A 57,671-nucleotide genomic window follows, 5' to 3' on the forward strand; every position below is an offset into this window, starting at 1 on the left:
GTTTTCAAGAGGAAGCCCTCCGGTCCGAAAGGAACCGGGGGGCTTTTCTGGTTTATACAACCCTGCCGGAAAATAATATTCCATCGTTTCCCCTTTAATATCCATGCCTGATATAAATAAAAACACGCTTTTGTACTCCTTATATATTGGCTTTCTCACTCGGTAAAATGAGAAAAAGTATCATTTAGTTATATTTCTTTTCTTCTTTCTCTTTTTTATCAAATTGATTTTTGTAAATTTGGCGAGAATCTAAGAAGGTATACAATTAATACAAGTAATAATACTAAATACTCCTGTTAATATGGAAAACAAAATTCAAGAGTTGACCGATAAGATTTATCGTGAAGGCGTGGAAAAAGGAAACGAAGAAGCGCAGAGACTTATCGCGAATGCTCAGGAAGAAGCAAAAAAAATCATTGAGGATGCTCGTAAAGAAGCAGAATCAATCGTAAACTCGTCTCGTAAATCTGCTGACGAATTGGTGGATAATACAAAATCAGAGTTAAAACTCTTTGCTGGTCAGGCTGTAAATGCACTTAAATCGGAAGTGGCGACTATGGTTACTGATAAGTTGATAACCGCTTCTGTAAAAGATTTCGTTCAAGATAAGGATTATCTGAATGCGTTTATTGTTTCATTGGCGTCCAAATGGAGTGTGGACGAGCCTATCGTTATCTCTACAGCCGATGCGGAATCACTGAAAAAGTATTTTGCTGCTCATGCGAAAGCATTGTTGGATAAGGGAGTAACCATACAACAAGTAAACGGTATCAAGACTTTGTTCACAGTTTCTCCGGCGGACGGTTCGTACAAGGTGAACTTTGGAGAAGAAGAATTCATGAATTACTTCAAAGCGTTCTTGCGTCCTCAATTAGTAGAAATGCTATTTTAAAAGAAGCAACTATGAGTAGTAAGTACTATTACCTGGTAGCAGGTTTGCCGGAACTTTCGCTGGAAGACAGCAAACTGAGCTATACGGTAGCTGATTTTAAAACAGAAATCTATTCGGAATTGTCTGCTTCCGATCAGAAGTTAGTTGATTTGTTTTATCTGCAATTTGATAATGCGAATGTGCTGAAACTTTTGAAGGACAAAGAAGCGGATATCGACAAACGTGGAAACTACTCTGCCGAAGAACTTACGGAGTATATTTCAATTTTGAAAGAAGGTGGAGAGGTCAGTCCGAAGGAATTTCCAGCTTACCTTTCCACATTTATTATTGATTATTTGAATACACCGGCAGATATTGCGATGTTGCATGAAGATTATCTGGCAGCTTTGTATTACGAATATGCAATGAAATGTGGAAATAAGTTTATTGCCGCGTGGTTTGAATTCAATCTTAACATCAATAATATACTGGTGGCTTTTACTTGCCGTAAGTTCAAGTGGGACATCGCTTCTCACATTGTAGGGAACACGGAAGTATGCGAGGCTTTACGTACGTTGAGTGCCCGTGATTTCGGATTGTCCGGCGAAGTGGATGTTTTTGAATCGTTGGTAAAAATCAGTGAGATTACGGATTTGGTGGAACGCGAGAAAAAACGGGATGCGTTGCGATGGAATTGGATGGAAGATGCTATCTTCTTCGACTACTTTACCATTGAACGCATTTTTGCTTTTTTATTGAAGTTGGAAATGATTGAACGGTGGATTTTATTGGATAAAGAAAGAGGAAGCCAGTTATTCAGAAGCATTATTGATTCGCTGAAGAATGATGTGCAGATTCCTGCGGAATTCAGATAATAAATTATAAAAAAATATATGGCAACAAAAGGAACTGTTAGTGGCGTTATTGCCAACATGGTGACCCTCGTCGTTGACGGACCGGTGGCTCAGAATGAGATATGTTATATTTCGACCGGTGGCGACAAGTTGATGGCGGAGGTGATTAAGGTGGTAGGTTCGCAGGTATATGTCCAGGTGTTTGAAAGTACGCGCGGACTGAAAGTGGGAGCTGAAGCCGAATTTACGGGACATATGCTTGAGGTGACATTAGGCCCGGGTATGTTATCGAAAAACTACGATGGTCTGCAAAATGACCTTGATAAAATGGACGGCGTTTTCTTGAAGAGAGGACAATATACCTACCCGTTGGATAAGGAACGTGTATGGCGTTTCGTTCCGTTGGTAAAAGCGGGTGACAAAGTGCAGGCGTCTGCATGGTTGGGGCAAGTGGATGAAAACTTCCAGCCTTTGAAAATGATGGCTCCGTTCACTTTGAAAGGAACGGCTACTGTAAAAACAATCAGGCCGGAAGGCGATTATAAAATAGAAGATACAATCGCAGTTCTGACGGATGAAGAGGGAAATGACATTCCTGTGACTATGATTCAGAAGTGGCCGGTAAAACGTGCCATGACAAACTATAAGGAAAAACCGCGTCCTTTCAAACTGTTGGAAACCGGTGTGCGTGTAATTGATACGCTGAATCCGATAGTGGAAGGAGGTACAGGCTTTATTCCCGGTCCGTTCGGTACAGGTAAGACGGTGCTTCAGCACGCTATTTCCAAGCAGGCAGAGGCAGACATCGTAATTATTGCCGCTTGTGGTGAACGTGCCAATGAGGTAGTGGAAATCTTTACCGAGTTTCCCGAATTGGTGGACCCGCATACGGGACGTAAGTTGATGGAGCGTACCATTATCATTGCCAATACTTCCAATATGCCGGTGGCTGCCCGTGAGGCGTCTGTATATACGGCAATGACTTTGGCGGAATATTACCGTTCGATGGGATTGAAGGTGTTGTTGATGGCAGACTCTACTTCCCGTTGGGCACAGGCTTTGCGTGAGATGTCCAACCGTATGGAAGAGTTGCCTGGTCCCGATGCCTTCCCGATGGATATTTCGGCTATCATCTCCAACTTTTACGGTCGTGCAGGATATGTAGAACTGAATAATGGTGAAACAGGTTCCATCACCTTCATCGGTACGGTATCTCCTGCCGGTGGTAACTTGAAAGAACCGGTTACAGAGAATACGAAGAAGGTAGCCCGTTGTTTCTATGCGTTGGAACAAGACCGTGCCGACAAGAAACGTTATCCGGCAGTGAATCCGATCGATTCTTATTCCAAATATATCGAATATCCTGAATTTGAGGAATATATTACAGGTCATATCAACGGCGAATGGATTGGTAAGGTAAACGAACTTAAAACCCGTTTGCAACGTGGTAAGGAAATTGCCGAACAGATTAATATCTTAGGTGACGACGGTGTGCCGGTAGAATATCACGTTATCTTCTGGAAGTCGGAACTGATTGACTTCGTTATTCTCCAACAGGATGCATTTGACGAAATTGATGCAGTGACTCCTTTGGAACGTCAGGAAGATATCCTGAATATGGTGATTGACATCTGTCATACGGAATTTGAATTTGACAACTTCAACGAAGTAATGGATTATTTCAAGAAGATGATTAATATCTGCAAGCAGATGAACTACTCAAGATTCAGGTCGGAACAGTATGAAGGATTCCAGAAACAACTGAAGGAACTGATTGCTGAAAGACGCATTCAATCGTAAATCATAAATTGTTAATTGTAAATAAGTAAGATGGCAACAAAAGCTTTTCAAAAGATATATACCAAGATTACTCAGATTACCAAAGCTACCTGCTCGCTGAAAGCGACGGGAGTAGGGTATGACGAGCTTGCCACTGTGAACGGCAAACTGGCACAGGTGGTTAAGATTGCCGGTGACGATGTTACGCTACAGGTATTTGAAGGCACGGAAGGTATTCCTACCAATGCCGAAGTCGTGTTTCTTGGCAAATCGCCTACGTTGAAAGTAAGCGAGCAGTTGGCAGGGCGTTTCTTCAATGCTTTCGGTGATCCGATTGACGGAGGACCGGAGATTGAAGGACAGGAAGTGGAAATCGGTGGACCGTCGGTGAATCCGGTGCGACGCAAACAACCGTCGGAACTGATTGCGACAGGTATTGCCGGTATTGACTTGAACAATACGTTGGTGTCCGGTCAGAAGATTCCGTTCTTTGCCGACCCTGACCAGCCTTTTAACCAGGTAATGGCAAATGTGGCGTTGCGTGCCGAAACTGATAAGATTATCTTGGGCGGTATGGGTATGACGAATGATGACTACCTGTATTTTAAGAATGTATTCTCCAATGCCGGTGCGCTCGACCGTATCGTGAGCTTCATGAATACAACTGAGAATCCGCCGGTAGAGCGTCTCTTGATTCCGGATATGGCGCTGACTGCTGCTGAATATTTCGCAGTAAATAACAATGAGAAAGTCTTGGTACTGTTGACGGATATGACCAGCTACGCCGATGCGTTGGCCATCGTGTCCAACCGTATGGATCAGATTCCTTCAAAGGACTCTATGCCGGGTTCGCTTTATTCCGATTTGGCGAAGATTTACGAGAAAGCGGTGCAGTTCCCTTCGGGCGGTTCGATTACGATTATTGCGGTGACTACGTTGTCCGGTAGCGATATTACGCACGCTGTGCCTGACAATACGGGGTATATCACTGAAGGTCAGTTGTTCTTGCGTCGTGATAGTGATATCGGTAAGGTGATTGTAGACCCGTTCCGTTCGTTGTCTCGTCTGAAACAGTTAGTGACAGGTAAGAAAACACGTAAAGACCATCCGCAGGTGATGAATGCTGCCGTGCGTCTGTATGCCGATGCCGCTAATGCCAAGACAAAAATGGAAAACGGTTTCGACCTGACGAACTACGACGAACGTACGCTGGCTTTTGCGAAAGATTATTCTAATCAGTTGTTGGCTATTGATGTCAATCTGGATACTACTGAAATGCTGGATGTGGCTTGGGGCTTGTTCGGCAGATATTTCCGTCCGGAAGAAGTCAATATCAAGAAAGAGCTTGTTGACCAATATTGGCCGAAAGACGAATAACAATAAACTGGTGATTAATAATTTATAATTAGTAATTAACAACGTGGCTATAAAGTTTCAATATAACAAAACCTCTCTTCAGCAGCTTGAAAAGCAACTGAAAGTGCGGGTGCGTACGCTTCCTATTATAAAGAACAAGGAAAGCGCCCTCCGCATGGAAGTGAAACGCTGCAAAACGGAAGCGGCTGATTTGGAGGATAGGCTCGAACAGCAGATTCAGGCCTATGAAGCCATGTTCGCCCTTTGGAATGAGTTTGACGCTTCATTGATAAAGGTAAATGATGTTCATCTTGGTGTAAAGAAAATTGCGGGCGTACGTGTGCCGTTGCTCGAAAATGTAGAATTCGAGATACGTCCTTACAGTATGTTTAACGCTCCCAAGTGGTATGCCGATGGTATCCATCTTTTGGAAGAGCTTGCTCATACGGCAATCGAACGTGAATTCATGCTCGCCAAGTTGAATTTGTTAGAACATGCAAGGAAAAAGACCACTCAGAAAGTAAATCTTTTTGAGAAGGTACAGATACCGGGCTATCAGGATGCATTGCGAAAGATTAAGCGGTTTATGGAAGATGAAGAGAATCTGTCGAAGTCTTCGCAAAAGATTATGAAGTCCCATCAGGAAAAGAGGAAGGAGGTAGAAGCATGATTACAAAAATGAAGAAACTTACATTCCTTGTTTATCACAAAGAATACGAGTTGTTTTTGCAGAAAATCCGGGAACTGGGAGTTGTCCATATTGTCGAAAAGCAGTTGGGCGAGATGGACGACGACTTGCAGCAATTCATACAGAAGCGTGTGCTGTATAAGAATATGCTTCAAAATATGTATGCGTTGGCTGAGAAGCAACCGGATGAAACGGTCTATGCAGACCGGTCGGCAGACAGTCTGGTACAGCAATATGAAGATTTGCAGGCACGTATACAGGATGTGAACCAACAGCTTCCGGCTATCTCGAAGGATATTGCACAGATGGAAGTGTGGGGCGATTTCGATTGGAAGTCGGTTCGTCGGCTGGAAGAGTCCGGTTTCTCTATGTGCTTTTACACTTGTCCGGAGAAGGAGTTTGACGAAGCATGGGTGAAAGATTCCGGCGCTATTGTCGTGAACGAATCCGGCGGACATCTTTACTTTGTGACTGTCACTCCGCAACCTGCGCAGTTGGAGTTGGAACCACTCCGTTTGCCATCCTTAAGCCTGTCTGAACTGAAAGACAAGAAAGCCGATACGGAAGAAATGCTTTTGCAGGCAAAAGACGAATTGAAAACATTCTGCAAAAGATATTATCGCACGTTGGAAAGTTCCAGCATCGAACTGGAAGGAGAAATCGACTTGCTGAAAGTAAAGCGGAACAGTAGGGGAATGGCCGAAGGCGTAGTTGTGTTGCTCGAAGGCTGGATTCCCGAAGAGAATCAGGCAGAAGTTCAGTCATTGCTCGACAATAGCAGCGTATATTACGAGATGCGTTCGGCAACGCGGGAAGACAATGCTCCCATTAAGTTGAAGAACAATGCATTTACACGTATGTACGAGGTGTTGACCAAGATGTATGGTATGCCCGACTACGCAGAGTTCGACCCGACACCGATTCTTGCGCCGTTCTTCTCGCTCTTCTTTGCTTTTTGTATGGGAGATGCAGGTTACGGACTGGCTTTGATTCTTTTAGGTTTTATATTAAAGAAGAAAATGCCGGAATCCATGCGCGGAATGATGAACTTAGTGATAACGTTGGGAGTCTTTACGGCTGTTATCGGTGCCATATTGGGTACATTCTTCGGTGTGAATCTGTTCGACCTTGAGTTGCCCGAAAAACTGAAACAGTTTATGATTGTAGGAAAAATCGGCGAAACGACATACGACAAACAGATGTTGCTGGCGCTCATCATCGGTGTGGTACATATCTGTATTGCTATGCTGGTGAAGGCAATCGGCCAGACTGTACGTTTCGGATTTAAGGAGTCGCTTAGTGCATGGGGATGGTTGTTGCTGGTAGTCGGATTTATCTGCACCGGCGGTCTTTCCTTCTTCAAAGTGATTTCCGAAGACGTTTCTACCTGGGCATTTATAGTGATTGGCGGTGTTTCTGCCATCGGTATCTATTTGTTGAATAACATCCATCGGAACGTATTTACCAATATCGGTGCAGGTATATGGGATACTTACAACATGGCTACAGGGCTGTTGGGAGATGTCCTTTCCTACATCCGTCTCTATGCTTTGGGTCTGGCGGGCGCTATGCTCGGCGGGGTATTCAATCAGCTTGCTTTTATGGTAAACGATGCGGCAGGACCGGTGCTTGGCTGGCTATTCTGCGGACTGATATTAATCTTCGGTCATACGCTGAACATCGCCATGTCTTGTCTGAGTGCCTTTGTGCACCCGCTCCGTCTTACATTTGTCGAATATTTTAAGAATTCCGGTTATAATGGTAAGGGCGAAGCCTATAAACCATTTGCCACAGTGAAAAAATAATCAATTAGAAAATAAATAAAAATAGAAAAGTTATGAATGAAGTTTTAGGTTATTTGGGTTTGGGCCTGATGTTGGCCCTTGCAGGAATCGGTAGTTGTTTTGGTACAACCATTGCGGGAAATGCGGCAGAGGGCGCTTTGAAGAAAGACCCTTCCAAGTCTGCAGGCTATATGATTCTGTCGGCACTTCCGGCTACTCAGGGTTTGTATGGTTTTGTGGCTTTCCTGATGTCTATGGGCAGAGACTTCTCGACAGACGGACCGTTGATGTTGGGTGTCGGACTTGGCGTCGGCTTGGTTTGCTTGTTCTCGGCTATCCGTCAGGGCCAGGTATGTGCTAACGGTATTCTTGGCATCTCTCAGGGACACGACGTGCAGACCAACACGATGATTTATGCGGCTCTTCCCGAGTTTTACGCTATTTTGGCGTTGGTGGCAGCATTGATGGTGTAATATCCGGACATATTGTTTTCATATTAGATTTTCAGAAGTATAATTCCCTCTGAAAAATGCTTGAATCCCCTTGTTAATGCGGCTTTGCGTTAGTAAGGGGATATTATTTTTTTTACTGCAAACAGATGTATCTTTCTTCCTCCTGCCTCATATTTTTTATATAAAGTATTATTTTTCAAAGAATAATGTGTACTTTTGCACCCGCATACTAAAAAGAGTTTTAATATATTATATGGTAAAAGATTTATTAACCCCCGATTATATCTTCGAATCCAGTTGGGAAGTATGTAATAAAGTAGGAGGGATATATACTGTTTTGTCCACGCGAGCAAATACATTGCAGGCAGCGTTTCGTGATAGAATCTTCTTCATCGGTCCTGACGTGTGGCAAGGAAAGGAAAACCCTCTGTTCATTGAGTCTGACAATTTGTGTGCTGCATGGAAGCAATATGCGCATGAGAAAGACGAACTCTCCGTTCGTGTCGGACGATGGAATATTCCCGGTCAACCTATAGTCATCTTAGTTGATTTCCAACCTTTTTTTCAGAAGAAGAACGATATATATACAGAAATGTGGAATCGTTATCAAGTCGATTCGTTGCACGCTTATGGTGATTATGACGAAGCGTCCATGTTCTCGTATGCTGCGGGCAAGGTGGTAGAGAGTTTCTATCGTTACAACCTGACAGATACGGATAAGGTGGTATATCAGGCTCACGAGTGGATGACAGGAATGGGAGCACTTTACGTACAGGATGCTGTGCCCGAGATAGGTACTATTTTTACAACCCATGCGACCTCTATCGGCCGTTCGATAGCCGGCAACCATAAACCGTTGTACGACTATCTCTTTGCTTACAATGGCGACCAGATGGCGCAAGAGTTGAATATGCAGTCGAAACATTCGATTGAGAAACAGACGGCACATTATGTCGACTGCTTCACGACAGTCAGTGAGATTACCAACAATGAATGCAAGGAATTGCTCGACAAGCCGGCGGATGTAGTGCTGATGAACGGTTTTGAAGACGACTTTGTGCCGAAAGGAAGTACCTTCACCGGCAAACGCAAGCGTGCGCGTGCACTGATGCTGAATGTGGCGAATAAGTTGTTGGGCACCAACCTGGGCGACGATACGCTGATTGTCGGAACCAGCGGACGCTATGAATTCAAGAACAAAGGAATCGACGTATTCCTCGAAGCCTTGAACCGTTTGAACCGCGATAAGAATCTGCATAAGAATGTGTTGGCCTTTATCAATGTGCCCGGTTGGGTAGGCGAGCCTCGCGAAGACTTGCAGGAACGCTTGAAAAGCAAGAAGAAGTTTGACACCGCCCTGGAAGTGCCGTTTGTCACCCATTGGCTGCACAACATGACCCACGACCAGGTGTTGGATATGCTGAAATACTTGGGAATGGGCAACCGTCCGGAAGATAAAGTGAAGGTGATTTTCGTGCCTTGCTACCTCAACGGCCGCGACGGCATTATGAATAAGGAGTATTACGACCTGCTGCTCGGGCAAGATTTGAGTGTGTATGCTTCCTATTACGAACCCTGGGGATACACCCCGTTGGAAAGCGTAGCCTTCCGCGTGCCGACAATTACGACCGACCTGGCAGGATTCGGGCTTTGGGTAAACAGCCTGAAAAACCAGCATGGCATCGACGATGGAGTAGAAGTGCTGCATCGTTCGGATTATAACTACTCGGAAGTGGCAGATGGCATCAAGGATACGATTACGCTCTTCGCCGATAAGCCGGAGAAAGAAGTGAAGGAAATCCGCAAGCGTGCCGCCGACGTTGCCGAGCAGGCTTTGTGGAAACATTTCATCCAATATTATTATGAGGCTTACGATGTTGCTTTACGCAATGCGATGAAGCGTCAGTTGAGTTAAGAAAGAAATTATTCATCAATAAGTAAACAAAAACATTATGAGAGTTAAAGTTAGTAATGTGAATACTCCCAACTGGAAAGAGGTTACTGTAAAGTCACGTATACCGGCCGAGTTGGAGAAGTTGTCTGAAATCGCACGTAACATTTGGTGGGCATGGAACTATGAAGCAACCGAACTGTTCAGAGACTTAGACCCTGCTCTTTGGAAAGAATGCGGTCAGAATCCGGTATTGTTGCTGGAGCGTATGAGTTACGAAAAGCTGGAGGCTTTGGCTAATGACAAGGTGATTCTGAAAAGAATGAACGAAGTTTATGCGAAGTTCAGAGCTTACATGGATGTGAAGCCCGACAACCAACGTCCCTCGGTAGCCTATTTCAGCATGGAGTACGGATTGAGCCATGTACTGAAAATCTATTCAGGCGGTTTGGGCGTATTGGCAGGCGACTATTTGAAAGAGGCTTCCGACAGCAATGTCGATTTGTGTGCCGTAGGTTTCCTTTACCGTTACGGATACTTCACCCAGACACTTTCTATGGACGGACAGCAGATTGCCAACTACGAAGCACAGAACTTCGGCCAGCTTCCCATCGACCGTGTGCTGGATGCAGAAGGCAAGCCGTTGGTAGTCGATGTTCCTTACCTTGATTATTATGTTCATGCCAACGTATGGCGTGTCAACGTAGGACGCATCTCTCTGTACCTGCTCGATACGGACAATGAGATGAACAGCGAGTTCGACCGTCCTATCACTCACCAGCTCTACGGAGGCGACTGGGAGAACCGTCTGAAACAGGAAATCCTGTTGGGTATCGGTGGTATCCTGACACTGAAAGCATTGGGTATCCAGAAAGACATCTACCACTGCAACGAAGGACACGCTGCACTTATCAACGTTCAGCGCATCTGCGACTATGTGGCAACAGGGCTGACTTACGAACAGGCTATCGAGTTGGTTCGTGCCTCTTCTCTCTACACAGTTCACACACCGGTTCCTGCCGGCCATGACTATTTCGACGAAGGTCTGTTCGGCAAATACATGAGCGGTTATCCTGCACGGATGGGCATCACCTGGGACGACCTGATGGACCTCGGACGCAACAATCCGGGCGACAGAGGCGAACGTTTCTGTATGTCGGTCTTCGCTTGCAACACTTCGCAGGAAGTGAACGGTGTAAGTTGGTTGCACGGAAAAGTATCGCAAGAAATGTTCTCTTCCATCTGGAAAGGTTACTTCCCCGAAGAGAGCCACGTAGGCTATGTGACAAACGGTGTCCACTTCCCCACATGGAGCGCTACGGAATGGAAACAACTATACTCCAAATACTTTAAGGACAGCTTCCTGGCCGACCAGTCCAATCCTAAGATTTGGGAAGCTATCTACAACGTGCCCGACGAAGAAATCTGGGAAACACGTATGAAGATGAAGAACAAGTTGGTCGACCACATCCGCAAGTCGTTCCGCGACACTTGGCTGAAGAACCAGGGAGACCCCTCGCGCATCGTTTCGCTGATGGATAAAATCAATCCGAACGCGTTGCTGATAGGTTTCGGTCGTCGTTTTGCTACTTACAAGCGTGCACACCTGCTATTTACCGACCTCGAACGTCTGGCTAAGATTGTGAACAACCCCGATTATCCGGTACAGTTCCTCTTCACCGGTAAGGCGCATCCGCACGACGGAGCAGGACAGGGCTTGATTAAGCGCATCATCGAAATCTCCCGCCGCCCGGAATTCCTGGGTAAGATTATCTTCCTCGAAAACTACGATATGCAGCTGGCACGTCGTCTTGTTTCCGGCGTTGATATCTGGCTGAACACTCCGACCCGTCCGTTGGAAGCATCGGGTACATCGGGTGAGAAGGCGCTGATGAACGGTGTTGTCAACTTCTCCGTATTGGACGGTTGGTGGCTGGAAGGTTACCGCGAAGGTGCAGGATGGGCGTTGACCGAAAAACGTACTTATCAGAACCAGGAACACCAAGACCAGTTGGATGCTGCTACCATTTACAGCATTCTTGAGACTGAAATCATGCCGTTGTATTACGCACGCAATAAGAAAGGCTATTCCGAAGGCTGGGTGAAGGTAGTGAAGAACTCTATCGCACAGATTGCTCCTCATTATACAATGAAGCGCCAATTGGACGATTACTACAGCAAGTTCTATTGCAAGCAGGCAAAACGTTTCGCTGCGTTGGCTGCCGATAACAATGCGAAGGCAAAAGAAATCGCTGCCTGGAAAGAAGAAGTTGTCGCTAAATGGGATTCCATCGAAATCGTATCTTGCGACAAAGTGGAAGAGCTGAAGAATGGCGACATCGAAAGCGGAAAAGAGTACACCATTACTTATGTAATCGACGAGAAAGGTTTGAACGACGCCATAGGACTTGAACTGGTTACTACTTACGCAACGGCAGACGGCAAACAGCACATCTACTCCGTAGAACCGTTTGATGTAATCAAGAAAGAGGGCAACCTGTATACATTCCAGGTGAAACACAGCTTGTCCAACGCCGGTAGCTTCAAGGTTTCTTACCGTATGTTCCCGAAGAACCAAGACCTTCCGCACCGTCAGGACTTCTGCTACGTACGCTGGTTTGTGTAATTGCTTCATGAAAAAAGCCGGGAAGGTGAATCGTCTTCCTGCTTTTTCAAGATAGAAATAACCCCTGCAACTTTTTACAGATGCAGGGGTTTTCTATTGTTCCCAATGTTTGAAACAATCGTTCCCAATGTTTGAAACTGTCGTTTCCTATGCTTGAAACTGTTGTTTCCTATGCTTGAAACTGTCGTTTCCTATACTCGAAACAATCGTTTCCTATACTCGAAACAATCGTTTCCTATACTTACTTACTTGAGGGCTTCCGCAACTTTTGTTTGCAATTCCTCACCGTGAAGTCCTCGTGCGATGATAGTTCCTTCGCCATCTATCAGTACGGTGTGGGGAATACCGGTTACGGCATAAAGCTGTGCCCCTTCGCTTTGCCAGAACTTAAGGTCGGACATTTGCGGCCAGGTCATATTCAATTTCTTGATAGCCTCTTTCCAGGCAGCACCGTCCTGGTCTAAAGAAACCCCTACGATTTCAAAGTTCTTGTCTTTGTATTTGGCGTAAGTTTCTACTAAGTTAGGCATTTCGCGACGGCAGGGACCGCACCAGCTTGCCCAGAAGTCAACCAATACCACCTTGCCTTTACCTGCGTAATCAGACAATTTCACTGTCTTTCCTTCGGGAGTCTGCATCTCGAAGTCTGTGAATTTGCTGCCTATCGCAGTTTTCTTCTCTTTTTCAATCTGCTTTTTGATGTGTACGATTACCTCGTCGTTCTGATATTGTGCGGGAATTGCCTGCAACAATTCTTCGTTTTCAGCCGTTGAGTTGTCGTAGAATGTCTGTTTGAAGAAGTACACACCCACCGGATTGCCGATGTTTTTCTTCACCCCTTCTTTGATAAGCGTAGCATATTCTTCTTGCAGTTTCGCGTTTTCCTCCTGTTTTGCCATCTTCTCTTCGTCGGTGAGGGTAGTGTCTCTCATAGACTGATAGATAGCTATTGCTTTGGAACGAAGGTCGTTTATCGGAGTTCTGAGTTCCTGGTATGCATCGTTGCTCGGAGTTCCGGTGGCAGAGTCGTTGTCTTTGGTCAGTGCGATGTTGATTTTTCCGTTTTCGAGGAAGAAGTCCATTTGCAACGGAGCGTTCTGTGTTTTGCAAGTGATATAACGGCTCACGGTAGAGTCCTGCGTACCTTTGAAAGTGAAGGTTCCGTTAGTAATGACGGCAGTGTCCAGCGAGACGAATCTCCGGTTGGCCCGTTCCTGCAAGAATACACTGTCACCATCGTTTGCACCTTCTACGGTTCCGGTGATAACGTATCCGTTTTGCGTTCCGCCGCCACAGGCTACCATGCCCATTGTGGCAGTTGCGAGAACTAAAAAAGTTAACTTTTTCATGATTTTGTAAAATTAGTGAATAAATATTTATGCAAAGATAGATTATTTTTCTCTCGTGCATCGAAAAACACTGTTATATTAGATTAACACTATGCGAAAACCGTAGAAATATGTACCTTTGCACCCCAAACTTTTAGTATGAATATGCAAGAAGATAAATCCATCATTGAAGTGAGCCATGTCTCGAAGTATTTTGGCGAGAAAACAGCATTGGATGATGTGACGCTGAACGTGAAGAAAGGCGAGTTTGTGACCATCCTCGGACCTTCCGGTTGCGGAAAAACCACGTTGTTGCGTCTCATAGCCGGTTTTCAGACGGCTTCGGAAGGCGAAATACGAATTTCGGGTAAGGAAATCACACAGACTCCGCCCCACAAGCGTCCGGTGAACACGGTATTTCAGAAATACGCCCTGTTTCCGCATTTGAATGTATATGACAACATCGCTTTCGGCCTGAAACTGAAAAAGACTCCGAAGCAGACCATCGAAAAGAAAGTGAAGGCGGCACTGAAAATGGTGGGCATGACCGATTACGAATACCGCGATGTCGATTCGCTCTCCGGCGGACAGCAGCAGCGTGTAGCCATCGCCCGTGCCATCGTTAATGAACCCGAAGTGCTTCTGCTCGACGAACCGTTGGCGGCACTCGACCTGAAAATGCGCAAGGATATGCAGATGGAACTGAAGGAGATGCATAAAACCCTGGGTATCACCTTTGTCTACGTCACCCACGACCAGGAGGAGGCGCTTACGCTGAGCGACACGATTGTCGTAATGAGCGAAGGCAAGATTCAGCAGATTGGCACGCCGATTGATATTTACAACGAGCCGGTCAACTCGTTCGTTGCCGACTTTATCGGCGAGAGCAACATCCTGAACGGTACGATGGTACGCGACAAGTTGGTGCGCTTCTGCGACGCGGAGTTCGAATGCGTAGACGAAGGATTCGGCGAAAACACCCCCGTAGATGTAGTGATACGTCCGGAGGATTTGTATATTTTCCCGGTTTCGGACATGGCACAGTTGACGGGCGTGGTGCAGACCTCCATCTTCAAGGGCGTGCACTATGAGATGACGGTGCTTTGCGGCGGTTATGAGTTTCTTGTGCAAGACTACCACCACTTTGAGGTAGGAGCGGAGGTCGGTCTGTTAGTGAAGCCTTTCGACATCCATATCATGCAGAAGGAACGCGTCTGCAATACGTTTGAAGGCAAGCTGCTCGACGCCACTCATGTGGAATTCCTGGGTTGCACTTTCGAGTGTGCTCCGGCGGAAGGCGCGGTTCCCGATAGCGCCGTCCGGGTGGAAGTCGATTTCGACAAGGTAGTGCTTCAGGACAACGAAGAGGACGGAATGTTGACGGGCGAAGTGAAGTTCATTCTTTACAAGGGCGACCACTATCACCTCACCGTCTTTTCCGACTGGGACGAGAATGTGTTTGTAGACACGAACGATGTGTGGGACGATGGCGACCGCGTAGGTATCACCATCCCTCCGGAAGCCATTCGTGTAATTAAAATAACCGATTAACAGGAAAGGAAGTGAATAAGAGGTTTTTAGTCTTTTTGTCGTCGCGCAAGAGCTGGACGCTGCCTTACATTATTTTTTCGGCAATCTTTGTCGTCATTCCGTTGCTACTGATTGTCGTGTATGCATTTACCGACGACAACGGCCGTCTGACGCTTGCCAATTTTCAGAAGTTCTTCGAACATCCCGAAGCAATCAATACCTTTGTCTATTCGATAGGTATTGCCATTATCACCACCCTTGTGTGCATCTTGCTGGGCTATCCCGCCGCATGGATACTGAGCAACAGCCGTCTGAACCGCTCGAAGACGATGGTCGTCTTGTTTATTCTGCCGATGTGGGTGAATATTCTCGTGCGTACGTTGGCCACGGTTGCCCTGTTCGACTTTTTCAGTGTACCGTTGGGCGAAGGGGCGTTGATATTCGGTATGGTGTACAACTTCATTCCTTTTATGATTTATCCTATTTATAATACGTTGCAGAAGATGGACCACAGCTACATCGAAGCGGCGCAGGACTTGGGTGCCAATCCCGTGCAGGTCTTTCTGAAGGCAGTTCTTCCGCTCTCCATGCCGGGGGTGATGAGTGGCGTCATGATGGTATTCATGCCCACCATATCGACCTTCGCCATTGCCGAGCTGCTGACGATGAACAACATCAAACTCTTCGGTACGACGATTCAGGAGAACATCAACAACAGTATGTGGAACTATGGAGCGGCACTTTCGCTTATCATGCTGCTGCTGATTGCCGCCACTTCCTTGTTGGGCACAGACGATAAAGACAACTCAAACGAAGGAGGCGGACTATGGTAAAGAAACTATTTGCACAGGCTTATTTGTGGATATTGCTGTTGCTGCTTTATTCGCCTATCGTGATTATCGTTATCTATTCGTTTACCGAAGCGAAGGTGCTGGGCAACTGGACGGGTTTTTCTACCAAGCTCTACACCTCGCTCTTCACCACGGGCACGCACCATTCGCTGATGAATGCATTAGTAAATACGATTACCATTGCTTTGTTGGCTGCTACGGCGTCTACCCTGTTGGGCAGCGTTGCCGCCATCGGTATCTTTAACCTGAAATCCCGCTCGCGCAAGGCGATTGGCTTTGTCAACAGTATTCCTATCCTCAACGGCGATATCATCACGGGTATTTCGTTGTTCCTTCTGTTTGTCTCGTTGGGAATCACGCAGGGATATACCACTGTGGTGCTTGCACACATCACGTTCTGCACGCCTTACGTGGTGTTGAGCGTCTTGCCGCGTCTGAAACAGATGAACCCGAACATCTATGAGGCTGCCCTCGATTTGGGCGCCACTCCCATGCAGGCGTTGTGGAAAGTCATCGTGCCGGAGATTCGTCCCGGAATGATAAGCGGCTTCATGCTTGCACTGACACTCTCTATCGACGACTTTGCCGTGACGGTATTTACCATCGGCAACCAGGGATTGGAGACGCTCTCCACCTATATCTACGCCGATGCCCGCAAAGGCGGACTGACGCCGGAACTGCGTCCGCTCTCCGCCATCATCTTTGTGGTGGTGTTAGCGTTGCTTATTGTGATTAATCATCGGGCGGGAAAGAAGAAATAGTTCGCCTGTCGCTATCGTATAAAACTTGTAGTTATGAAGAGAATTATTCCTGTGCTCCTGTCGTTGCTGAGTCTGGCGGGATGTTACAATTCGGGCGAACCCCGCGAACGGGTTCTTAAAATCTATAATTGGGCGGATTATATCGGCGACAGTGTGCTGGAGGATTTCCAAGCCTATTATAAGGAGGAGACCGGTGAGGACATACGCATCGTTTACCAGACGTTCGACATCAATGAGATTATGCTGACCAAGATTGAGCGGGGACACGAGGATTTCGATGTGGTCTGCCCTTCGGAATACATCATCGAACGGATGTTGAAGAAACAGTTGTTGCTGCCTATCGACACGGCCTTTGCTCATTCTCCCAATTACATGAACAATGTGTCGCCGTTCATCCGTGAGCAGATTAATAAGTTGGGGCAGTCGGGCGAAGTTGCCAGCCGCTATGCGGTGTGCTATATGTGGGGTACGGCGGGTATCCTCTACAATCGTGCCTTTATCCCCGACTCGGTGGCAGCCTCTTGGAACTGCCTGTGGGACAAGCAGTATGCCGGAAAAATCTTGATGAAAGACAGTTACCGTGATGCCTACGGAACTGCCGTCATTTACGCGCACGCCAAAGAGTTGGAAGAGGCAGTGTGACGGTGGAAGAACTGATGAACGACTACTCTCCGCGTGCAATGGAACTGGCGGAAAGGTATCTGAAAGCGCTCAAACCCAATATCGCAGGCTGGGAAGCCGACTTCGGCAAGGAGATGATGACCAAAAACAAGACCTGGCTCAACATGACCTGGAGCGGTGACGCGATGTGGGCAATTGAGGAGGCTGATGCGGTGGGCGTTGACTTGGATTATGAAGTGCCCCGTGAGGGAAGCAATATCTGGTATGACGGATGGGTGATTCCCAAATATGCGAAGAATACGAAAGCCGCCAGTTACTTTATCAATTTTATGTGCCGGCCGGACATTGCCCTGCGGAACATGGATTTCTGCGGCTATGTAAGTTCGATTGCCACTCCCGAGATTCTGGAGGAAAAAATAGATACCACGCTTGAGTATTATGCCGACCTGAGTTATTTCTTCGGCGAGGGTGCTGACAGCATACAGATTGACAAGATACAGTATCCCGACCGTAAGGTGGTGGAACGCTGTGCCATGATTCGGGACTTCGGCGATAAGACGAAAGAGGTACTCGATATCTGGTCGCGTATCAAAGGCGATAATTTAGGCGTGGGGATTACAATTCTTATTTTTGTGGTCGTTGCCTTGATGAGCGGCTGGATGGTATATAAGAAGTGGCAGCGTTACAGTCGCCGGAAGCAGCAAAGGCGGCGGAGTAGAAGGAGAAGGGAGAAGAGAGAGGGGCGTTAATGCAATTTCCCCTCTGTAAATTGTTTCCGGTATTTGGATGGTGATATTCCTATGGTATGAGTAAATACCCGCACAAAGTGGGGGAGGTCGTTAAATCCGACAGTGAAACAAATCTTTGTACCGCTGAAGTAAGAACAGGTACCTCCCTTTTTTGTCTGTAATCATTATCGCCGTTTCATTGTTCGGAGCAGGTCTTTGGTCTCTTTGTCTATGCGGAGGGATTCGATGGTTTTCTGCAATGCTTTGTTATATGTCCAGTTATCCAACTTGCTTTGCTTGAGATATTCCATTGTCTTTTCAGGAAACTTGACGTAGCAGCCGGATAGTAGCCAGGCCATAGCCATTCGTGCGTAATAGGCTTCGTGGCAGAAGGTGTCTGCGTATGTCAGCAGGGTGTCGATGTGGTCTTTATCCACATAATGGAAAAGCATTACTATGCCGAAACGTATTTCAAACTCTTTGGAAGAGGTGAGGTACGGTTGGATAAGTTGCCACATGATTTCTGTGTTTTTCCTGACGGCAATTTTCAGTTCACCGCAGAAGATGTCGCACACAGCCCAGTTATCGATGCGCGGGACGAACATCCGTATATACTTTATTCGTTCGTCTGTTTCCATATGCGCCCGTCCGATAATCATTCCCTGAAGCATTGTTTCTTCGTAATAGCGGGTGTCCGTTGCTTCTACCAACGTACGCCAGTCGTCTCTTTGGGCAATTTCTTTTGCCAATGTCCGTAGTTGCGGGATACGTACACCGAGGATATTCTCACTGCCGGGCACTAAGGCGGAATGAAATTCCTTATATTTGGTGTCTGCTAAGGTTTGCAATTCTTTTCGGATGTGTTCCGGTTTGGATAGTTTGCTCATGTTCAGGTAAAGATGTTTTTGTTATTCTTGTACAACCAACCATTCTCCCAAGTTCCTCTTTTCGGCATCAAAAGCAACGCCGACTTTTACTAATTGCCTGCCGTCTACAGTATAGGGCAGGAGGTAACCTTTGTCGTCAATTTGCTGTAAGGCTTCTTGGGTAGTGCCGTACAGTTTGAATTCGAATATGTAAATATAATCCGCAGTCTTTACGATGGCATCGGCACGTCCGGTAGCAGTACGAATCTCTGCTTGGGTGAACTGTCCCATCAGTTTGAAAACCAGGTAGAATACCACTTGGTAGTGACGTTCCGTTTTAGTGTTCAGTTCGTAAGGGAAGTCGGCGAAGAAACAGGTCAGGCGGGTAAGGAAAGCCTCTACGTCGCCACTGCGTAGTTCGCGGACGAACTTACCGATATAAAAAGATGTATCAGTGGACGCTACCGGAGTATAGAAAGGTGCGGCAAAATTAAGAAAACCGTATTTCACCTCTTCATTCGGAAAGCCCAGGGTATATTCGCGAAATTCGTTGTTGTATGCTTTTATAGTCAGATATCCGCTTTGATAAATCATCGGAACAGGGTTGCTGATGTTCCCCCTATTGTCACTCAATGAGGCGGCGGATACTTCAATGCCTTCGAGTTGCCGAAGGTCGAAATCCGTCTTTTTCAGCATCTCTACCAAAAAAGTAGGAGTTCCACTGGCAAACCAGTAGTCACCGAACCGTGATTTTGAAAGTGCACTAAGTACACTGAAAGGATTGTACATCGGGGTAAATTCCTTTTCCGGAGTGAAACGGTAACCGTCGTACTGGAGGGTCAGTTGTGCTATTGCTTGCTTGTAAGTTGTTTCCGTCTGTTTTGCCAATGCGTGCAATTCCGGTACAAATGTGGCTTCGATTTCTTCACACGTCATTCCGCAAAGTGTGTTGTATTCAAGGTCGAAGCTGATGTCATTCAACTGATTGAGTGTGCTGAATATACCCATTTGTGCAAACTTGGTCACTCCGGTGATAAAGACAAATTGAAGGTACCGGTCGGCATCTTTGAGCACTGTATAGAAAGCAGTTAACGTTTTACGGAAATCATCCTGTAAGTCGGGATTGTCGAGTGTTTGGAGCATGGGTTTATCATACTCGTCAATAAGTACTACAACACGGCGTCCGGTCTGTTCATAAGCACGTTGGATGATAGTGGAAAAACGTCCGGAATATGTCATTGTACCTTTGTTAACGCCATACTTTGTTTCCCAGTTTTCCAATTGCAGTTCAAGTATTTTCTCTAATCGTTCGCGGCTGTCATATTTTTCGGCATTTAGGCTTAAGTGTAACACCGGATATTCATACCAATGCTGCTCCAACTGCTCGATGGCAAGCCCTTTGAACAACTCTTTCTGTCCTTTGAAGTAGGCTTCGAAGGTAGAAAGCAACAAACTTTTTCCGAAGTGTCGGGGACGGCTGAGAAAACAAGGGATACCTGCTTGAGCCAGGCGAAACACAAGGGCTGTCTTATCTACATACACGAATCCTTCTGAACGAAGTTTTTCAAAACTTTGTATCCCTATCGGGAGCTTGCGGAACGTATTCACAGGTATATTCATAACGACCATTAGTTTGAATAGAACAATACTATAGGCAAAGGTAACAAAACATTTGTATATTACGTAATGAAAAACCTGTAATATTGGCGGCAGGTATCTATACAGACACGGATTACACGCAGCTCACTTGAGACCGTGAGACCACGTGTAATCCGTGTGTTGAATAAAAGCAGTAGGTGTATTTTACCAGTTCCTTTTCATCGTCCGATAGCCATAGGCAGTGATTACGAGGAAGCACACTAAAGGCAGGATGAAAGAAACGTTGACGGCCGGCAACCAGGCGATATCTTTCATATCGATGATGCACGCCTGCAACGGAGGAAGTACGGAACCACCTAAGATAGCCATGATAAGTCCGGCTGCTCCGAATTTTGCGTCGTCGCCAAGTCCTTTCAGGGCAATGCCGTAGATGGTGGGGAACATCAAGGACATACAGGCGGATATTGCTACCAGGCAGTAGATTCCATAGATGTTTTGCAGGAAGATAGCGCCCAACGTGAATCCTCCTCCGAAGATTGCGAGAATCATCAGTAGCTTGCCTGCATTGAGATAGCGTAGGATAAAGGTACAGATAAAGCGGCTGATGCAGAAAATAACCATTGCGATGATGTTGTACTGCTGCGAAAGAACCTCTGCGCTCTTTTCATCCATACCGAACTCCGGCGACATGAACAGGCGTGTACCGTATTGGATAATGAACGTCCAGCACATGATTTGTGCGCCTACATAAAAGAATTGGGCGATGACACCTTCGCGATAACGGGTTTGGGTAAAGATGCGTTTCAGTGTCGGGAAGAAATCGATGTTGTGGTTCAGGTCTCCGCTTTTCGGCATTTTTACGAAACGTATCAGCAGCAGCATTGCCACGATGATTAACCCGATGGTGAGGTAAGGGGCGATTAAGACACTGAGGTCACTCTCTTTGATGGCCTGAAATTCAGTTTCATTGAGCAAGGCACGTTCCTCGCTGCTCATGGGATGCAGTTTGGCTTGGATAAACTGCATGGCTACATACATTCCGAGGAGCGAACCCATCGGATTGAACGATTGCGCGAGGTTCAGACGGCGGGTAGCAGTCTCTTCCGTTCCCATTGAGAGGATATACGGGTTACAACTTGTTTCGAGGAAAGAAAGTCCGCAGGTCAGGATAAAGTAGGCAAGCAGGAACGGATAATATTCCCCCGTCATTTTGGCAGGGAAGAATAAGAAAGCTCCGAAGGCGTACATACCGAGTCCTAACAGCACACCGGCTTTGTAGGAGAAACGGCGGATGAACATTGCCGCCGGGAAAGCCATCGCGAAATATCCGCCATAGAAGGCTACCTGCACCAGTGCGCCGTCGGTTGCGCTCATACGGAAGATTTTGGAAAATGCTTTCACCATCGGATTGGTGATATCGTTGGCAAATCCCCACAACGCAAAACAAGAAGTAATGAGAATGAAGGGGATAAGATAACTGACACCATCTTTGGATAAGATGGACTGTTTTGTTGGTTTCATGGTTCTTTCTGGTTGTTTATTATTAGGTAGTGTACAAGTGAAACATTCTCTCCATCGGTTTCCATTTCTCCGCCGAACTCATTCCGGGAGCGGCTTGCTGGAAGACAGCCATATATTCCTCCCATTCCTGTTGTCGGGGGAGAGTGTTCAGGCGTGCCATTGCCGTATCCCAGTCAAAGTCGAGCGGCGTTTCTACAATCATGAACAGGCGTGTGCCGTGAATATAAATTTCCATTTCGAGGATACCTACTTCGCGGATGCCTGCAAGGATTTCGGACCATACTTCCCCCTTGCTGTGTCTTTTGCGGTATTCGGCAATCAATTCCGGAGAGTCGCGCAAATCAAGCGTCTGGCAGTAGCGTTTCACGGGTACTTGGTAAGATTGGACTTGATAACCGTTTTGAGGTGTTTCCATATACTTTTTATTTTTTAGGGTAATACACTTGTGATGTAACACTGTGTGTTACGATTTCTCTCAATGCTCGAAGGTCGGCAATTTCCCCTTTGGCCATCGCCTGTGTCAGAATATTGCCTATTGCGGTAGCTTCTACAGGACCGGCGTATACGGGAATACCGAGTTCGTCGGCTGTCAGTTGGTTGAGCAGTTTGTTCTGCGAACCTCCTCCGATGATATTCAACTGTCGAATCGGGGAGGGGAGACAACGGTTGAGTTGTTCCACTGCCTGCCGGTATTTGAACGCTAACGACTGGAGCACGCATCTGACGATTTCCGCTTTATCCTGTGGAACCTGGAATCCGTGCTTCCGACAATAGTCAAGAAGGGCGGTTTCCATATTTTCCGGGTTCATAAAGGCATCGTCGTCAACCGGAATGATGGTGTCAATCCCAGCCTGTTCAGCCTGTGGGATGATGGTGTCGTAGCTTTGTTCTTCTCCGCGTGCTTTCCATTCGCTCATTAGGCGTTGCAGAATCCACAATCCGGTGATGTTCTGCAAGAAACGGATGCGGCCTCCCACACCGCCTTCGTTGGTAAACTGAGCCTGGCGAGCCTCTTCTGTCAATATCGGTTCGTCTGTTTCTACTCCCAACAGTGACCAAGTGCCCGAACTGAGGAAAGCAATGGGATATTCCGTGGCGGGAACGGCAGCTACGGCACTGGCGGTATCATGCGACCCTACTGCGATGACGTCTACGGCACCCAATCCCGTTTCGCGGGCAATTTCCTCTTTCAGTGTACCTCTGATTGTTCCGGGAAAGACGATTTCGCCGAACAGATGTTCGGGAAGTCCTAAGGCGCGGATAGTAGGGACAGACCAGGCGCGTTGGCGTGCGTCAAGCAATTCGGAAGTAGAAGCGATGCAGTATTCGTTGTTGGCTACTCCCGTCAGGAAATAGCTGAAGAGGTCGGGCATGAATAAGAGTCGGCTGGCAAGTTCCAGTTGGGTCTCTTGGCGCATCTTCATGCTGTAGAGTTGGAACAGCGTATTGATTGCCATTACCTGGATTCCGGTGTCGGCATAGTGCGCTTGTTCGTTCAGAATTTTGAATACTTCCGCCGGCATTCCCTCTGTCCGTGCATCCCGGTAGCAAACCGGATTTCCTAACAGGTTGCCATATTTGTCAATCAGCCCGAAGTCTACTCCCCAGGTGTCGATACCGATTCCTTGTACGTTGTATCCTTTTTGTGCCGCCAGTTTAAGCCCCGTTTTCATCTCTTCAAAAAGAGCGGGGAAGTCCCAGTAAACATGATTGCCGAGTTTTACCTGGCGGTTGGGGAAACGATGTATCTCTTCCAGTACCAACTTTCCGTGCAGGAGGGAGCCGGCGATGACTCGCCCGCTTCCTCCTCCAAAGTCGGCTGCTAAATATGTGTTTCTGATGGTATCTTTCATCATATAGGGTATGTACGGAGGTTATTTTGTTTTCTTTCCTAATACATAGATTTCCAAATCTTCAATCTCTTCCGGTGTCAGTACGGAATAATCGCCGCCGGACTGAACGATGATGCGGCAAGCCATTTCAAAGAAAGTGGCACGTTCGTATACTTGGTCGAAGTCTTTGCCGCAGACTACCTGGCCGTGGTTGGTCAGCAACACGGAGTTGTGGTTCAGCATGGCTTCCACTACCGCTTTGGCAAGTTCCGGAGAGCCGGGGCGGTAATAAGGAATGACGGGAATTTCCGAACCTATATGGCAGGGTATTTCGGCTGTTACGTTGAAGTTGGTCGGCTTGTTTTTCATGCAAGAGACGGCTGTGGCATATTCTGACTGGAAATGGAGCACTACATTCACGTCCGGACGCTCGCGGAGAATACCCAAGTGGAAAGTACTTTCCATCGAAGGTTTTACGCCGTTGGTCGGTGTTCCGCTGGCGATATTGCAGATGGAAACTTTCTCTTTGTAAAGGTTGGGAACCCAAGAACCCGTGCCGGAAATCAGTGCTTCTTCGCCGATTCTCCATGAAAGGTTACCGCTGCTGCAAAGCATCAGTTTGGCGTCTCCGTAGCGATGTGCTTGTTCTATGAATTGTTCGATATGTTCGTTGGTAATCATCATTGCAAAGATAAAAAAATAGAATTAAGTAGGTCGAAATTATTTTTATTTAGACAAACGAACAAAAGAACATAAGGTCGGTGTTAATCGAAGATTCATAGCCGTTTTATTGAAGTTGTTTCATCTTTCATCCTTATGTTCTTTTGTCTCTGTTGAAATTATTTATAGATAGGACCGTAAGTGGTGCAAGCTCTGTAGTCAGCTCCTTCCTTATCCATGCCGAATGCATTCCAAGCAGCCGGACGGAAGATTTCGGTGTCCTCTACGTTGTGCATACATACGGGAATGCGGAGCATGGAAGCGAGTGTGATTAAGTCCTGGCCGATATGTCCGTAGCTGATAGCACCGTGATTGGCTCCCCAGTTGTTCATTACTGAATATACGTCTTTGAAAGCCGGTTTATCGCACAAGCGGGGTACAAACCAAGTGGTAGGCCATGTCGGGTCAGTACGCATATTCAGTTTTTGGTGGATTTCAGCATCTATTTCCACCGTCCATCCTTCTGCGATTTGCAATACGGGGCCGAGACCTTTAATCAGGTTCAGACGCATCATCGTGACAGGCATTCCGCCTTTTGACAGGAAGTTGGAAGAGAAACCGCCGCCGCGGAAGTAATCGCGGTCTGCCGGATACCAGGTTGTTGCTTTCAAGCAGTTTTCCACGTCAGCATCGGTCAGGTTCCACGGTTCTTTCATTACGGGGTTGCCAGCTTCGTCTGTAGACTGTCCCGAACCATCGAGAGTGGTTGCTCCGGAGTTGATAAGGTGGATGATACCGTTGGCGGCCAAGCCCGTCAGTTCTTTGCCCGTCACACGTTTCACGGCTTCGGGGCTCCAGTAGGTACGTACGTCGGAGAATATTTGTGCGCGGTTGGTCAACAGGTGTCCGAACAACATGGCGATGCCGTTACAAGCATCATTTTCGGTAGCTACCACAAATGCTTCGCGTATTCCGTTCCAGTCGAAAGAGGTATTGAGCAGCGCTTCGGGGTAGTCGCCGTTCGGGTAGAAGTCCGTCCATTGGCGTTGACCCTGGAAACCGGCTGCGATGGCGTTGTGTCCCAGCGCTTCTTCCTTGAATCCCATTTCTTTCAGTTTGGGGTTACCGGTCATAAGGTCGCGCATGATGATGGTCATTTTCACGATAAATTCCCAGTCGGCGTCTTTCTGCTCGCGCGTCTTGCGTTTTTCGGGACGGTTCTTGAAGTCGTCTCCTTCGTTTACTTTGCAATGTTGTTCTGTCCACGCCATTGCTTTCGCATATTCTTCTTGGTCGTAAATACCTTCGTCCATACGGCGGATGATTTCCGTAAGGTCGATGGATTCATTGCGCATACCCAGATATTCTTGGAAGAAATCGGGGTTGACAATAGAGCCGGCGATACCCATAGATACGCTACCCATCGACAAATAGGATTTACCCCTCATGGTAGCTACTGCCTGTGCGGCACGTGCAAAGCGAAGAATCTTTTCCGCTACGTCTTCGGGGATGGTGTTATCGTCCAAATCCTGCACGTCGTGTCCGTAAATACCGAATGCGGGAAGACCTTTCTGTGCGTGTCCTGCCAGTACGGCTGCCAGATATACCGCACCCGGACGTTCGGTTCCGTTGAATCCCCAAACGGCTTTCGGATAGTAGGGGTTCATGTCCATTGTCTCAGCGCCGTAGCACCAGCAGGAAGTTACGGTGATGGTAGAACCCACGCCTTCTCTTTCGAACTTTTCGGCACACGCCGCGCTTTCGGCTACACGGCCGATGGTGCTGTCGGCAATGACGCACTCTACCGGACTGCCGTCGCCGTTTTTCAAGTTGCTGCTGATTAACTCGGCTACTGCTTTAGCCAGATTCATTGTCTTTTCTTCAAGGCTTTCGCGAACGCCGCCCTGGCGACCGTCGATAGTGGGACGAATCCCGATTTTCGGATACTTCTTCATGATTTCTTTATGAATTATATAGTTAATTGATATCTGTGCTGAACTATGCTGATTATGTGACAAAAAAATTAAAGCGACTTCCGGAGCCTGACCTCCGTAGGCAGGTACTTCCGTATAGGCGCATCATTAAGAACGAAGTTGGCCGCTTCGTTTCCCATCATCTCCCAATCAATGCTCAATGACGTGATTCCCTCGTCAATAACTTCGTAAGAAGGGATGTCGTTGTAGGCAAGCAGACCGAAATCTTTTCCACATTTCAGCCCTTCGCGTCTTCCCAGTTTTACCACCTTTACCACATCTTGTTGCTTGATGGCGATGTAGGCCGTTTCTTTCCGTACCACCAAGTCTTCGATGTCTTCCTCTATCTCGTACAGGAACCCTTGCTCGTAGCAGAAGCGGATGAAATATTCTTTGCTGCTTTGCGGATGTTTCAGCCCTTGTGAGAACAGGAAAACGATTTGGCGGTATTTATGCATTCTGTCTTTCAGCGTCATTAGTGCCTGGTAGAATCCTTCGTCGAAGTCTTGACAGATGTGGAAATACTTGTCTTTCTTGAATTTGCCGAAGTCGAGCAGTAATAACCTGCCGGGTTGAATTTTATTCAAGGCCGTGCTGAATTTCTCATTGTCGAAATTCATCACTATATATTTGTTGTATTTTCCTGTCGATTCACGGATAATGGTATTGAATAGCCGTTCGTTGTATTGGTGAAACAGCAGGTCTACTTTGTGATTGATGGGCAGACGTTTCACAAAACTGTTGTACAATGCTTCCTTGAACGGAGTATATTGGTCGAGCAGTAAGAGTACGTTAGTCACCTGGCTTGTTACATAATACCCTTTGCCGGGGGTAGAGTCAATCAATCCCCGCTCGCGTAAATCGAGGAAGGCTTTGAATACGGTATCGCGTGATACTCCATATTGTGCGCTTAGCCGATTGATGGAAGGCAAAGAATCTCCTTCGCGGAATTCTTTTCGGGAGATGGCTTGGCTGAGGGCGTCTGCCAATTGCGTTACCTTGCTTACCTGTTGTCCGAATGTTGCTTTCCTATCCGTTCGTCTCATACTGTTGTTATAAGTGATGACTGTGCTGAACTATGCTGATGCAAAGTAAGGCATTTTATTTTAAATAAAATAAATTATTTGTTATGTTTTAGAGCATATTTCATCTGTGTTGCTTTGGGGTGAACAAAAAAAATCCCCTCCGGCACAACACCGGAGAGGATTTATCGCTTTTTCCTGATTTCTTGTTCGGAATCTGCCGAAATTATTCAGCAGCAGCTTCTGTTGCAGGAGCTTCCTCAGTCTGGGCTGCTTCTTCTGCGGGTGCTTCAGCAGCAGCTTTTGCAGCTTCTTCAGCAGCTTTCTTTTCAGCGAGTGCTTTTGCTTTCACTTCGTTTACTTTCTTTTCTGCTTCCAAACGTGCTTTTGCTTCAGCTTTCTTAGCTTCGTCTTGTTTTGCCTTCAAAGCAGCCAAACCTGACTGTTTGTTGTTTTTCCAAGCCTCGAATTTAGCTTCTGCTTCTGCTTCTCCGAATGCGCCTTTTGCTACACCGCCCAAAAGATGTTTCTTCATGTAAACTCCTTCGCGAGAAAGAATGTTACGTACAGTGTCAGTCGGTTGTGCACCTTTCAGTACCCATGCCAATGCAGCTTCGAAATTCAAATCTACTGTAGCAGGATTGGTGTTGGGGTTGTAAGTACCAATCTTCTCAATAAATTTACCATCACGTGGTGCTCTGCTGTCTGCAATTACAATTGAATAGAACGCGTAACTTTTACGTCCGTGTCTCTGCAATCTGATTTTAGTTGCCATTTTTACTAATTGTTTTTAATGATTGATTTGAATTATGCCATTATCTCGTAATAGCGGGCACAAAGATACGGCTTTTCTTTTGATTGACAAACATTTCGCCTTTTTTTTACGAATATCGTTTCGGATATCGCAGCAGGATGGCGAGCAAAGCGCAAGTTCCCATCGTGAATGGGTAATAGAGATTGCCGATGATGCTGATAGGTGAGATGTTGGCAAGTCCTGCCGCAATCAGCATTTGTGCTCCGTAGGGGATGACGCCTTGTATCAGACAGGAGAACGTGTCGAGGATACTGGCGGTTTTTCTCCGGTCGAGTTGGAACTTCTGTGCAATGTTGCGGGCGATGGGGCCGATGGTGATGATGGCAATGGTGTTGTTGGCGGTACATAGGTTGGCGATGCTGACTAAGGCGGCGATACTCAACTCCGCGCCTCGCTTGCCGTTGACGTGGCGCGTCAGTTTCCGGATAATGAAATCGATGCCGCCATTGTAGCGGATAGTTTCCAGCATACCGCCTGCCAGTAGTGTGATGATGATAAGTTCTCCCATTCCCGTTATCCCGCTCCCCATTGCTCCGAACCAGTCGAAAACTCCGAAACTTCCAGTAGCGATGCCGATAAGGCCGCTTGCCAATATACCTATAATTAATACCAACATTACATTCAAGCCGGCAATGGCTGTCCCCAATACGATGATATAAGGTATCACTTTCATCCACTCGATGGTCTGCACCTGAGGGGTGGCGGTAATGGATAATCCCCGGAAGATATAAATGCCCAGTACGGCGATGGCTGCCGGAACCACAATCATGGAGTTTACACGGAACTTGTCGCGCATTTCGCATTCCTGCGTTTTCGTTGAGGCGATGGTAGTATCCGAAATAAACGAGAGGTTATCTCCGAAGAAAGAACCGCCGACCACCACAGCTACCATAAAAGGAAGGGCTATCTCCGTCTTTTCCGCCAGTCCGACGGCAACAGGAGTAAGGGCGACAATGGTCCCTACGCTGGTTCCGATGGATAAGGAGATGAAGCAGGCGGCGATGAATATTCCTGCCAGCAGCAGGTTGTCGGGGAGAATGTGCAGCGTCAGGTTGACGGTCGCGTCAATGGCTCCCATTTGTTTGGCACTTTGTGCAAAGGCGCCGGCGAGAATGAATATCCATATCATCAGAAGGATGTTCTTGTTGGCAGCTCCCACGGAGAACTGATGGATGCGTTGTTCCAACTTCAATCCTTTGGTAATGGCGATGGCATAGCACGAAGAAACGAGGAAAGCCACCGTGATAGGTACTTTATAAAAGTCGTTTACAAGGATGGAAGTCACGAGATAAAGGCAGAGGAATACGAGCAACGGGCTTAACGCCCACCAGTTTCCGATACGTTTTTCTTCAGTCATAATAAGATGTAGCCGTTTTTTGTTTTCTATTTTTTAATGCGGCTGCAAAAGTAGTGTTTTTCGGAAGAAGTCGCAAATGTATGGATGAGCCCCGGTGACTTACGAACCTCCTCCGCCTTATTCTGACAGAAACAAGGCGGGGGAGATTTCCGTCCTGTTTTACTTCAATGCTTCAATTACTTGCGGCAGCATGGTCCAAATGCTGTTTTCATCCTGTGCCGTAAAGAAGTTGCCGTCTGTCTCCGACTGCTCGTCGGTGGCTGTTCCATTTTGAATGGCCGTTTTTGCCAACGGGTGAACTGCCACTTTCTTCCCTCTCGTGATGCCCGCAATGTCGAACATCATTGCGGCTGCACAGTGTCCAATCATTATTTTCCCCTTATTACCGAAAGTACTGATTATTTCCATTAAATCTACATTGTAGGGCTTGTCCGCATTCTGCCGAAACACGGGTACGGCGTCGCCACAGGCGAAAACAAGTGCGTCGAATTCCTCTTCGTGCCCTTCCAGGCCGGCGATTACATCATCTGCCGTAAGGCCGATTCCTGAATTTGTCCGAATCTCCTTCGTATCCGCTACGGCAAATACTTTGTATGAAATGCCATTCTCAAAAAACGCTTCCAAGTATTGGAATAATCCGCAACCGTTGACCGGGTTGACTGCTACAACTGCTACTCTTTTTACCATAATCGTAATTATTAAAATGAAACAATAGTTATTTTTAGTAAGTTTATTACTTTTGTGCTGCAAATGTATTCCCCTTTTCAAAGAAATGCAATAACGCACCTCTGAATAAGGAAGTTACACGGAAGTAACCATTGCTGTAAGTCAATCGAATGTAAAACGTTAAAAAGATGAAAAACTTTCACCCGACAGGAAATTGCCCCGTAAGGGATGTTCTCAGCCGCTTGGGAGACAAATGGTCGATACTGGTGCTCGTCACTTTGAAGGCCAACGGAACCATGCGTTTCGGCGATATTCATAAAACGATTGAGGATGTTTCTCAGCGAATGCTGACGGTGACTCTCCGCACGCTTGAGTCCGACGGACTGGTGGAGCGGAAAGTGTATGCGGAGGTGCCCCCTCGCGTGGAATATACGCTGACGGATATGGGAAGAACGCTGATTCCTCATATCGAAGGTTTGATAGGGTGGGCTTTGGAGAATATGAAGGCCATCTTAGCGCATAGAGAGAATGTTTAGTGTGGTGACTTCTTCCTGCACCATTACTTGTCGGAAGATGATTCGTCAGGGATGTTTTTTTCGTTCCATTGTAGTTGCCTTTGCGTTCCACTATAGTGGAACGCAAGGATAACTATAGTGTTCCGTTCGTCCCACTATAGTGGAACGAAAAAAAAGCAGCAGGAAAAGATAGTCCGATTAGGCTACGTATAAAATTGAAAAAGGAAATGGAAATAAAAAAAGTAATCTCGGATAAAAAAGAGTTTCTCAACCTCTTGCTCCTTGCCGATGAGCAGGAGGATATGATAGACCGCTATTTGGAGCGTGGTGATATGTTCGTGCTGTACGACAACGGACTGAAAGCTGTCTGTGTGGTGACTTGCGAGGGGGAGGGCATTTATGAAATCAAGAATATCGCTGTTGTGCCTCTCTTCCAGCGTCGGGGATACGGGAAGCGTTTCATTGAATTTTTGTTCGGATATTATCGGGGGAAGTGCACGGAGATGCTGGTAGGTACGGGAGATGTGCCTTCTACCGTATCTTTCTACGAACATTGCGGGTTCGCAATTTCTCATCGCGTGAAAAATTTCTTTACCGACAATTACGACCATCCGATTTATGAAGATGGCAAGCTATTGACGGATATGGTATATTTGAAGAAGGCATTTCTCCAATAGGTGTAATAAATGTGCTTTGAGATGGTGTATCGGAGTTCACCACAGAATTTTAAAGTTTCTGTGGTGAACTCCGATGCACTGCCTTAATGGGGCAGGAAGCTGCAAAGTCCTTGCTTGTAGAACTGATAATACATTTCTATACGTTCGGGCGTATCGTTTTCGAGCAGCAGGAGCATTTCTTTCGCAAATTCGAGCGTTGCAGAACCGTTTGCTGTCACAATCTTGTTGTCGCAGACTGCTTGGGCATGGATATATCCGGCCGGATTCGTATAGTTTTCACCTCCCCAAAGTTTCAGTTGTTCCAGCCCGTTGCCGGTGTGTTTTACTGCATTGAGGAATCCGTGCTTTGCCATAAATGAAGCTCCGTTGCAGATTGCACCGACAATCCTGCCTTTCTCAATGGCTTGTCTGACCATCGGCACGACCTGTTCGGCAATAGGAGTACTCCATCCGAATCCGCCGATAAGCACCAGCGCTGCATAATCGTCGGGCATCGTGTCGAACGAATAATCGGGCAATGTGTGGAAGCCTCCTATGGACTTGACCGGCTCCATTGTCGGGGCTACGGTCTTATTGATATACTTCGGATGCTCTTTCAGTGCAAATTCATCGGAGGCGATGGCTTGTGAAAGATATACTATCTCGTGTGCCGCGTAATCCGGCAAAAGGATATAGAGAATTTCGTTGTTCATCATTTATATTCTTTATTTGTTTTTGCGAAAGTAAAGTATTTTTTAATTTATAGGGTTACTCCCGTCTTGAATATGGCAATTTCGCGATAGCCTTTCTTTTCGTTGTTGACAAACTCGCCGCTTGCCACTCTGAGGATGTACTCAATGAAGCGTTCGCAAGTTTTCTCCATCGGTTCGTTTTCTACGATGATACCTGCGTTGAAGTCAATCCATCCCGGCTTGTTCTTTGCCAACGTCGAGTTGGTGGAAATCTTCATGGTCGGGACGAAAGTGCCGAATGGTGTTCCCCGTCCGGTAGTGAAGAGTACCATATGGCATCCGCTCGCCGCAAGGGTGGTGGCTGCTACTAAGTCGTTGCCCGGAGCCGAAAGCAGGTTAAGCCCTTTCTTTTGCAGGCGTTCGCCGTAAGGCATCACGCCCGACACGTAGCTCTTTCCGCATTTCTGTGTGCAGCCCAATGCTTTTTCTTCTAAAGTGGAGATACCGCCGGCTTTGTTTCCTGGAGACGGGTTTTCGCCCACAGGTTCTCCGTGAGAAAGGAAGTACGCTTTGAAATCGTTAATCAGATGCACCGTCTGCTCAAACAATTCCCTGTTTTCGCAACGGTTCATCAGGATGGTCTCCGCACCGAACATTTCCGGCACTTCGGTCAGTACGCTTGTACCACCTTGTGCAATCAGAAAGTCGGAGAACATACCTAGCAAAGGATTGGCCGTAATACCGGAGAAACCGTCGGAACCGCCGCATTTCAGCCCCACGCGCAATTCGGACAAAGGAACATCGGTGCGTTCGTCCTGAGATGCTTGCGCATACAAACCGCGCAGGATTTCCATTCCTTCTTCGTATTCGTCGCCTACTTTCTGAGTTACCATGAATTTCACGCGGTCTTCGTCATACGCGCCTAAGAATTCGCGGAACACATCCGGCTGGTTATTCTCGCATCCCAAGCCTACCACAAGCACTGCACCCGCGTTGGGATGGAGCACCATGTCGCGCAGAATCTTCTTCGTGTTTTCGTGGTCGTCGCCAAGTTGCGAGCAGCCGTAGTTGTGCGGAAAAGCCACGATGGCATCTACGCCTTTGCCTTCGGTCTCGCGGCGCAACCTTTCGGCCAACTGGTTGACAATACCGTTCACGCAACCTACGGTGGGGATAATCCATATCTCGTTTCTTACACCCACGTCACCGTTTTTGCGACGGTAGCCTTTGAACGTAAGGTCTTGGCGGGCAATATCCAAAGAGACTTGAATCGGATTGTAGGTGTACTCCAACAATCCGGCGAGGTTGGTCTTGATATTCGTTTCATTCATCCAGTCTCCTTGCTGCCTGTCAGTTGTGGCGTGTCCGATGGGGTAGCCGTACTTAATTACATCTTCTCCTGCTGCGAAATTCTTCAAGGCGAATTTGTGTCCGGCGGGGATGTTTTCGTTCAGCGTAATCTCAATGCCCTCTATCGAAAGATGCTCTCCTGCCGGGAGGCTGACAATGGCAACGGCAACGTTGTCGGCAGGATTAATTCTTAAATACTTTGTTTCCATACGATGTACTTGTTCTATTTCCTTGTTATTTGCTATGATAATAGTCGATGGTTTCTACCGTCAACAAGTCGATGGGCATATAGTTGATGCAAGTCACCTCTTTCTTGAAGATGAGATGGTCGCAGAGAGCCTTTATACCGTTGGCGCCTTGTAATTCCGGTTGCTGGGCAATGAGGAAAGAGACAGAACCTTCTTTCAGACAAGCGACATTCCGTTCCAAAAGGTCGTAGCCTATCAGGTTGAAGTCTTTCTTTCCCTGACTTTGCAGATATTCGCCCACGATGTAGACTTTCGAGTTGAAGGTGATTCCGTTTCTCACTGTCGGGTGGGTGCGGAAAAATTCGTCAAGCATCTTGTTGTCTTCGTCGTTGCGTTCGGCGTGCAAGTCAAGCTCCAGTATATTACAAGACGGATGATGTTCTTTCATGTACTGCCTGAAACCGATTTCTCTGTTCTCCTGCTGATTGGAACCTACGATTCCTTCGTGTATTTTACGGAAAATAACAATCTCTTTCTCGTCACGTGCCAGCAACATAGTCATCCGTGCGGCAAAGTAGCCGCTCTGATGCGGGTTCTGTCCGAAGAAGGCGAGGGGAGGCACATCTTTGATGTTGGAGTCTATATATATACAAGGTATATCCAATGCTTGCAGCCGGTCTGTAAATCCCTTTGTATATTGAGGAGCGGTGGGGGCTACCATCACCCCGTCAGGGTGAAGTTCTAAGATTGCTTCGCTTGCGTTGACAAACGAATGATAGTCGTATGGATCGTAATAGTTGATTTTTACCGAGGTGTTGAAATCCGAATAGGCGGCGATGGCGTCGTGGATACCCTGTTCTATGGCTGTCCAGTATTCGCCTTTCAGATGCTTGGGAAGCAGGCATATAAACGTATATTTCTTATTGGAAGCCAGGGCACTGGCATACATATTGGGTTGGTAGTCGAGCTGCTTCAGGATTTCTTCCACGCGTTTCTTACTTGCTTCCGACACTCCGCTGCGTCCGTGAATAACCCGGTCTACTGTTCCCACCGATACATCCGCCAGGCGGGCGATGTCTTTGATTCTGATTCTTTCAGGCAATTTGTTCATACAATGACCTATTTTATAATAAGTATGTGTGCTCGCACACAATAATAATCTTAATATTTATTCTACAAATATATGACAATTTTTGTAATTACGAAAATTGTTGTATCTTTGTGCCCGCACACGAAAGATATGTTGTACTTTTTATTTCGCGGTTTAATAAGCATATTATCAGTGCGTTAACTGTAAAATGGATGTGAAATGATAAATTGTAAGTCTATAATATTAATAATTTAGAAATTAAAACATAAAATTATGGGAAAGAAAGTCGTTACATTAGGCGAAATCATGCTTAGATTGTCAACTCCGGGTAATACTCGTTTTGTTCAATCCGATTCTTTTGATGTAGTATATGGTGGTGGAGAAGCGAACGTGGCTGTAAGCTGTGCCAACTACGGACATGACGCTTATTTCGTAACTAAATTGCCGAAACACGAAATCGGACAGTCTGCCGTTAACGCACTGCGCAAATATGGCGTTAAGACTGATTTTATTGCTCGTGGTGGCGACCGTGTTGGTATCTACTATCTCGAAACCGGAGCTTCCATGCGTCCCAGCAAGGTTATCTACGACCGTGCTCACTCTGCTATCGCCGAAGCTGATGCTGCCGACTTCGATTTCGATGCTATCATGGAAGGTGCCGATTGGTTCCACTGGTCGGGCATCACTCCCGCCATTTCCGACAAGGCTGCCGAACTGACCCGCCTGGCCTGCGAAGCTGCCAAACGTCACGGAGTGACTGTTTCTGTCGACTTGAACTTCCGTAAGAAACTGTGGACGAAAGAAAAAGCACAGTCCATCATGAAACCGTTGATGCAGTTCGTCGACGTGTGCATCGGCAACGAAGAGGACGCTGAACTTTGTTTGGGCTTCAAACCGGATGCAGACGTTGAGGCAGGTCACACTGACGCCGAAGGTTACAAAGGCATCTTCCAGCAGATGATGAAGGAATTCGGATTCAAATATGTGGTTTCTACATTGCGCGAATCTTTCTCTGCTACTCACAACGGCTGGAAAGCTATGATTTACAATGGCGAGGAATTCTATACTTCCAAACGTTATGATATCAGCCCGATTATCGACCGTGTAGGTGGTGGTGACTCCTTCTCCGGTGGTATTATCCACGGTTTGCTGACTAAACCCAACCAGGGTGAAGCGCTTGAATTTGCCGTAGCTGCATCTGCACTGAAACACACCATCAATGGTGACTTCAATCTTGTTTCCGTAGAGGAAGTGGAAGCATTGGCCGGTGGTGATGCAAGTGGCCGCGTACAGAGATAATTTGGAAGTTTTAAAAAAACAGATAGTAAATAAGAAAATGGCAAAATTTGATAAAATAGCCGTACTGAATAAAATCGGCTCCACAGGAATGGTTCCTGTATTCTATCACAAAGATGTGGAAGTTGCAAAAAAAGTAGTAAAGGCTTGTTATGACGGTGGTGTTCGTGCTTTTGAATTTACCAACCGTGGAGACTTCGCACAGGAAGTATTTGCGGAAATCGTAAAGTTTGCAGCTAAGGAATGTCCGGAACTGGCAATCGGTATCGGTTCTATCGTTGACCCGGCTACTGCTGCCATATACTTGCAATTGGGTGCTAACTTCGTAGTAGGCCCGTTGTTCAACCCCGAAATCGCTAAGGTATGCAACCGCCGGTCGGTAGCTTATACGCCGGGTTGCGGTTCTGTATCCGAAGTCGGTTTTGCTCAGGAAGTAGGTTGCGATCTTTGTAAAGTATTCCCGGGCGATGTGTACGGAACCAACTTCGTAAAAGGCCTGATGGCACCGATGCCGTGGTCCAAACTGATGGTAACGGGTGGAGTGGAACCTTCTAAAGAAAACCTGACGGCTTGGATTAAAGCCGGTGTATTCTGCGTAGGTATGGGCTCTAAGTTATTCCCCAAAGACAAAGTGGCGGCAGAAGACTGGGCTTATGTAACGGCTAAATGCGAAGAGGCTCTCAGATATATTGCGGAGGCTCGTAAGTAAGATTGGAAATTTCAAAAATGTCTCAAGAGGGTTAGTTAGTTTGTAAATGAGACATATTGTCATTTTGTTTAAAGGTGTTTAAAAGGGGATAGGCCATCGGGATGAGCGATTCATTCCGGTGGCTTGTTTTTTTGTGTAAAAGTCTATGTGGGTAAAGTTCTCTTTGGGATTGTCTCATATTGCTTTGGAATTATAGGATAGGGATAGAATAGGTTACTTGTAAGATGTAATGTTGTGCGGATTGAAATAAAATCCTTACCTTTGCCCCCTTAAACTAACTAACCTTTATTTTTATGTTTACTGACTTGTTGCGTTCCTCTTATTTTTCCCTCTTCCTGATTGTCGCATTGGGATTTATGCTGGGAAGGATAAAGATTAAGGGCTTATCTCTCGATGTGTCTGCGGTAATTTTTATCGCACTTCTTTTCGGACATTTTGGTGTCATTATTCCCAAAGAATTGGGAAATTTCGGTTTGGTACTGTTTATTTTTACCATCGGTATTCAGGCAGGACCCGGGTTCTTTGATTCTTTCCGCAGTAAGGGAAAGACCTTGATTCTTATTACGATGCTTATCATTTGTTCTGCTTGTCTCACGGCAGTAGGGCTGAAGTATGCGTTTGACATCGACACCCCCAGTGTTGTAGGACTGATTGCCGGAGCATTGACCAGTACTCCCGGTTTGGCAGTTGCTATCGATAGTACCCATTCACCTTTGGCTTCCATTGCTTACGGTATCGCATATCCGTTTGGAGTGATTGGTGTGATATTGTTTGTCAAGCTGTTGCCTAAAATTATGCGGGTGGATTTGGAGAAAGAAGCGCGTCGCCTGGAGATAGAGCGTCGCGGACAATTTCCGGAACTGACTACCTGTATCTATCGTATTACAAACGCAAATGTATTCAATCGCAGCTTGATGCAGATTAATGCACGTGCCATGACGGGAGCTGTCATTTCCCGTCTCAAGCATAAAGACGAGATATCTATTCCGACTGCTCATACTATTTTGCACGAAGGTGACTATATACAGGCAGTAGGTAGTGAGGAATCACTGAATCAGCTTGCCGTATTGGTAGGCGAGCGTGAAGAAGGTGAGCTTCCTTTGGATCGGACACAGGAAATAGAATCTCTCCTGCTGACCAAAAAGGATATGATAAACAAACAGTTGGGCGACTTGAATCTGCAGAAAAACTTCGGTTGTACAGTAACCCGCGTTCGTCGAAGCGGTATCGATTTGTCACCGTCTCCTGATTTGGCTTTGAAATTTGGTGATAAACTGATGGTCGTCGGTGAGAAAGAAGGAATAAAAGGCGTGGCCCGTTTGTTGGGCAATAACGCGAAGAAATTGTCAGACACAGATTTCTTCCCGATTGCAATGGGTATTGTGCTGGGAGTGTTGTTCGGCAAGCTGAATATCTCTTTTTCCGAAAGTCTGTCATTTTCACCAGGTTTGACCGGAGGCGTCCTGATGGTAGCTCTCATATTGAGTGCTGTCGGTAAGACAGGGCCTATCATTTGGTCTATGTCGGGACCTGCCAACCAATTGTTGCGCCAATTAGGGCTGCTGCTTTTCCTTGCCGAAGTAGGAACTTCTGCCGGAAAGAATCTCGTAGCCACTTTCCAGGAGAGCGGACTATTGATGTTTGGAGTAGGAGCTGCCATTACTTTGGTTCCGATGCTTGTTGCAGCAATCGTAGGACGCATGGTATTTAAAATCAGTTTGCTTGATTTGTTGGGAACCATCACTGGTGGTATGACCAGTACTCCCGGTTTGGCTGCCGCCGATTCGATGGTAGACAGTAATATTCCCAGTGTGGCCTATGCAACTGTTTATCCGATTGCGATGGTATTCCTGATTCTTTTTATACAAGTGATAGCTTCGGCGGTATATTGACAATATGCTGTTCGAACATTGATTGTTAAGAAAAACTTTGTATCTTTGCCGCCCCTAACGAAAGAATGAGGTGAAACGATTGTTCTTGAATATAACACGCTATTTCTTACCGGTACTCTTTGTGTCGTATTTGGTAAGCCTTACGTTCTTTACCCACGTACACGTGGTCAATGGCGTGACAATCGTTCACTCGCACCCCTTCAAGAAAGGGGCGGCACATCAACACTCAACAGTCGAACTGATACATATCCATTCTTTGTCTAACCTGACGGCAGATGGTGCGGCTGTTGTTTTTGCTCTTTCCCTTTTCATTCCTTTTTTATTGTGTCTGTTGCTTGGTTGTCCGCAACATACACGCTTTAACGCTCCTTATCACGGAGTGACTGCGCTTCGTGCTCCGCCTGTAATTCGTTTTTTCACAATTTGATTTTTATGGGTGATATTCTGCCTTGTTGAAGGCGGAGTATTGTCTGCTTTTTTATGTGCAAACTTAATAACTAACGAATTACAAACGAAAAAATGAAGAAATACATCTTTTCGCTTGTTCTCTTGTGCTGTGCGTTGTTGCCTGCTTTGGGAGGACAAGCATATGAACACTCCAATTATCCCGAACTGCGTAAATCGGATGCGAACGTCATCGGTCATATCCTTGATAAAAACACAAAGGAACATCTGTCCTATATTACAGTGGCTTTGAAAGGTACCACTATCGGAACAGTAACCGATGCCACCGGACATTACTTCTTGAAGAATCTTCCCGAAGGAGATTTCGTACTCGAAGTAAGCGCTGTCGGTTATAAAACTGTGAGACGCAACGTGACATTGAAAAAAGGGCTTACTTTGGAAGAAGATTTTGAAATAGAAGAGGACGCAGTGGCTTTGGACGGCGTTGTAGTGTCTGCCAATCGAAATGAAACCACCCGTCGTCTGGCTCCTACGCTGGTCAATGTAGTGGATTTGAAGATATTTGAGAGTACCAATTCTACGACGTTGGCGCAAGGACTGAGTTTTCAACCCGGCGTACGTGTGGAATCCAATTGTCAGAATTGTGGTTTCCAACAAGTACGTATCAATGGTATGGACGGTCCTTATACACAAATCCTATTGGATTCACGTCCCATTTTCAGTGCCCTTTCCGGTGTATATGGCATTGAGCAGATTCCCGCCAGCATGATAGAACGTGTGGAAGTGATGCGTGGCGGTGGTTCGGCTTTGTTCGGTTCCTCTGCTATTGCAGGCACCATCAATATCATTACTAAAGAGCCTATCCGCAACTCCGGTATGTTGTCTCACACGATAACGGGAATCGGTGACGGCGATGCTTTTGACAACAGCACTTCGCTGAATGCTTCATTGGTGACGGAAGACCAGCGTGCGGGATTGTATATCTTCGGACAGAATCGTCATCGTTCCGCGTACGACCACGATGGGGACGGATATTCTGAAATCCCCCAAATACATGGACAGACCGTAGGCTTCCGTTCGTATCTCAAAACCGGCACTTATTCCAAACTGACCTTCGAATACCATCATATGGAGGAATTCCGTAGGGGAGGAGACTTGTTGAATCGCCCGCCCCATGAAGCGAATGTTGCGGAGCAGACGGAGCATTCCATCAATGGCGGCGGTCTGAAATTCGATTATTTCTCGCCTGACGAGAAACACCGTTTCAATGTATTTGCTTCGGCACAGCACATCAACCGTGACAGCTATTACGGTGGCGGACAAGACCCTAATGCTTACGGCAATACTACCGACCTCAACTGGATGGCAGGCTCGCAATATGTCTATAGCTTCGGCAGATGTATCTTCATGCCTTCCGACTTTACTGCCGGAATAGAATTCAATCAGGACAAACTGAAAGATAATATGTGGGGATATAATCGGACTGTAGACCAGAAAGTGAACATCGGTAGCGCGTTTGTACAGAATGAATGGAAGAACCAACATTGGGGATTTCTGATTGGCGGTCGTTTTGACAAGCATAATCTGATAGACCATCTTATTTTCAGCCCGCGTGCCAATTTGCGTTACAACCCGACAGAGAATATCAACCTTCGTCTGAGCTACTCTTCCGGTTTCCGTGCCCCGCAGGCTTTTGATGAAGATTTGCACGTAGAGAATGTGGGTGGTAATGTAGCAATGGTGGAACTTGCCGATGACTTGAAAGAAGAGAGGTCGCAAAGCCTGAGTGCTTCGGCGGATATTTATCACCGTTTGGGTGCGTTCCAGGTGAATTTCCTTGTCGAAGGCTTTTATACTAAACTGTCGGATGTCTTTGCACTTACCGACGGTGAAACGGTAAACGGCATTCTGAAACGTATCCGCTACAATGCGCCGGGTGCACGTGTGATGGGATTGACATTGGAAGGAAAGATGGCTTATCTGAGTAAATTTCAACTTCAGGCAGGAGTTACCTTGCAGCAAAGTCATTACAGCGAACCGCATATTTGGAACGAAGATGCTCCGGCTGTGAAGAAAATGATGCGTACGCCGAATACTTACGGTTATTTTACTGCGACTTATACTCCGGTGAAGCCTTTGTCTATTGCTCTTTCCGGCACATACACCGGTTCGATGCTGGTTCCTCACGAACCTGTTCCGGGTTTTCTCGAAACTCCGATTACCGTCAATACAAAAGATTTTTTTGATATTGCTTTGAAGGTTGCTTATGATTTCAAACTCTATAAATCTGCAAATCTGCAAGTAAACGCCGGCATACAGAATATCTTCAACGCTTATCAGAATGACTTTGATAAAGGAGCCGACCGTGATTCGGGGTATATCTATGGCCCTTCGTTGCCGAGAAGTTTCTTTGCCGGAGTGAAAATCAGTTATTGATAACTTTAGTTTAAGTGGTGGCGGGCAGTATGTAGCCTGCTGCCACTTTCCGTATATTGTCAGACCATATCCTTGTCTACTCCGAATTTTTCATCCGGATGGCATTGTCCTGCCGGTTCCACGTGTACCAAGATGTCGTAGACATTATCTATCGAACTTTCGATGCTTTTCTCTACTGCTCCGGCAATCTCATGTGCCTGTGTAATCGTTATCTGTGGATTCACCTCTATGTCGAGCGTGATTATGTACCGGTTTCCTATCATTCTCGATCTGACCCGATGCGGATTATTTGCTCCCGGCACTTTCTCGACTGCTGCGAATATTTTATTATATACATTGACGTCCTTGACTCCGTCCATAAGTTCCACATTCGAATCAAGGAAAATACCGATGGACGACCTGATAATAAAGAGGCTCACTATCAATCCTGTGAGCAGGTCGAGTATCGTTAGTTTGAATACAAAAGTGAAAACCAGTCCTAATAAAACTCCGGCCGACAAAACGACATCGTTACGCATATTTATCGCATTTGCCGTTAGCATGGAACTGTCTATTTTCTTTCCCTGTCTGTATTGGTACGATGCTAACAGTAGCTTCCCGACAATAGAGAATAGGGTCACATAAATAGTAATGGCCGATGGAATTTCTTTCACTTCATCCGAAAAGATGCTTGTGACGGACGACAGTAATATTTGCATACCGGCATAAAATATCACAAGTGACAGAATCTTGGTGGCGATACTTTCTGCTTTTTCATATCCGAATACATATTTCTTGGAAGGTGGACGGCTGACGACTCTCGCCGTGAAAATCATAACAACCGAGATGATGACATCCGTTGCCGAGTCAATACCGTCTCCTAATACTGCCAAACTTCCTGCTAACAGGCCGATAGTGATTTTGGATATGGACAGGATGGCATTGCCGATGGTGCTGATCCATGAGGTTCTGATTAAAATACGCTCTCTTGACATTTGAATGTTTTTTCTGCTAATTGGGTTCAAAGTTAATCAATTATAGCCATTAGTGCCTGCACGATACAAAAAAAAGTCTATTTCCTTTTAGTAGTTTGCCCGGTTTAGTTGTATTATATATAGATGGTCAATAAAAACAGGACAATTAATTTATTAAATAGTTAACCTCATGTCCAAACAACTAAGTACCTCTTTACTGATTATATCAGCTTGTGTCTTTTCTGCTTGCACATCTGTCGCCAAGCAAGAAGTAGTAATTTTGCCTACTCCCGTGAGTCTGACCGAGCAGCCGGGCACTTTCGTTTTTAAGGACGGAATGAAGATCGGAGTTTCCGACCGCTCACTTTTTCCGGCAGTGGGTTATTTGCAGGAAATTCTTCGAAACGTAGCATCGTCTTCCGTAGAAGTCACTGCTGATGAAAGTCAGGTAGAACTCTATTTTCAACTGGGAAAGGCCGATGGGAAGCCCGGTGCTTACAAACTTCAGTCTACCCCGCAATTCATTCGGGTGGAAGCCGGTGATTATTCGGGCATTATTTCCGCTATCACCACGATTCGCCAATTACTTCCCGCCGAGATGGAGAAAGAGGATGTGAAGCGCGTTTATTCCATACCTGCTGTAGAGATAGAAGATGCTCCCCGCTTTGAATGGCGTGGATTCATGCTGGATGCTTCCCGCCACTTTTGGAATAAAGAAGAAGTGAAACACGTATTGGATTTGATGTCTCTGTACAAACTGAATAAATTCCACTGGCATCTCACAGACGACCAGGGTTGGCGTATAGAGATTAAGAAATATCCGCAACTGACGGAAAAAGGAGCGTGGCGTCCCTTCAATCAACAAGACCGTACTTGCATGAAACGTGCAACGAAAGAAGATAATACGGATTTCCTTGTTCCGGAAGATAAAATGCGGATTGCAGAAGGCGATACGTTGTATGGTGGTTATTACACACACGATGATATAAAAGAAATAGTGGCTTATGCTGCACAGAGAGGGATTGATGTGATACCCGAGATTGATATGCCGGGACATTTTTTGGCAGCTATCGGCCAGTATCCTGACTTGGCGTGCGACGGGCTGATTGGTTGGGGCGAGACATTCTCTTCTCCTATTTGTCCGGGCAAAGATGAGACTTTGGACTTCTGCCGGAATGTCTTTAAAGAAGTTTTCGCGCTTTTCCCTTATGAATATGTGCATATGGGCAGAGATGAAGTGGAAAAGAACAATTGGAAAAAATGTCCCCATTGTCAGAAACGTATCCGTATGGAGAAATTGGGGTCGGTAGAAGAACTTCAGGCCTGGTTTGTGCGTGATATGGAGAAATTCTTCCTTGCTAACGGAAAGAAACTCGTGGGCTGGGATGAAGTGGTGAAGGACGGATTGTCTTCGGAGGCTGTCATCACGTGGTGGAGAGGTTGGGCAAAGGATGCACTGCCCACAGCAACAGCGCAGCAGCAGAAAGTGATTGCCTGCCCGAACGATTACTTTTACTTCGATTATGAGTAAGACCGGAACTCGGTAAAGAAGATACTGGCCTTTGACCCGTATGCAGACGAACGCTTGTCGCCCCGGCAGAAGGAATACATTTGGGGAGTATAGGCGAATCTTTGGACGGAATGGGTTCCAACCATGAAACGTATTGAATATATGATTGTCCCCCGCATCATAGCATTGAGCGAAATAGCTTGGGCGGAGCCGGATGCCAAGCCGAAGTTTGATGAGTTTTATCGTCAGCTTGTACCTCAATTCAAGCGTATGGATGTGATGGGGGTGAATTACCGTATTCCTGATTTGCAGGGTTTCTATAAAGTAAATGCGTTTGTTGATGAAACGACAGTGAATTTGATTTGTCCATTGCCCGGTACTGGAATTCGCTATACAACGGATGGAAGTATGCCTACTGCCCAGTCGTCTCTCTATGACGGCAGTCTGAAAATAAAGGAGACGACAGATTTTGCTTTCCGTACCTTCCGCAAGGATGGCTCTCCTTCGGGTATGGTGCGTACAAAATATGTCAAAGCCTCTTATGCGGAAGCGGCAATGGCTCCGGATTCCTTACAGCGCGGACTGAAAGTTGTGTGGCACGATTTTCGCGGAAAGCTCTGCTCGGATATAGAAGTAGCTCCCGTAAAGGGAACGTATGTCGTTGAGTCCGTATCTATCCCCGAAGAGGTGAAAGGAAATATAGGTCTAATACTGACCGGCTACCTGGAGGTTCCTGCCGATGGTATTTATACATTTGCCCTTCTCTCGGACGACGGCAGTACATTGAAACTCGACGGTGAGTTGCTCGGAGATAACGATGGTGAACATTCTCCGGTAGAGATTATCGTACAGAAAGCATTGAAAGCAGGGTTACATCCGATAGAAGTGCGTTACTTCGATTGCAACGGCGGTGTGCTGCAAATGGAATTGGTAAATGACAAAGGTGAAAAGAGTGTTCTTCCGGCAGAATGGCTGAAACATGAATAAAAAGTACTCTTATATTCAGTTTTCATTGGTATTGTAATACTTAGTCATCAGTTGAGGCTAAGTGGGAAGCGGGTGAAAGTAGTGATACTTTTATCCGTTTCTTTATTGTAGGGCTATGCTGATTTTGTAAAGATTCAAAATACCTACAAATGGTGATTGTATGTAAGTGAAATATTCCGTTTCTTTGCGGTCTCTAATATAATTAAGATATCAATGGATAATTTGCAGAAATATAAAGCGACTGATAAGATGATTGAACTTATCAGTGATGACTATTCTTTGTTGCAGGTAATGAGCTGTTTCGGACTATCTTTGGGATTCGGAGACAAAACGGTAAAGGAAGTTTGTGAGCAGAACGGCGTAGACTGTCAGACATTTTTAGTTGTAGTCAATTTCATAGCAGAAGGCTTTTCCCGCCTCAAGGGCGATAAAGACACTATTTCCATTCCTGGGTTGATAGACTATTTGCATCGGGCACATCGGTATTTTCTTGGTTTTTCTCTTCCTGCCATCCGGCGTAAGCTGATTGAGGCTATCGACTGTTCGCAGGATAGTGTCGCTTTTCTTATTCTGAAATTTTTTGATGAATATACGTACGAAGTACGCAGGCATATGGATTATGAAGAAAAAACCGTATTCAAGTATGTGGATGCTTTGCTTGCGGGAAGTGTACCGAAGAATTATCAGATTAGCACATTTTCCAAACACCACGGCCAAGTGGGAGAGAAGTTGACGGAACTGAAGAATATCATTATCAAATATTGTCCGGCTAAAGCCAATGAAAATCTGCTGAATGCAGCACTTTTTGATATCTACGCCTGTGAAGCCGCTTTGGAGTCGCATTGCCGTGTGGAAGATTATATTTTTGTTCCTGCTATTCTAAACTTGGAAAGGAGAGTTGGAGAGAATGAAAAATAACGAGGTTGTTCGAATAGCCGTTGCAGAGAGTTCGGTGATTATTCGCGGCGGGCTGACTGCCGCTTTGAAACGTCTTTCCAATGTGAAGATGCAACCCATTGAATTGCTTTCTGTGGAGGATTTGCGTGATTGCATCCGTACGCAATGTCTTGATATACTGATTGTCAATCCTGTTTTTGGCAATTACTTTGATGTGGGGAAATTTCGGGAGGAGACATCCGGTATGGGAATACGTGTGATAGCTTTGGTCACATCTTTTGTAGACTCCTCCTTGTTGGATAAATACGATGAGGCTGTTTCTATCTTTGACGATTTAGAAATAATCTCCGGGAAGATTGCAGGGGTGCTGAATATGGTTTCTGAGGAAGAAGAAACGGACAGCCAGGAGACGCTCAGCCAGCGGGAGAAAGAAATTGTAATCTGTGTGGTGAAAGGAATGACGAATAAGGAAATAGCAGAAACCCTGTTTTTATCTATTCATACAGTCATTACTCATCGGAGAAATATTAGCAAAAAATTGCAAATACACAGTGCCGCCGGATTGACTATTTATGCTATTGTAAATAAGTTCGTTACGCTGGATGATATAAAGGACTTACAGGTGAAATAAATGTTATTAAATATAAACCCGTTTGCGCGCACGGAAATTATTTGTACCTTTGCAACGCGATTGGGAAATTGCTATCAGTTTATAAGGTAAAAGAAAAATAAAGGTATTAGATTAGACATCAAGGTTAAAGTTTCAGTTCAATAGGAACGTTTTTAATAGAAGGTAAAAAGGATAACAATAGGTACACGTTTTTGAGGTTAAAAGAAGATTAGTTTTCAGGAAAAAAGAGGATTGAAAAAGAAAAGCCTTTAAGGCTTTTCTGATGCGAGGCGAGTGGTTCCGTAAAGGAATTGGCTCGTTTTTTTATGCAGGAATTTTTCGTAGTCCCCATAGATTACTATAGTCAAGTAAGGGAATATTGTGTTAGAAATAATAACGGGTTAAAAGTTTGTCTGCCGATACATTATTGACAATGATTGCTTTGTACAGGCTGTACCATTTAGTTGGCACGACTAAGCCAATACAGTGGCAAGGTCGTGTCAATACGTTGGCACAAGGTGAATTTCTATGCTTTCTTGAATCTGTATGCTTAGGATTTGGTGATTTCTCCTATTAAACATGAATCCATCTTCTGTCGGATATCCTGATTGGATAGCCCATGCCCGAGTAAGAACATCAACTTGGTTATGGCACATTCGGGAGTGCTGTCGTATCCACTGATAACTCCTGCTTCCAACAGATGCATCCCCGTCTCATAACGTCCCATCTCTACAGCTCCCGAAGCGCATTGGGTGATGTTGACTATAATAATGCCCCGTTTGGTAGCTTCTTTCAGTTGGCGGATGAACCACTCTTTTTGCGGTGCATTTCCCGAACCGAAGGTTTTCAGAACCACCGCTTTCAGTCCGGGAACATGGAGAAGAGAAGTTACAATACTCTCTTCGATACCGGGAAAGAGCGTGAGTATGACTACATTCGTATCAAACAGATAGTGTGGTTTCAGCGGTTTGGCAGGGGCGGGTCTGCGGATGAGGTTCGGTTCATATTTGATATGGATACCTACGCGTGCCAATGGCGGGTAGTTGAAAGAGCGGAATGCGTTGAAGTTTTCCGCGTTGATTTTTGTAGTACGGTTGCCGCGCATCAAGTGATTTTCGAAGAAGATACACACTTCGGGAACAATGGCTGTACCGTCCGGGTTCTTGGCGGCAGCAATTTCAATGGCGGTAATCAGATTCTCTTTTCCGTCTGTCCGCAACGTTCCGATGGGAAGTTGAGAGCCGGTGAGAATAACGGGCTTGCTTAAGTTTTCGAGCATAAAACTCAGGGCCGAAGCGGTATAAGCCATAGTGTCCGTTCCGTGCAGGATGACGAAACCATCGAAACTGTCGTAATTCTGATGGATGATTTTTACCAGTTCAGCCCAATAAGCTGGCTCCATATCCGAAGAGTCGATAGGTGGTTCGAATGGATAGGAAGAGATGCGATAGTTGAATCTTTTCAATTCGGGCACATACTTGAGCAGATGGTCGAAATTGAAATTCTCCAAAGCACCGGTTTCCGGATTTTCTATCATTCCGATAGTTCCACCCGTATAGATTAACAAAACAGAAGGAGTCTCTACGTTCATAGTCATTGAATTTTTGTTAAAACGCTGACAAAGATACCAATTTATTGCAAATTACGAATAATAAATGATGAATTTGTTTGTAGTTTATGCTGAAATGTTGTAATTATGAATATTTATGCGGGGATAACCGATGATTTAAAAGCAAAAATGCTTCTCGATGAGAATCAGTTCTGACAACCTCCTTTTACTTACGTCACTTTAATGGTTTAAGAAGTTTCTGATAATCTCTTTTCCCTGCGGGGTCAGTATGGATTCGGGATGAAACTGAATGCCGTGTACATCGTAAGTTTTGTGGCGTAGTGCCATGATTTGTCCCTCCTTGCTTTCGGCTGTTATTTCCAGGCAGTCGGGAAAACCATCTCGGCTCACTACCCATGAGTGGTATCGCCCGACGGGAATCTCCTTGTCCAGTCCTTCAAAAAGTACATCTCCTTTGAGAATACTGACCTCGCTCTGTATTCCGTGATAAACCTCTTTCAAATTTTCCAAGCGTGCTCCGAAGGCCTCGCCGATGGCTTGATGCCCCAGACAGACACCTAAGATGCTTTTGGTAGGAGCATATCTTTTAATAATAGGCAATAGCAATCCTGCCTCTTTGGGAAGACCCGGTCCTGGCGACAGGATGATTTTGTCAAAACGTTCTATTGCGTCAAGTTCTATCAGGTCGTTGTAGGCCACTTCTATATCCGTGGTTCCCAGTTCTTTCACTGCGTGCAGTAAGTTATAGGCGAAAGAGTCGTAGTTGTCTAAAAGTAATATTTTCATTTCTTTCTTGTTTTGGTCGAATGATTGTTGCGATACTGACAGACGTACGTTTGGTCGTTAATCGCAGAATGTTAAATATGTTGCGATGTCTTTGTCTCCCCGTCCCGAAACCGTAAGCACCACCACATCCTCCGGCTTGAACTTCACTTTTTTCAAAGCACCTAATGCGTGTGCCGATTCCAGTGCGGGAATGATTCCTTCCAATTTCGTCAGTTCGTAGGCTGCTTCTATGGCTTCATCGTCATTGAAGGATAACACTTTGGCGCGTTTTTGTGCGGCAAGGTTAGCGTGTATCGGCCCGATGCCCGGATAATCCAGTCCGGCAGAAATGGAGTACGGTTCTTCAATCTGTCCCTGTTCGTTTTGAATAACATAGGTGCGTGCTCCATGAATGATTCCCGTTTTTCCAAGTTGGATGGTAGCGGCGGTCATTCCCGTCTCTATTCCCTTGCCGCCGGCTTCCGCGAGGATGAGGCCTACACGTTCGTCGTTTATATGATGATAAATTGTTCCCGCAGCATTACTTCCGCCGCCTATGCAGGCTATCAGATAATCGGGATAATCGCGTCCTTCTTTTTCCAAGAGTTGCTTTTTGATTTCTTCGCTGATGACAGATTGCAGGCGTGCCACCATATCGGGGTAGGGATGAGGCCCTACGGTAGAACCTACAATATAATATGTGTCGGCAGGATGGCAACACCAGTCGCGAATCGCTTCGTCGGTGGCATCTTTCAGAGTCATGTTTCCCGAAGTGACAGGGATTACGGTGGCTCCCAACATTTTCATTTTCTCTACGTTGATATGCTGGCGTTCCACATCCGTCTTTCCCATATAGACGATGCATTCCATATCCATCAGCGCACATACGGTGGCGGTTGCCACTCCATGTTGCCCAGCGCCCGTTTCGGCAATGATGCGCTTCTTGCCCATGCGTCTTGCCAATAGGATTTGCCCGATAGTGTTATTGATTTTGTGGGCTCCCGTGTGGTTCAGGTCCTCCCGTTTCAGGTACAGTTTGCAGCCGTACTTTTCCGAAAGGCGTTTTGCCGGATAGAGTGGGGAAGGGCGTCCTACGTAGTCGCGCAGTAATTGGTCGAACTCTTTCCTGAACTCTTCACTTTCAATTACTTTGAGGTACTTGTTTTTCAACTCCTCGATGCATTCGCGGAGTGCCTCCGGTACGTAAGCTCCGCCGAATTCTCCGTAATAACCGTTTTGGTCAACTAAAAAACTTTTCATCATCTTATCTTTTTATGTTATTTTCCAAAAAAGAGGGAAAATAAAAGAGCCCTGCCGCAAGTTGCGACAGGGCTCTTTTCAAATCTGTTATATCTTAAATGAGGTATATACATACGAGCACTGCTCCCTTACGACTGTCGGAGTTGTAACGGGCGCCACCACCAATATGTATTTACTAACATTGTTCTCATCATCTTTTGCTGTTTTATGAGGGACAAATATAGACACTTTGTTTGAAACGGCAAACAAAATATTACTTTTTTTCAATTCGGAAACAATTTCGTGCCCGGACTGTTCTTATACATAATTATATTTTAATATATCGGTAGAAACAGTTATATTCGCAAAAGTATTGAAACTGAGTTTGATAAAAAATGTGGAATTTATGAAAACAATGAATTATTCTCTTATTCGGATTCTCTTTGCACTTGTGATAGGTTTGGTGCTGGTGATTTGGCCGGATGCGGCTGCCGGATATATTGTCGTTACGGTAGGAATTGCTTTTTTTATTACCGGTGTTATCAGCCTTTTCGGCTATTTCGGGCGTAAAAGGATGGAGAATGAAATCATACCCCGTTTCCCGATTGAAGGGGTGGGTAGCCTGCTGTTTGGACTCTGGCTGATTGTGATGCCTGAGTTTTTTGCAGATGTTCTTATGTTCCTGTTAGGATTTATTCTGATAATGGGCGGAGTTCAACAGATTGCTTCACTGTCGATGGCTCGCCGTTGGATACCTGTGCCGGGAGTGTTCTATTTGGTTCCTTCCTTGATTCTGATTGCAGGTATCGTCGCTTTGTTCAATCCGACCGGAGTGCGCAATACTACATTTATGATTATTGGTGTCACAAGTTTGGTTTATTCACTTTCTGAATTGATAAACTGGTTTAAGTTTATGCATCATCGTCCGGAGGTTCCGGTAGTGCGTAAGGAGGATGATATTGAGGATGCAAAGATTGTGGATTAAAAAAACTGCCCGATGAGAAACCATCATCGGGCAGTTTTTTTAATCCTTCTCATAGCTTCGATACAGTCGTTGCGCTCGCCGAAAGCAGTCAGACGGATATATCCCTCGCCACTTGGTCCGAAACCCACGCCGGGAGTAACCACAACATTGGCTTCATACAACATCTGTTCAAAGAATCGCCACGAGGAAAGACCGTTTGGAGTTTTCACCCATAAATAAGGAGCGTTCACTCCGCCGTAGACCTTCAATCCGGTAGCTTCCAATCCTTCCTTCATGATTTTTGCGTTGGTCATATAATAATGGATGGTTTCTTTTATCTGTGTTTTTCCTTCCGTACTATAAACAGCTTCCGCGGCCCGTTGGGTGATGTAGGAAGTGCCGTTGAACTTGGTACATTGGCGGCGGTTCCATAATCTGTTGAGCGGGATACGCTCGCCTTCCAAAGTTGCGGCTGTAAGTTCTTTGGGCACTACCGTATATCCGCAGCGCACTCCAGTAAATCCTGCTGTCTTTGAGAAGCTGCGGAATTCGATGGCACATTTCTTGGCCCCTTTGATTTCGAAAATAGAGTGTGGGACGTCTTCATCCTGGATATACGCTTCGTATGCGGCATCAAACAGGATAAGTGTGTCGTTTGCCAAAGCATAGTCTACCCATTTCTTTAGTTCCGCTTTGGTGAGTGTTGTACCGGTCGGATTGTTCGGATAGCAGAGATAGACGATATCTATCCGTTTGTTCGGGATTTCGGGAATGAAGTTGTTTTCACTTGTGCAAGGCATATAGGTGACATTACTCCATTTACCTGTTCTCTCTTCCAATACTCCGGCACGCCCGCACATGACGTTGCTGTCAATATATACCGGATAGATAGGATCTGTAACGCCTATGCTATTGTCGTGGCGAAGAATATCACCTATATTTCCGGTATCGCTTTTAGCTCCGTCGCTGATAAATATTTCAGAAGCGGAGAAGTGAATTCCGCGCGGAGCGAAATCATTCTTTATAATTGCTTCAATCAGAAAATCGTATCCCTGTTCCGGACCATAACCGTGGAAGGTATCCTTATCGGCAAGTTCTTCTACCGCTTTGTGCATTGCTTCAATGCAGGCTTTGGGAAGCGGGCGGGTAACATCGCCGATACCTAATCGGATGATGTCTTGTTTGGGATGTGTTATCTTGAAAGTATTTACTTTTTTCGCTATATCCGAGAAAAGGTAACTTCCCGGTAATTTCAAAAAATGCTCGTTTACTAAAGCCATATTGTCATTGTTTTAAGTTTCTATATAATGATTATCCTCTATTTACCTTCTATATATGAGGGGTTTGCTGCGCATAGAGATCTGGTTTTCACCACATATATATCCAACTTCCACCATATATATGTCCTGCGTCTACCATCTATATGTCCTACAGCCAGCATATATAGATGCTATAACAAACTGATTATAAGGCTGAAACTTCTCTATTTGGCAGATAAGGGAAGATAGTGGATAATTATATTCTCAATTTCCGGTTTCTTCGATTTCTCCGTCGAATACTTTGGTTGCCGGTCCTGTCATTAATATATGTCCAGAGACTTCATCCCATTCAATGAGGACTTCGCCGCCATCCATTATTATTTTACTTTTTCTCCCTGCCAGTCCGTTGAGGAAGGCGGCTACTGCTGTGGCGCAAGCTCCTGTTCCGCACGCTTGGGTAATTCCCGAACCTCTTTCCCATACTCTCATCCGTATGATATCTTTGCCTATAATCTGTGCAAATTCCACATTTGTTCTGTCGGGGAAAAGATGATAATGCTCCAGTTTGGGACCTGTTTCCGGTAAGTTGATTAGGTTTATATTATCCACAAAGGTGACTAAATGAGGATTTCCCATCGATACTTTGGTTGACCGGAAAGCATACTTTCCTTTTATATGAACCTCTTTCGTTTCCAACGGGCTGCCCATATCCACTGTAACTGCGGTAACTGTTTTTCCGTCTACGTGAAGTTTCAGCATTTTAATTCCCGACAGTGTGTCCAGTGTGATTTCTGTTTTGTTCGTCAAGCCGTATTCATATACATATTTGCCTACGCAACGGCTGCCATTTCCGCACATCATCGCTTCCGAGCCGTCGGCATTGAAAATACGCATACTGAAATCAGCCTTTTTAGAACTTCCAATCAAAATAAGTCCATCACTCCCAAGTCCGGTATGGAATTTGCTCCATTCGATTGCTTTCTTTTCGGGGTTCGCTATTGGATATTTGGTAGTGTCTACATATATGTAGTCATTTCCCGCTCCATGCATTTTGGTAAATTTGATTTTGCTTGTCATTTTGACCTGTATTTATTGATTGAGGCAACCTTTTGTCTTATCACTATGCAAAGGTATGACTTTCTGCTTTATCATTGACAAAAGGGGGGATTTAATATCAGTTTAAATTCGACGAACTTCTAATCATTTTGTATATGTGGCTTTTTTTGTTTTAATTTGAAATATTATCTATCTGTATATAAGAAAAGTGTAATGCTTGCTATTGTTTCTTTTTGAGGTAAAAATATGATATTGTTTGGCTTTTTGATGTGTTTATAACTTTTTAATGTATTTCTGTTAAATAAATATGGGAAACGTGAACTTTATGTTATTTGAAATACGTATATTTGCAGCCGAAATAAAAACATCATAAATATATGTGTGGAATAGTAGGCTATATTGATAAAAGAAAAGCCTATCCCATCCTTATAAAAAAGGAACTGAAGCGATTGGAGTATCGTGGATATCACAGTGCAGGGGTAGCATTAATCGGTAATAACCAACAGTTGAATGTGTATAAGACGAAAGACAAAGTCTCCGAATCTGAAATTTTCGTCACACAGAAAAATATTTCCTCCCACGTCCACTTTCATTACTCCTCTTCTGGGAAACCTCCTCTCATTCATAACGGTGTCATTGATAATTTTAAAGCAGTCAGTACCTGATACCGAAACTTTTGCTCAATTAATAGAATACATGAAAATTACCCGTCATCAGTCAAGTGGTAATTAAAATCGTAAAAACGTAAATAATATAGATGGAACAGTTAAAACATGAATGTGGCGTCGCCATGATACGTTTGCTTAAACCGCTGGAGTATTACGAAAAGAAGTATGGGACGTGGATGTATGGTCTCAACAAACTTTATCTGCTGATGGAAAAGCAGCACAACCGTGGGCAGGAAGGCGCAGGGCTGGCTTGCGTGAAACTGAAAGCGAATTCGGGTGAAGAATATATGTTTCGTGAGCGTGCCTTGGGTTCCGGCGCCATTACTGAAATCTTTGAGAATGTACAGAGCAACTTCAAGGATTTGTCGCCTGAACAGTTGCACAATGCGGAGTATGCCAAACGTACATTGCCCTTTGCCGGCGAAGCGTATATGGGACATCTCCGTTATTCTACCACCGGAAAATCAGGCCTCTCTTACGTGCATCCGTTTTTGAGAAGGAACAACTGGCGTGCCAAGAACTTAGCTCTCTGCGGGAACTTTAACATGACGAATGTAGACGAAATTTTCGCACGTATTACGGCTATCGGTCAGCATCCGCGCCGGTATGCTGATACATATATTATGCTGGAACAAGTAGGACATCGTCTCGACCGTGAAGTGGAGCGTATCTTTAATCTTGCCGAAGCCGAAGGGCTTACAGGTATGGACATCACCAATTATATAGAAGAACACATTGACCTTGCCAATGTATTGCGTACCTCCTGCCGTGAGTGGGACGGAGGATACGTTATCTGCGGGCTGACCGGAAGCGGAGAATCTTTCGCTATCCGCGACCCGTGGGGGATTCGTCCCGCATTCTGGTATCAGGACGATGAAATAGCCGTGTTGGCTTCCGAACGTCCGGTCATCCAAACCGTCTTGAATGTCCCTTCTGAAAAAATAAGGGAGTTGCAACCGGGACAAGCGTTGCTTATCAGCAAAGAGGGCAAAATACGTACCTCGCAAATTATCAAATCCCGTGAGAAGTACGCCTGTTCTTTTGAACGTATCTATTTTTCCCGTGGCAGTGATGCAGATATTTATAAAGAAAGAAAATTGTTGGGTGAAAAGTTGGTTCCAAAAATTCTGAAAGCTATTGATAACGACATTGACCATACCGTTTTCTCTTTCATACCCAACACTGCCGAAGTAGCTTTTTATGGAATGTTGCAGGGGTTGGACGATTATCTGAACGAAGAGAAAGTACAGCAGATTGCCGCATTGGGGCATAATCCGAATTTAGAGGAATTGGAAGCGATTCTTTCCCGTCGCATCCGCAGTGAGAAGGTGGCTGTTAAGGATATCAAACTTCGTACGTTCATTGCCGAGGGAAACAGCCGCAATGATTTGGCAGCTCACGTATATGACATTACATACGGAAGTCTCGTGCCGGATGTCGACAACTTAGTGATTATTGACGACAGCATTGTGCGGGGTACAACGTTGAAACAAAGTATTATCAGTATTCTTGATCGTCTCCACCCGAAGAAGATTGTCATCGTATCCTCTTCGCCACAGGTTCGTTATCCCGATTATTACGGTATAGATATGTCGAAGATGAGTGAATTTATTGCTTTCAGAGCTGCTGTCGAACTTCTGAAGGAACGTGATATGAAAGATGTGATTGCAGCCGCTTACCGTAAGTCCAAAGACCAGGCAATGCTGCCGAAAGAGCAGATGGTGAACTATGTAAAAGACATCTATGCACCTTTTACCGACGAAGAAATCTCCGCCAAGATGGTGGAACTGCTCACGCCGAAAGGAACGAAAGCTAAAGTGGAAATTGTCTACCAGCCGTTGGAAGGGCTTCGCGAGGCTTGTCCCAATCATACGGGCGACTGGTACTTCAGTGGCAATTATCCTACACCGGGTGGCGTGAAAATGGTGAACCGTGCATTTATCGACTATATTGAGCAAATGTATCAATTTTAAGTTTTAATCATTAGATTACATGAGAAATGTGACATTAATCCTTGACGACGGGAGCCGGTTTTCCGGCAAGTCGTTTGGCTACGAGAAGCCGGTGGCGGGCGAAGTAGTTTTCAATACTGCCATGACCGGATATCCCGAGAGTCTCACCGACCCGTCGTATGCCGGACAGTTGATGGCTCTTACCTATCCCTTGACAGGTAACTACGGAGTTCCTCCCTTTACAATCGAACCGAACGGACTCGCTACTTTCATGGAGAGCGGGAAAATCCATGCAGAAGCGATTATCGTAAGTGACTATTCATATGAATACAGCCATTGGAATGCAGTGGAAAGTCTTGGCGACTGGTTGAAACGTGAACAGGTTCCCGGCCTCACGGGTATTGATACCCGCGAACTGACGAAAGTACTCCGCGAACATGGTGTGATGATGGGAAAAATCGTATTTGATGATGAACCGGATAATATTCCCGAAGCTACCTATGCAGGTGTCAATTACGTAGACAAAGTAAGTTGCAAAGAAATCATCTCTTATCTTCCCGACGGAACCTCTCATGTTTTTCCGATAACCGATTCCGTTACGCAGCTTAATTTGCAGTTCTCAACTTTCAATTCTCAATTTAAGAAAGTTGTTCTTGTAGATTGCGGTGTAAAGGCCAATATCATCCGTTGCCTGCTGAGACGTGGTGTGGAAGTGATTCGCGTGCCGTGGGATTATGATTTCAATGGACTTGAATTTGACGGATTGTTTATTTCCAACGGACCAGGCGATCCGGACACCTGTGACGTTGCGGTACATAATATCCGCAAGGCAATGAAAAACGGACAACTCCCTATTTTCGGAATCTGTATGGGCAATCAATTGCTTTCAAAAGCAGGGGGAGCCAAGATATACAAACTGAAATACGGACACCGCAGCCACAACCAGCCTGTGCGTATGGTAGGTACGGAACGTTGTTTCATCACTTCCCAAAATCACGGTTATGCCGTAGATAGTAATACGTTAGGGACAGATTGGGAAACGCTTTTCATCAACATGAACGACGGCTCCAACGAAGGAATCAGGCATAAGAAGAATCCCTGGTTTTCGGCACAATTCCATCCGGAAGCCGCCAGCGGACCGACAGACACGGAATTCTTGTTCGACGAATTTGTAAACCTGCTTAAATAATCGACAATCATGAAAGAAAAAATAAAGAAAGTATTACTGTTAGGTTCTGGCGCTCTGAAAATCGGTGAGGCCGGTGAGTTCGATTATTCCGGTTCGCAGGCTCTCAAAGCCTTGAAAGAAGAGGGAATTGAAACAGTACTTATCAATCCGAATATTGCTACCGTACAGACCTCTGAAGGGGTAGCAGACCAAATCTACTTCCTGCCGGTGACCCCGTACTTCGTAGAAAAAGTGATTCAAAAAGAGAAGCCTCAGGGTATTATGCTTGCATTCGGCGGGCAGACGGCTTTGAATTGCGGGGTAGCTTTGTATCAGGAAGGAATTCTCGCAAAATACAACGTCAAGGTGCTCGGTACTCCTGTACAAGCCATTATGGACACCGAAGATCGCGAA

At 45.8% G+C, this 57,671-nt stretch carries 46 protein-coding genes and 4 pseudogenes (1 of these 50 running past the window's edge); 28 read left to right on the forward strand and 22 right to left on the reverse strand.

The genetic code is table 11. The features are described from left to right. Positions 1–301: 301 nt before the first annotated feature. The 9 genes from QZ331_RS07740 to QZ331_RS07780 all read left to right on the forward strand — a co-directional run bounded on the left by QZ331_RS07740 (position 302) and on the right by QZ331_RS07780 (position 12,301). Entirely contained in the window at positions 302–892 is a 591-nt protein-coding gene (locus tag QZ331_RS07740) for a V-type ATP synthase subunit E family protein (RefSeq protein ID WP_294629357.1), read from the forward strand. An 11-nt stretch (positions 893–903) separates the two neighbouring features. Continuing rightward, complete coding sequence (locus tag QZ331_RS07745) at positions 904–1,746, forward strand: DUF2764 family protein (protein WP_294629358.1); 843 nt, start codon at positions 904–906, stop codon at positions 1,744–1,746. Positions 1,747–1,764: 18 nt separating this feature from the next. Then, positions 1,765–3,525 (forward strand): V-type ATP synthase subunit A, encoded by a 1,761-nt coding sequence (locus tag QZ331_RS07750; RefSeq protein ID WP_294629359.1) that lies wholly within the window; start codon positions 1,765–1,767, stop codon positions 3,523–3,525. A gap of 30 nt (positions 3,526–3,555) precedes the next feature. Beyond that, the gene (locus tag QZ331_RS07755) at positions 3,556–4,881 is read left to right on the forward strand and encodes a V-type ATP synthase subunit B (protein WP_294629360.1); all 1,326 of its coding nucleotides are present in this window, start codon (positions 3,556–3,558) and stop codon (positions 4,879–4,881) included. Positions 4,882–4,924: 43 nt separating this feature from the next. Continuing rightward, on the forward strand, positions 4,925–5,530 hold the full coding sequence (locus tag QZ331_RS07760) for a V-type ATP synthase subunit D (RefSeq protein WP_004297640.1): 606 nt from the start codon (positions 4,925–4,927) through the stop codon (positions 5,528–5,530). Next, complete coding sequence (locus QZ331_RS07765) at positions 5,527–7,353, forward strand: V-type ATPase 116kDa subunit family protein (protein WP_302580729.1); 1,827 nt, start codon at positions 5,527–5,529, stop codon at positions 7,351–7,353. The genes QZ331_RS07760 and QZ331_RS07765 overlap by 4 nt, the downstream gene beginning before the upstream one ends. A 32-nt stretch (positions 7,354–7,385) precedes the next feature. Then, a complete protein-coding gene (locus QZ331_RS07770) occupies positions 7,386–7,805 on the forward strand; it encodes an ATPase (RefSeq protein ID WP_294629362.1) in 420 nt (139 codons plus the stop codon). A 232-nt stretch (positions 7,806–8,037) separates the two neighbouring features. Beyond that, on the forward strand, positions 8,038–9,699 hold the full coding sequence (locus tag QZ331_RS07775) for a glycosyltransferase (protein ID WP_294629363.1): 1,662 nt from the start codon (positions 8,038–8,040) through the stop codon (positions 9,697–9,699). 37 nt (positions 9,700–9,736) lie between these two features. After that, positions 9,737–12,301, forward strand: coding sequence for a glycosyltransferase family 1 protein (locus tag QZ331_RS07780; protein ID WP_294629364.1), 2,565 nt, complete (start codon positions 9,737–9,739; stop codon positions 12,299–12,301). Between the two features lie 245 nt (positions 12,302–12,546). Here the strand turns inward: QZ331_RS07780 and QZ331_RS07785 are convergent, their stop codons facing one another. Beyond that, the gene (locus QZ331_RS07785; protein WP_294629365.1) at positions 12,547–13,650 is read right to left on the reverse strand and encodes a TlpA disulfide reductase family protein; all 1,104 of its coding nucleotides are present in this window, start codon (positions 13,648–13,650) and stop codon (positions 12,547–12,549) included. A 138-nt stretch (positions 13,651–13,788) separates the two neighbouring features. Between QZ331_RS07785 and potA the strand changes: the two genes are divergently transcribed. The 4 genes and pseudogenes from potA (at position 13,789) to QZ331_RS07805 (ending at position 18,141) form a co-directional block, all read left to right on the forward strand. After that, positions 13,789–15,180, forward strand: a complete 1,392-nt coding sequence (gene potA / locus QZ331_RS07790; protein WP_294629366.1) for a polyamine ABC transporter ATP-binding protein — start codon at positions 13,789–13,791, stop codon at positions 15,178–15,180. Between the two features lie 11 nt (positions 15,181–15,191). After that, positions 15,192–15,992: an ABC transporter permease gene (locus QZ331_RS07795; protein ID WP_294629367.1), complete on the forward strand. Its 801-nt coding sequence runs from the start codon at positions 15,192–15,194 to the stop codon at positions 15,990–15,992. After that, on the forward strand, positions 15,986–16,771 hold the full coding sequence (locus tag QZ331_RS07800) for an ABC transporter permease (RefSeq protein ID WP_294629368.1): 786 nt from the start codon (positions 15,986–15,988) through the stop codon (positions 16,769–16,771). The genes QZ331_RS07795 and QZ331_RS07800 overlap by 7 nt, the downstream gene beginning before the upstream one ends. Positions 16,772–16,804: 33 nt before the next feature. After that, a pseudogene (locus QZ331_RS07805) lies at positions 16,805–18,141 on the forward strand (ABC transporter substrate-binding protein). Here QZ331_RS07805 and QZ331_RS07810 read toward each other — a convergent pair. The 12 genes and pseudogenes from QZ331_RS07810 to QZ331_RS07865 all read right to left on the reverse strand — a co-directional run. Further along, positions 18,138–18,260, reverse strand: a pseudogene (locus QZ331_RS07810) (helix-turn-helix domain-containing protein); the annotation flags it as partial. The pseudogenes QZ331_RS07805 and QZ331_RS07810 overlap by 4 nt on opposite strands. 45 nt (positions 18,261–18,305) lie before the next feature. Next, positions 18,306–19,007: a DNA alkylation repair protein gene (locus QZ331_RS07815; RefSeq protein ID WP_294629369.1), complete on the reverse strand. Its 702-nt coding sequence runs from the start codon at positions 19,005–19,007 to the stop codon at positions 18,306–18,308. Positions 19,008–19,028: 21 nt separating this feature from the next. Beyond that, complete coding sequence (locus tag QZ331_RS07820; RefSeq protein WP_294629370.1) at positions 19,029–20,606, reverse strand: ATP-binding protein; 1,578 nt, start codon at positions 20,604–20,606, stop codon at positions 19,029–19,031. 183 nt (positions 20,607–20,789) lie between these two features. Continuing rightward, a complete protein-coding gene (fucP, locus tag QZ331_RS07825; RefSeq protein WP_294629371.1) occupies positions 20,790–22,106 on the reverse strand; it encodes an L-fucose:H+ symporter permease in 1,317 nt (438 codons plus the stop codon). A gap of 22 nt (positions 22,107–22,128) precedes the next feature. Then, positions 22,129–22,521 carry an L-rhamnose mutarotase gene (locus QZ331_RS07830; RefSeq protein ID WP_294629372.1) on the reverse strand — a complete coding sequence of 131 codons (393 nt, stop codon included), beginning with the start codon at positions 22,519–22,521 and terminating at the stop codon, positions 22,129–22,131. 7 nt (positions 22,522–22,528) lie between these two features. Then, on the reverse strand, positions 22,529–23,959 hold the full coding sequence (locus QZ331_RS07835) for a rhamnulokinase family protein (RefSeq protein ID WP_294629401.1): 1,431 nt from the start codon (positions 23,957–23,959) through the stop codon (positions 22,529–22,531). 21 nt (positions 23,960–23,980) lie between these two features. Further along, entirely contained in the window at positions 23,981–24,619 is a 639-nt protein-coding gene (locus QZ331_RS07840; protein WP_294629402.1) for a class II aldolase/adducin family protein, read from the reverse strand. 158 nt (positions 24,620–24,777) lie between these two features. After that, complete coding sequence (fucI, locus tag QZ331_RS07845) at positions 24,778–26,553, reverse strand: L-fucose isomerase (RefSeq protein WP_294629373.1); 1,776 nt, start codon at positions 26,551–26,553, stop codon at positions 24,778–24,780. 68 nt (positions 26,554–26,621) lie between these two features. After that, on the reverse strand, positions 26,622–27,617 hold the full coding sequence (locus QZ331_RS07850; RefSeq protein ID WP_294629374.1) for a GntR family transcriptional regulator: 996 nt from the start codon (positions 27,615–27,617) through the stop codon (positions 26,622–26,624). A 202-nt stretch (positions 27,618–27,819) separates the two neighbouring features. Beyond that, on the reverse strand, positions 27,820–28,368 hold the full coding sequence (locus QZ331_RS07855; RefSeq protein WP_294629375.1) for a 30S ribosomal protein S16: 549 nt from the start codon (positions 28,366–28,368) through the stop codon (positions 27,820–27,822). 106 nt (positions 28,369–28,474) lie between these two features. Further along, positions 28,475–29,764, reverse strand: a complete 1,290-nt coding sequence (locus QZ331_RS07860) for a Na+/H+ antiporter NhaC family protein (protein WP_294629376.1) — start codon at positions 29,762–29,764, stop codon at positions 28,475–28,477. A 159-nt stretch (positions 29,765–29,923) separates the two neighbouring features. Then, positions 29,924–30,451: a DJ-1/PfpI family protein gene (locus tag QZ331_RS07865; protein WP_294629377.1), complete on the reverse strand. Its 528-nt coding sequence runs from the start codon at positions 30,449–30,451 to the stop codon at positions 29,924–29,926. 167 nt (positions 30,452–30,618) lie between these two features. Between QZ331_RS07865 and QZ331_RS07870 the strand changes: the two genes are divergently transcribed. Together QZ331_RS07870 and QZ331_RS07875 are read left to right on the forward strand one after the other, a co-directional pair. Next, complete coding sequence (locus tag QZ331_RS07870) at positions 30,619–30,966, forward strand: helix-turn-helix domain-containing protein (protein ID WP_294629378.1); 348 nt, start codon at positions 30,619–30,621, stop codon at positions 30,964–30,966. A 206-nt stretch (positions 30,967–31,172) separates the two neighbouring features. Continuing rightward, entirely contained in the window at positions 31,173–31,622 is a 450-nt protein-coding gene (locus QZ331_RS07875; RefSeq protein ID WP_294629379.1) for a GNAT family N-acetyltransferase, read from the forward strand. An 83-nt stretch (positions 31,623–31,705) separates the two neighbouring features. On the opposite strand, the gene QZ331_RS07880 is transcribed toward QZ331_RS07875, so the two are convergent. The 3 genes from QZ331_RS07880 to QZ331_RS07890 are packed head-to-tail and all read right to left on the reverse strand — an operon-like array spanning position 31,706 to position 34,942. Beyond that, positions 31,706–32,314: a DJ-1/PfpI family protein gene (locus QZ331_RS07880; RefSeq protein WP_294629403.1), complete on the reverse strand. Its 609-nt coding sequence runs from the start codon at positions 32,312–32,314 to the stop codon at positions 31,706–31,708. 47 nt (positions 32,315–32,361) lie between these two features. Then, positions 32,362–33,852: an altronate dehydratase family protein gene (locus QZ331_RS07885; protein ID WP_294629380.1), complete on the reverse strand. Its 1,491-nt coding sequence runs from the start codon at positions 33,850–33,852 to the stop codon at positions 32,362–32,364. Positions 33,853–33,877: 25 nt separating this feature from the next. Next, entirely contained in the window at positions 33,878–34,942 is a 1,065-nt protein-coding gene (locus QZ331_RS07890) for a LacI family DNA-binding transcriptional regulator (RefSeq protein ID WP_294629381.1), read from the reverse strand. A gap of 252 nt (positions 34,943–35,194) precedes the next feature. Between QZ331_RS07890 and QZ331_RS07895 the strand changes: the two genes are divergently transcribed. The 5 genes from QZ331_RS07895 to QZ331_RS07915 all read left to right on the forward strand — a co-directional run bounded on the left by QZ331_RS07895 (position 35,195) and on the right by QZ331_RS07915 (position 41,659). Next, on the forward strand, positions 35,195–36,220 hold the full coding sequence (locus tag QZ331_RS07895; protein WP_294629382.1) for a sugar kinase: 1,026 nt from the start codon (positions 35,195–35,197) through the stop codon (positions 36,218–36,220). A 37-nt stretch (positions 36,221–36,257) separates the two neighbouring features. Continuing rightward, the gene (locus QZ331_RS07900) at positions 36,258–36,926 is read left to right on the forward strand and encodes a bifunctional 4-hydroxy-2-oxoglutarate aldolase/2-dehydro-3-deoxy-phosphogluconate aldolase (RefSeq protein ID WP_294629383.1); all 669 of its coding nucleotides are present in this window, start codon (positions 36,258–36,260) and stop codon (positions 36,924–36,926) included. A 293-nt stretch (positions 36,927–37,219) separates the two neighbouring features. Further along, positions 37,220–38,818 (forward strand): TrkA C-terminal domain-containing protein, encoded by a 1,599-nt coding sequence (locus QZ331_RS07905; RefSeq protein WP_294629384.1) that lies wholly within the window; start codon positions 37,220–37,222, stop codon positions 38,816–38,818. Between the two features lie 70 nt (positions 38,819–38,888). Then, the gene (locus QZ331_RS07910; protein ID WP_294629385.1) at positions 38,889–39,245 is read left to right on the forward strand and encodes a hypothetical protein; all 357 of its coding nucleotides are present in this window, start codon (positions 38,889–38,891) and stop codon (positions 39,243–39,245) included. Positions 39,246–39,337: 92 nt separating this feature from the next. After that, positions 39,338–41,659 carry a TonB-dependent receptor gene (locus tag QZ331_RS07915; protein WP_294629386.1) on the forward strand — a complete coding sequence of 774 codons (2,322 nt, stop codon included), beginning with the start codon at positions 39,338–39,340 and terminating at the stop codon, positions 41,657–41,659. Between the two features lie 59 nt (positions 41,660–41,718). Here QZ331_RS07915 and QZ331_RS07920 read toward each other — a convergent pair whose 3' ends face one another. Then, a complete protein-coding gene (locus tag QZ331_RS07920; RefSeq protein WP_294629387.1) occupies positions 41,719–42,633 on the reverse strand; it encodes a cation diffusion facilitator family transporter in 915 nt (304 codons plus the stop codon). A gap of 169 nt (positions 42,634–42,802) precedes the next feature. Between QZ331_RS07920 and QZ331_RS07925 the strand changes: the two are divergent. From QZ331_RS07925 to QZ331_RS07935, 3 genes and pseudogenes are all read left to right on the forward strand, one after another. Then, positions 42,803–45,109, forward strand: a pseudogene (locus QZ331_RS07925) (family 20 glycosylhydrolase). 213 nt (positions 45,110–45,322) lie between these two features. After that, positions 45,323–46,027, forward strand: a complete 705-nt coding sequence (locus tag QZ331_RS07930) for a hemerythrin domain-containing protein (RefSeq protein WP_294629388.1) — start codon at positions 45,323–45,325, stop codon at positions 46,025–46,027. Then, the gene (locus QZ331_RS07935; RefSeq protein WP_294629389.1) at positions 46,017–46,637 is read left to right on the forward strand and encodes a LuxR C-terminal-related transcriptional regulator; all 621 of its coding nucleotides are present in this window, start codon (positions 46,017–46,019) and stop codon (positions 46,635–46,637) included. Before QZ331_RS07930 ends, QZ331_RS07935 begins: the two co-directional genes overlap by 11 nt. Positions 46,638–47,166: 529 nt before the next feature. Here QZ331_RS07935 and QZ331_RS07940 read toward each other — a convergent pair. From QZ331_RS07940 to trpB, 3 genes are all read right to left on the reverse strand, one after another. Further along, complete coding sequence (locus tag QZ331_RS07940) at positions 47,167–48,207, reverse strand: type I asparaginase (RefSeq protein ID WP_294629404.1); 1,041 nt, start codon at positions 48,205–48,207, stop codon at positions 47,167–47,169. A gap of 198 nt (positions 48,208–48,405) precedes the next feature. After that, entirely contained in the window at positions 48,406–48,972 is a 567-nt protein-coding gene (locus tag QZ331_RS07945; protein ID WP_294629390.1) for an aminodeoxychorismate/anthranilate synthase component II, read from the reverse strand. Positions 48,973–49,029: 57 nt separating this feature from the next. Further along, on the reverse strand, positions 49,030–50,211 hold the full coding sequence (trpB, locus tag QZ331_RS07950; protein WP_294629405.1) for a tryptophan synthase subunit beta: 1,182 nt from the start codon (positions 50,209–50,211) through the stop codon (positions 49,030–49,032). 385 nt (positions 50,212–50,596) lie between these two features. On the opposite strand from trpB, the gene QZ331_RS07955 reads away from it, so the two are divergent. After that, on the forward strand, positions 50,597–51,175 hold the full coding sequence (locus QZ331_RS07955) for a DUF308 domain-containing protein (protein WP_294629391.1): 579 nt from the start codon (positions 50,597–50,599) through the stop codon (positions 51,173–51,175). A 23-nt stretch (positions 51,176–51,198) separates the two neighbouring features. Here the strand turns inward: QZ331_RS07955 and QZ331_RS07960 are convergent, their stop codons facing one another. Continuing rightward, positions 51,199–52,434: an LL-diaminopimelate aminotransferase gene (locus tag QZ331_RS07960; protein ID WP_294629392.1), complete on the reverse strand. Its 1,236-nt coding sequence runs from the start codon at positions 52,432–52,434 to the stop codon at positions 51,199–51,201. A 243-nt stretch (positions 52,435–52,677) separates the two neighbouring features. Beyond that, entirely contained in the window at positions 52,678–53,490 is an 813-nt protein-coding gene (gene dapF / locus QZ331_RS07965) for a diaminopimelate epimerase (RefSeq protein WP_294629393.1), read from the reverse strand. A 356-nt stretch (positions 53,491–53,846) separates the two neighbouring features. Between dapF and QZ331_RS07970 the strand changes: the two are divergent. The 4 genes and pseudogenes from QZ331_RS07970 to carB all read left to right on the forward strand — a co-directional run. Beyond that, positions 53,847–54,174: pseudogene (locus QZ331_RS07970) on the forward strand (glutamine--fructose-6-phosphate aminotransferase); the annotation flags it as partial. Positions 54,175–54,226: 52 nt separating this feature from the next. Then, on the forward strand, positions 54,227–56,110 hold the full coding sequence (locus tag QZ331_RS07975) for an amidophosphoribosyltransferase (RefSeq protein WP_294629394.1): 1,884 nt from the start codon (positions 54,227–54,229) through the stop codon (positions 56,108–56,110). Positions 56,111–56,129: 19 nt separating this feature from the next. After that, entirely contained in the window at positions 56,130–57,278 is a 1,149-nt protein-coding gene (gene carA, locus QZ331_RS07980; RefSeq protein WP_294629395.1) for a glutamine-hydrolyzing carbamoyl-phosphate synthase small subunit, read from the forward strand. Positions 57,279–57,287: 9 nt separating this feature from the next. Further along, positions 57,288–57,671, forward strand: the beginning of a protein-coding gene (gene carB, locus QZ331_RS07985) for a carbamoyl-phosphate synthase (glutamine-hydrolyzing) large subunit (protein ID WP_294629396.1). It continues 2,844 nt past the right edge of the window; the window shows 384 of its 3,228 coding nt (coding positions 1–384); it begins with the start codon at positions 57,288–57,290; the stop codon falls past the right edge of the window.

The sequence above is a fragment of the uncultured Bacteroides sp. genome, from assembly GCF_910586915.1.
In the GTDB taxonomy this organism is placed as follows: Bacteria; Bacteroidota; Bacteroidia; order Bacteroidales; family Bacteroidaceae; genus Bacteroides.

Excerpts from the sequence above, each read along its gene's own strand:
- QZ331_RS07830 (WP_294629372.1), bottom strand. The coding sequence starts at position 22,521 with ATGGAAACACCTCAAAACGGTTATCAAGTCCAATCTTACCAAGTACCC.
- QZ331_RS07940 (WP_294629404.1), bottom strand. The coding sequence starts at position 48,207 with ATGAACGTAGAGACTCCTTCTGTTTTGTTAATCTATACGGGTGGAACT.
- QZ331_RS07800 (WP_294629368.1), top strand. The coding sequence starts at position 15,986 with ATGGTAAAGAAACTATTTGCACAGGCTTATTTGTGGATATTGCTGTTG.
- QZ331_RS07765 (WP_302580729.1), top strand. The coding sequence starts at position 5,527 with ATGATTACAAAAATGAAGAAACTTACATTCCTTGTTTATCACAAAGAA.
- carA (WP_294629395.1), top strand. The coding sequence starts at position 56,130 with ATGAGAAATGTGACATTAATCCTTGACGACGGGAGCCGGTTTTCCGGC.
- QZ331_RS07780 (WP_294629364.1), top strand. The coding sequence starts at position 9,737 with ATGAGAGTTAAAGTTAGTAATGTGAATACTCCCAACTGGAAAGAGGTT.
- QZ331_RS07890 (WP_294629381.1), bottom strand. The coding sequence starts at position 34,942 with ATGAACAAATTGCCTGAAAGAATCAGAATCAAAGACATCGCCCGCCTG.
- QZ331_RS07750 (WP_294629359.1), top strand. The coding sequence starts at position 1,765 with ATGGCAACAAAAGGAACTGTTAGTGGCGTTATTGCCAACATGGTGACC.
- QZ331_RS07885 (WP_294629380.1), bottom strand. The coding sequence starts at position 33,852 with ATGGAAACAAAGTATTTAAGAATTAATCCTGCCGACAACGTTGCCGTT.
- QZ331_RS07875 (WP_294629379.1), top strand. The coding sequence starts at position 31,173 with ATGGAAATAAAAAAAGTAATCTCGGATAAAAAAGAGTTTCTCAACCTC.
- QZ331_RS07835 (WP_294629401.1), bottom strand. The coding sequence starts at position 23,959 with ATGAAAGATACCATCAGAAACACATATTTAGCAGCCGACTTTGGAGGA.
- potA (WP_294629366.1), top strand. The coding sequence starts at position 13,789 with ATGAATATGCAAGAAGATAAATCCATCATTGAAGTGAGCCATGTCTCG.
- QZ331_RS07860 (WP_294629376.1), bottom strand. The coding sequence starts at position 29,764 with ATGACTGAAGAAAAACGTATCGGAAACTGGTGGGCGTTAAGCCCGTTG.
- QZ331_RS07900 (WP_294629383.1), top strand. The coding sequence starts at position 36,258 with ATGGCAAAATTTGATAAAATAGCCGTACTGAATAAAATCGGCTCCACA.
- QZ331_RS07840 (WP_294629402.1), bottom strand. The coding sequence starts at position 24,619 with ATGATTACCAACGAACATATCGAACAATTCATAGAACAAGCACATCGC.
- QZ331_RS07815 (WP_294629369.1), bottom strand. The coding sequence starts at position 19,007 with ATGAGCAAACTATCCAAACCGGAACACATCCGAAAAGAATTGCAAACC.
- QZ331_RS07855 (WP_294629375.1), bottom strand. The coding sequence starts at position 28,368 with ATGGCAACTAAAATCAGATTGCAGAGACACGGACGTAAAAGTTACGCG.
- trpB (WP_294629405.1), bottom strand. The coding sequence starts at position 50,211 with ATGAAAAGTTTTTTAGTTGACCAAAACGGTTATTACGGAGAATTCGGC.
- QZ331_RS07785 (WP_294629365.1), bottom strand. The coding sequence starts at position 13,650 with ATGAAAAAGTTAACTTTTTTAGTTCTCGCAACTGCCACAATGGGCATG.
- QZ331_RS07930 (WP_294629388.1), top strand. The coding sequence starts at position 45,323 with ATGGATAATTTGCAGAAATATAAAGCGACTGATAAGATGATTGAACTT.
- QZ331_RS07895 (WP_294629382.1), top strand. The coding sequence starts at position 35,195 with ATGGGAAAGAAAGTCGTTACATTAGGCGAAATCATGCTTAGATTGTCA.
- QZ331_RS07850 (WP_294629374.1), bottom strand. The coding sequence starts at position 27,617 with ATGAGACGAACGGATAGGAAAGCAACATTCGGACAACAGGTAAGCAAG.
- QZ331_RS07745 (WP_294629358.1), top strand. The coding sequence starts at position 904 with ATGAGTAGTAAGTACTATTACCTGGTAGCAGGTTTGCCGGAACTTTCG.
- QZ331_RS07870 (WP_294629378.1), top strand. The coding sequence starts at position 30,619 with ATGAAAAACTTTCACCCGACAGGAAATTGCCCCGTAAGGGATGTTCTC.
- QZ331_RS07755 (WP_294629360.1), top strand. The coding sequence starts at position 3,556 with ATGGCAACAAAAGCTTTTCAAAAGATATATACCAAGATTACTCAGATT.
- QZ331_RS07865 (WP_294629377.1), bottom strand. The coding sequence starts at position 30,451 with ATGGTAAAAAGAGTAGCAGTTGTAGCAGTCAACCCGGTCAACGGTTGC.
- fucI (WP_294629373.1), bottom strand. The coding sequence starts at position 26,553 with ATGAAGAAGTATCCGAAAATCGGGATTCGTCCCACTATCGACGGTCGC.
- QZ331_RS07820 (WP_294629370.1), bottom strand. The coding sequence starts at position 20,606 with ATGAATATACCTGTGAATACGTTCCGCAAGCTCCCGATAGGGATACAA.
- QZ331_RS07955 (WP_294629391.1), top strand. The coding sequence starts at position 50,597 with ATGAAAACAATGAATTATTCTCTTATTCGGATTCTCTTTGCACTTGTG.
- QZ331_RS07880 (WP_294629403.1), bottom strand. The coding sequence starts at position 32,314 with ATGAACAACGAAATTCTCTATATCCTTTTGCCGGATTACGCGGCACAC.
- fucP (WP_294629371.1), bottom strand. The coding sequence starts at position 22,106 with ATGAAACCAACAAAACAGTCCATCTTATCCAAAGATGGTGTCAGTTAT.
- QZ331_RS07775 (WP_294629363.1), top strand. The coding sequence starts at position 8,038 with ATGGTAAAAGATTTATTAACCCCCGATTATATCTTCGAATCCAGTTGG.
- QZ331_RS07920 (WP_294629387.1), bottom strand. The coding sequence starts at position 42,633 with ATGTCAAGAGAGCGTATTTTAATCAGAACCTCATGGATCAGCACCATC.
- QZ331_RS07770 (WP_294629362.1), top strand. The coding sequence starts at position 7,386 with ATGAATGAAGTTTTAGGTTATTTGGGTTTGGGCCTGATGTTGGCCCTT.
- QZ331_RS07945 (WP_294629390.1), bottom strand. The coding sequence starts at position 48,972 with ATGAAAATATTACTTTTAGACAACTACGACTCTTTCGCCTATAACTTA.
- QZ331_RS07935 (WP_294629389.1), top strand. The coding sequence starts at position 46,017 with ATGAAAAATAACGAGGTTGTTCGAATAGCCGTTGCAGAGAGTTCGGTG.
- dapF (WP_294629393.1), bottom strand. The coding sequence starts at position 53,490 with ATGACAAGCAAAATCAAATTTACCAAAATGCATGGAGCGGGAAATGAC.
- QZ331_RS07905 (WP_294629384.1), top strand. The coding sequence starts at position 37,220 with ATGTTTACTGACTTGTTGCGTTCCTCTTATTTTTCCCTCTTCCTGATT.
- QZ331_RS07975 (WP_294629394.1), top strand. The coding sequence starts at position 54,227 with ATGGAACAGTTAAAACATGAATGTGGCGTCGCCATGATACGTTTGCTT.
- QZ331_RS07960 (WP_294629392.1), bottom strand. The coding sequence starts at position 52,434 with ATGGCTTTAGTAAACGAGCATTTTTTGAAATTACCGGGAAGTTACCTT.
- QZ331_RS07740 (WP_294629357.1), top strand. The coding sequence starts at position 302 with ATGGAAAACAAAATTCAAGAGTTGACCGATAAGATTTATCGTGAAGGC.
- QZ331_RS07915 (WP_294629386.1), top strand. The coding sequence starts at position 39,338 with ATGAAGAAATACATCTTTTCGCTTGTTCTCTTGTGCTGTGCGTTGTTG.